Here is a 57,671-nt window from a genome sequence, read left to right as displayed (position 1 = left end):
GACACGGAGTTCCACGGTGTGCGGCTGCGCGCGGGACAGCTCCTCCTGGTCTCGTACGCCGCCGCCAACAGCCGCTCGGAGCCCGGTGTTCCGGAGGCGTCGGGGCCGGAGCACCAGGACCGGACGGTGCGCTCCGGGGCGGGCGCCCACCTCGCCTGGTCGGCGGGGCCGCACCGGTGCCCGGCCAAACAGCCCGCGCTCCTCATCGCGATGACCGCCGTCGAGCAGATCACCAGTCAGCTGTGCGACGCGGAACTGGCCGTTCCGGTGAGCCGGCTGACCTGGCGCCCGGGACCGTTCCACCGCGCCCTGGTCCGCCTTCCTGTACGGTTCACCCCCGTCGACATGAGCGCGGAGGCGTACCGGCTCAGAACCGCCGGAGACACGGCGGACGAGCCCCCGGCGGTGTCGACCGGCCCTTGAACCGTGTCGGTGTTACGCCGAACGGGTGAGTGGCGAGAGAATTGCCCGATGAACAGCGAGCGCAGCCGGCGCAACGCCAACCGAAGCACAGACGGGGTGGACCGGTGAGCAGGTACGACAGGTACGACGTCACGGACGAGCAGTGGGAGGGGCTTGCCCAGGTCGTGCCCTTGCGCGGTCGCAACGAGTGGCCGTCCAGAGTGGACCACCGCGCGGTCCCCGAGGAGACGCCGGCCGCCGGGCAGCGGCGCCTCGTCGTGCTCCGCGTCCAGGTCTTCGCGGACGCCCGGGAAGTGGCCGAGTACCTGATCGCGCAGGTCCCGGTGCTGCTCGACCTGACCAGTGCCGAGACCGACGTGGCCAAGCGCATCCTGGACTTCACCAGCGGGGTGGTCTTCGGCCTCGGCAGCGGGATGCACCGGGTCGACCGGAACGTCTTCCTGCTCTCCCCGGTCGGCATGGAGGTCGACGGGGTGACGGCGGCGGGTCTGGCCGGCCACTGAGCCCGGCCGGCCCGGATCCGGCCGGCCCGAATCCGGTGGCTGTGATCCGGTTGGCCTGATATGGCTGCCCTGATCCAGTCGTCCCGGTCCGGGCGGAAGGTCCTTAGCCGACCGGGGCGCCGTCCGGCGGGGCTGGACGCCTCAGTACCCCGATCGTAGGAAGGTCGTTCAGGAGGAACGGTTCGCCGGACCGTGGTCCGCCTACCGTCCCGCCCATGACCGCACTCCGACCGGGGGTCACCCCGTCATCGCCCGCCTGCCCCTCCGGGCCCGGCCGCCCGCCCGCCGCCACGCGTCGTCCGGCCGGCCCGGAGGCCGCGCGGCGCTCCGCCGGACCCGTCGTCACCGAACTGCGGCTGTCCGCCTTCGCCGCGCACCGGGGCGCCGTCTTCCCGATCGGCCCGGTCACCCTCTTCGGCGGGCCCGGGGGCAGCGGCAAGACGAGTGCGCTGCGGGCGTACGAGGCGCTGGCCCGACTCGGCGGCGGGGAGCCGCTGGCGGAGGTGTTCCCGGACCCGGCGGGGTGCGTGCCCGAGCGGGCGGCGGCCGACGCGCAGGGGAGGCGCGGCTTCCGGATCGGGTGCACGACGGACGGCCCGGCGGGACCGGTGCGGCTCGACATCGCCGTACAGGCCGAACCGGCCCTGCGGATCGTCGGCGAACGGCTCACCGGCGGCGGCGAGACGCTGCTCAGCACCGCGCTGCGCGACCCGGGCCGCTCCATGGTCCAGGCGGCCTGGCACACCGCGGGCACGGTACCGGTGACCAGGGCGCCGCTCCCCGACGACCGGCTCGGCACGGCCCTGCTGCCGCTGCGCGTCGCGGGCCGGACCGAGGGGCAGTTACGGGTCCTGGCCGCCGCCGAACAGACGGTGGTGGCGCTCCGCTCGGTCTTCGCGTGCGAACCGCAGCCGCAGGGGATGCGGGCCCCCGTACCGGCCGGTGACGGCAGGCTGCGGCGCGGCTGCGACAACCTCGCGGCGGCGCTGGACCGCCACACCCGGTGCGGGCGCCGGCACGCCCGGCTGGTCGCGGCGGCCCGCGCCGGGTGCGCCGGTCCGGTGACGGCCCTGGGCGTGGAGCGGCTCGCGAACGGGTCGCTGCGGGCGACCCTGGGCCGGGACGGGGGAGCGGTCACCCCGGTCGGCCGCCTCGGGGACGGCGAGCTGCGGTACCTGGCCCTCGCCCTGGTGCTGCTGACCGACCCCGGGGCGCTGGCGGTGGACGCGGTACGGGAGGTGCCGCCGGCGATGCAGACCCTCACGGTGCTGGCCGACGGGCTGGACCGGGACCTGGACGGGCGGCAGCTGCGCGAACTGCTCGCCCTGGCCGCGTCGATCGGTGCCGCCGGACATCTCCGGCTGGTCGGCACGGTCGGTGAACCGGGGGCGTCACGGGCCCGGGAGGTGCCCGGAGTGACGGTGGTAGACCTGGGTCCGTGACCGAACTCGATGTACAGACACTGCAACGACGGCTCGCCGCCTTCGCGGCCGCACGGGACTGGGAGCCCTACCACACACCGAAGAACCTGGCGGCGGCGCTCAGCGTCGAGGCCGCCGAACTGCTGGAGATCTTCCAGTGGCTGACACCGGAGCAGTCGGCCCGGGTGATGGAGCGGCCGGAGACGGCGCACCGGGTCGCGGACGAGGTCGCGGACGTGCTCGCGTACCTCCTCCAGTTCTGCGAGGTGCTGGGGATCGACGCCCTCGTGGCGCTGTCGGAGAAGATCGACCGGAACGAGTCCCGGTTCCCCGCGCCGGGGCGCCGGAACCCACCCGAATCCGGCGATCGTCACTCTTCGGAGTGATCGACTTCTCCACAATCGATTTAGTGTCCATAGATTTCCGAATTCCTCTGGCTTTTCGGTGCTGCTGACCTCACTGTGGGTAATGGATGAGGTGAGCGGCTTTTCGCACGGACGGGGGAACGCATGGAAGCGGAAAGGTTGGTGGCGGTCAGCCGGCGTGCCCTGGCGCAGAGCAGGGGGACGCCGGACATCATCGCCGAGGCCTGGCAGGCGCAGGCGCTGGCCCAGGCGATCGGCAGCCGCCTGGCGGCCGACGGGCCCAAGGATTTACGGGGTGAGGCGCTCGGTCTGAGCGAGATCGGCGGCCGCAGCGGCGGGACGCTGGAGCATCCCGCGGCGCGGGCCGGGGTGGCGCGGGCGGCGCAGCTCTCCGCGCTCTCCGATCCCCGGTCGGTGCTGACGGAGCTGTGCACGCTGCTCGGGGAGGTCGGGATGGCCCTGGTCGGGGTGGCCTGCGAGACCGACGACCAGGGGCTCTACTGGCAGTGCATGGAGGCGATCGACGCGGCCGACGAGTCGATGGACCGGGTCCACGGGATGCTCCGCCGTCTCGACGAGCGGGACCGGGAGCGGCAGCAGGATCTGGAGCGCGGCCGGGAGCGCGACGGCCCGTACGGGGTGTACGAGGCGGTCGCCCGTCCCGCGGGTGCGACCACCGCCGGGCGGGGCCGCGCCCGGCTCCGGGAGTGACCGGCCCGGCGGTGACCGGTTCAGGGAGCGGCCGCTCCGGGGCCGGCAGCCGCGGCCGTCCGGTCCCGGGGCCGGTGCGGCCCGGGATTCCGGTGGTGACATCGCCCGGGGGAGGCCGGAGCGCGGCGGAGGGTGGCCGGAGGTGCAGGATGGAGGCATGGATCTCCGCATCTTCACCGAGCCCCAGCAAGGGGCGAGCTACGACACCCTGCTCACCGTCGCCAAGGCGACCGAGGACCTCGGCTTCGACGCCTTCTACCGCTCCGACCACTACCTGCGCATGGGACCGGGGGACGGGCTGCCCGGCCCGACCGACGCCTGGATCACCCTGGCCGGGCTGGCCCGCGAGACCAGCCGGATCAGGCTCGGCACGCTGATGACGGCGGGGACCTTCCGGCTCCCCGGCGTGCTTGCCATCCAGGTCGCGCAGGTCGACCAGATGTCCGGCGGCCGGGTCGAACTCGGCCTCGGTGCGGGCTGGTTCGAGGAGGAGCACAAGGCGTACGGGATTCCGTTCCCGAAGGAGAAGTTCGGCAGGCTGGAGGAGCAGCTGGAGATCGTCACCGGGCTCTGGGCGACCGAGGTCGGCCAGACGTACAGCTTCGACGGCACCTACTACCAGCTCACCGACTCGCCCGCGCTGCCCAAGCCTGCCCAGGCCAAGGTGCCGGTGCTGATCGGTGGCCACGGAGCCACCCGGACGCCGAGGCTGGCCGCCCGCTACGCCGACGAGTTCAACATCCCGTTCGCCTCGCTGGAGGACAGCGAGAAGCAGTTCGGCCGGGTCCGGGACGCGGCGAAGGCGGCCGGCCGCGCGCCGGACGACCTGGTGTACTCCAACGCCCTGGTGGTCTGCGTCGGCAAGAACGACGCGGAGGTCGCGCGGCGCGCCGCCGTCATCGGGCGCGAGGTCGAGGAGCTGAAGGCGAACGGGCTCGCGGGCTCGCCCGCCGAGGTGGTCGACAAGATCGGCCAGTACGGTGCGATCGGCTCGTCCCGGATCTACCTCCAGGTCCTGGACCTGGACGATCTGGACCACCTTGAGCTGATCTCCTCTCAGGTCATGTCCCAGCTGGGCTGAGTCCCGAGGAGGCCGCCCCATGTCCCCCGCCCCTACCGGTCCCACCGGCGCGACGGGCCCCACCGGTCTCTCGGTTTCCGCCGGTCCGTCGGGCTCCGGAGGGGAGCCCCGACCGCCCGGCGCCGCACCGGTCCGTCGGCTCGGCCGGGCCCTGGCGGCGGGGCCGGTGCTCCTCGACGGCGGGCTCTCCAACCAGTTGGAGGCGGAGGGCTGCGATCTGTCCGACGCCCTGTGGTCGGCCCGGCTGCTGATCGACGGGCCGGAGCTGATCGAGGCGGCGCACACCGCCTACGCGCGGGCCGGTGCGCAGGTGCTCACCACGGCCGGGTACCAGGCCACGTTCGAGGGGTTCGCCCGACGTGGGATCGGCCGGGCGGAGGCGGCGGAGCTGTTCGCCCGCAGCGTCCGGCTGGCGCGCCGGGCGGCCGGGGCGGTGGCGCGGGACGTCTGGGTGGCCGGTTCGGTCGGCCCGTACGGGGCGATGCTGGCGGACGGCAGCGAGTACCGGGGCCGGTACGGGCTCTCCGTCGGCGAGCTGGAGCGCTTCCACCGGCCCCGGATCGAGGCGCTGGCCGCGGCCGGGCCCGATGTGCTGGCGCTGGAGACGGTGCCGGACACCGAGGAGGCCGAGGCATTGCTGCGGGCGGTCGAGGGGTGCGGGCTGCCCGTCTGGCTGTCGTACAGCGTGGCGGGCGGCCGGACCAGGGCGGGGCAGTCGCTGGAGACGGCGTTCGGCCTGGTCCGGGGGCGCGGCGACGTGCTGGCCGTGGGGGTGAACTGCTGCGATCCGGCGGAGGCGGGCCGGGCGGTGGAGGTGGCCGCCGAGGTGAGCGGAAAGCCGGTCGTCGTCTATCCGAACAGCGGCGAGCGGTGGGAGCCGGGCGGCCGGGGCTGGGCCGGCGCCCCCACGTTCACCGCGGCGGCGGCGAGCCGCTGGGCGGCGGCCGGGGCCCGGCTGATCGGCGGCTGCTGCCGGGTCGGCCCGGGGACCGTCGCGGAACTGGCCGGTGTGCTCGGGGCCGGGACATGACCAGCGGGCGGGACGGGGGCGTGGGTGTGAGGAAGGGCCTGGGCCGGGGGCGGGCCGGGCTTCCGGGCAGGGGAAAATGCCTGGTGGGGGTGGAACGGGCGACCCATACTCGGATGCGTGTTCCTGACGATCAGTACCACCGGCAATCCGGAGCGCCCGGCGACCGATCTCGGCTTTCTGCTGCACAAGCACCCCGAGAAGGCGCAGGCGTTCTCCACCTCGCATGGCATCGCCCATGTCTTCTACCCCGAGGCGTCCGACGAGCGCTGCACAGCGGCGCTCCTGCTGGAGGTCGATCCCGTCGCCCTGGTGCGCCGGGGCCGGGGCAAGGGCCGGGGCGGCGCTCCCGACGCGGCGCTCGCGCAGTACGTCAACGACCGTCCGTACGCGGCCTCCTCGCTGCTGTCCGTCGCCATGAGCACGGTCTTCAAGTCCGCGCTCAAGGGGGTGTGCCGGGTGCTGCCCGAGCGGGCGCGGACACCGATGCCGCTGCGGATCGAGGTGCCCGCGCTGCCCGCCCGGGGCGGCGCGGAGCTGGTGCGCAAGCTCTTCGCCCCGCTGGGCTGGACGAGCGTGGACGCCGTGGCCGTGCCGTTGGACGAGAAGTTCCCCGAGTGGGGCGACTCGCGGTACGTACGGGTGGTGCTCGAAGGGGAGCTGCGGCTGGCCGACGCGCTGCGGCAGCTGTACGTGCTGCTGCCGGTGCTGGACGACGCCAAGCACTACTGGGTCGCCCCCGACGAGGTGGACAAGCTGCTGCGGGCGGGAGAGGGCTGGCTCGCCGCCCACCCCGAGCAGAAGCTGATCACCAGCCGCTACCTCTCCCGCCGCTGGGGGCTGACCCGGCAGGCGATGCAGCAGCTCGAACTGGTGCGGCTCGCCGAGTCGGACGACCTCGATGTGGACGCCCTCGACAACGCCGTGGACGAGACGGCCGACACGGAGGAGAAGCCGGTCCCGCTCGCCGAGCAGCGGCGCGCCGCGATCCTCGGCGCGCTGCGCGCGGCCGGTGCGGGCCGCGTCCTCGACCTGGGCTGCGGCCAGGGCCAGTTGGTGCAGGCCCTGCTCAAGGACCCGTCGTTCAAGGAGATCGTCGGCGTCGACGTGTCCGTGCGCGCCCTCACCATCGCGGCCCGGCGGCTGAAGCTGGAGCGGATGGGGGAGCGGCAGGCCGCCCGGGTGGAGCTCCGGCAGGGCTCGCTCACGTACACCGACAAGCGGCTCAAGGGCTATGACGCGGCCGTGCTCAGCGAGGTGATCGAACACCTCGACCTGCCGAGGCTGCCCGCGCTGGAGTACGCCGTCTTCGGCGCGGCCCGCCCCCGGACCGTCCTCGTGACCACACCGAACGTCGAGTACAACGTCCGCTGGGAGAGCCTCCCCGCCGGGCATGTGCGCCACGGCGACCACCGCTTCGAGTGGACCAGGGCCGAATTCCGGTCCTGGGCCGCCGAAGTGGCGCGGCGTCACGGGTACCGGGTCGCCTTCGTGCCCGTGGGGACCGACGACCCGGAGGTGGGACCGCCCACCCAGATGGCCGTCTTCACCCGGGGCACGACGGACGAGACCACGGCCACGACCGAAGGAACCGCCGGAGCGACCGGAACCACCGCCGCCGGAGCGACCGGAACCACCGCCGCCGGAGCAACCGCGACCACCGCCGAGAAGGAGGCGAACGCCGCATGACCAGTACCCCGCGCACCCTCCCGGTGACCGACCTCTCCCTGGTGGTCCTCGTCGGGGCCACCGGCTCCGGCAAGTCCACCTTCGCCCGCGACCACTTCAAGCCCACGGAGATCGTCTCCTCGGACTTCTGCCGGGGCCTGGTCGCCGACGACGAGAACGACCAGAGCGCCAGCTCGGACGCCTTCGACGTGCTCCACTACATCGTCGGCAAGCGGCTGGCGGCCGGCCGGCTGACCGTCGTGGACGCGACCAACGTGCAGTCCGAGAGCCGCAAACAGCTGGTCCGGCTGGCCCGGAGCCACGACGTGCTGCCCATCGCGATCGTCCTCGACCTGCCCGAGGAGGTCTGCGCCGCACGGAACGCGACCCGTCCCGACCGCGCCACCCTGCCCCGCCACGTCATCCAGCGCCACCGCCGCGAACTGCGCCGCTCGCTGCGCGGCCTGGAGCGCGAGGGCTTCCGCAAGGTGCACATCCTGCGCACCGAGGAGGAGGCCGCCCACGCCGAAGTGGTGCTGGAGCGCCGCTACAACGACCTGCGCCACCTCACCGGCCCCTTCGACATCATCGGTGACATCCACGGGTGCAGCTCCGAGCTGGAGACCCTGCTCGGCAGGCTCGGCTACGTCGACGGCACGCACCCCGAGGGGCGCACCGCGGTCTTCGTCGGAGACCTGGTCGACCGGGGCCCCGACAGCCCGGGCGTCCTGCGCCGGGTCATGTCCATGGTCGCCTCGGGCGACGCCCTGTGCGTACCGGGCAACCACGAGAACAAGCTCGGCCGGTACCTGAAGGGCCGCGCGGTCCAGCACACGCACGGTCTCGCCGAGACCATCGAGCAGCTGGACCGGGAGGACGAGAGGGACCCGGCATTCCGGGAGCGGGTGCGGGAGTTCATCGAGGGGCTCGTCAGCCACTACGTCCTCGACGGCGGCGGGCTCGTCGTCTGCCACGCCGGGCTGCCCGAGAAGTACCACGGACGCACCTCCGGCCGGGTCCGCTCGCACGCGCTGTACGGGGACACCACCGGCGAGACCGACGAGTTCGGCCTGCCCGTGCGCTACCCGTGGGCGGAGGACTACCGGGGCCGGGCCGCCGTGGTCTACGGGCACACCCCGGTCCCCAACGCCTCCTGGGTCAACAACACCATCTGCCTGGACACCGGGGTCGTCTTCGGCGGGAAGATGACCGCGCTGCGCTGGCCGGAGCGGGAACTGGTCGACGTACCGGCCGAGAAGGTCTGGTACGAGCCGGTCCGGCCGCTGACCACCGGGGCGCCCGGCGGCCGGGAGGGCCGGCCGCTCGACCTCGACGACGTCCGGGGCCGCCGGATCGTGGAGACCCGGCACATGGGCCGGATCGCGGTCCGCGAGGAGAACGCCGCCGCCGCGCTCGAAGTGATGAGCCGGTTCGCCGTCGACCCGCGGCTGCTCGGGTACCTGCCCCCGACCATGGCGCCCACCGCCACCTCGCGCGAGGACGGCTATCTGGAGCACCCGGCCGAGGCCTTCGCGCAGTACCGGGCGGACGGGGTCGCCCGGGTGGTGTGCGAGGAGAAGCACATGGGCTCGCGCGCGGTGGCCCTGGTCTGCCGGGACGCCGCGGCCGCCCGGGAGCGGTTCGGCGTGGGCGGCGACCCGGACGCGTCCGGGACCGCCGGCGGGCCGACCGGGGCGCTGTACACCCGTACCGGACGGCCGTTCCTCGACGACGCGGCGCTGACCGAGGAGATCCTCGGCCGGCTGCGCGCCGCCGTCACCGCGGCCGGGCTCTGGGAGGAGTGGGACACCGACTGGGTGCTGCTCGACGCCGAGCTGCTGCCCTGGTCCCTGAAGGCGGCCGGGCTGCTGCGCTCGCAGTACGCCGCGGTCGGTGCCGCGTCCGGCGCGGTCCTCCCGGAGGCCAACGCGGCACTGGCCGCGGCGGCGGCCCGGGGCGTGGACGTCGGTGCGCTGGCCGCACGCCAGCGGGGCCGGACCGAGGACGCCGCCGCGTTCACCGAGGCGTACCGCCGGTACTGCTGGAGCACCCAGGGGCTGGACGGGGTGCGGTTCGCGCCCTTCCAGGTCCTCGCGGTGCGGGGCCGTTCGCTGGCCTCGGTGGCCCACGACGAGCAGCTGGCCTGGCTCGACCGCCTGGTCGCGCACGACCCGACCGGGCTGCTGCGGACCACCGGCCGGCTGGTCGTCGACACCGGGGACGAAGCGTCGGTGCGCGCCGGTATCGACTGGTGGCTGGAGATGACCGGCGACGGCGGCGAGGGCATGGTCGTAAAACCGCTCGGCGCGCTGGTCCGGGACGGGAAGGACCGGCTCGTCCAGCCGGGTGTCAAGGTGCGCGGCCGGGAGTACCTCCGGATCATCTACGGCCCCGAGTACACCCGCCCGGAGAACCTGGAGCGGCTGCGCGACCGGTTCCTCGGCCACAAGCGGTCGCTGGCGCTGCGGGAGTACGCGCTGGGGCTCGAAGCGCTGGACCGGCTGGCCGAGGGGGAGCCGCTGTGGCGGGTCCACGAGGCGGTGTTCGCGGTGCTGGCCCTGGAGTCGGAGCCGGTCGACCCGAGGCTCTGACCCCGGCCGGTGAGCCGGTCCGGCACCGGTCGCGGCGGTCCACGGGCCGCCGCGACCGGTACCGGGGCGCTGTCGGGGACGGGCCGCCGGTGATTCGCGGGAGTGAACGGGGCCGTCCCCGGTGAGGATGGAGACATGGGATTCCACGTCGACTCCGAGGCCGGGCGGCTGCGCCGCGTCATCCTGCACCGCCCCGATCTGGAACTGAAGCGGCTCACCCCCAGCAACAAGGACGCGCTCCTCTTCGACGACGTGCTCTGGGTGCGCCGCGCCCGCCAGGAGCACGACGGCTTCGCGGACGTGCTGCGCGACCGGGGCGTGGAGGTGCACCTCTTCGGGGACCTGCTCCGCGAGTCGCTGGAGATCCCGGTGGCCAGACGGCTCGTCCTGGACCGGGTCTTCGAGGAGAAGGAGTACGGCCCGCTCGCCACCGAGCACCTGCGGGCCGCCTTCGAGGAGCTGCCCGGCGCGGAGCTGGCCGACGCGCTGGTCGGCGGCATGACCAAACGGGAGTTCCTGGCCGGGCACCGCGAGCCGACCTCCGTCCGCTTCCATGTGATGGACCTGGACGACTTCCTGCTGCACCCGCTGCCGAACCACCTCTTCACCCGGGACACCTCGGCCTGGATATACGACGGGGTCTCCATCAACGCGATGCGGTGGCCGGCCCGGCAGCGCGAGACCGTCCACTTCGAGGCGATCTACCGCCACCATCCGCTCTTCACCGGCCCCGAGGCGGGCCCCTTCCACCACTGGTCGGAGGGGCTGGACGACTACCCGTCCACCATCGAGGGCGGGGACGTCCTGGTCATCGGGCACGGCGCGGTCCTCATCGGGATGAGCGAACGCACCGCACCCCAGGCGGTGGAGATGCTGGCCCGGCGCCTCTTCGACGCCGGTTCGGCCCACACGATCGTGGCGCTCGACATGCCCAAGCGACGGGCGTTCATGCACCTCGACACGGTGATGACGATGATCGACGGCGACACCTTCACCCAGTACGCCGGGCTGGGCATGCTCCGCTCGTACACCATCGAGCCCGGTGACGGCCCCAGGGACCTGAAGGTCACCGACCATCCCCCCGAGCAGATGCACCGGGCGATCGCGCGCGCCCTGGGGCTGGACGCGATCCGGGTGCTCACCGCCACCCAGGACGTGCACGCCGCCGAACGCGAGCAGTGGGACGACGGCTGCAACGTGCTGGCCGTCGAGCCGGGCGTCGTCGTCGCGTACGAGCGCAACGCCACCACCAACACCTTCCTGCGCAAGGAGGGCATCGAGGTCATCGAGATCCCCGGCAGCGAACTGGGCCGGGGCCGGGGCGGCCCCCGCTGCATGAGCTGCCCGGTGGTGCGCGACGCGGTGTGACGGGGCCGCGGCACGGGCCGTGGAGGAGAGCGGAGCGTACGGAGGACCCGGGCGGGCGCGCGGGCGGCGGGACCATTCCGTATAGCGATGCATAGGGTCGTATACACTTCCAGGGATACCGTACGCGCGACCCTCGCCCGACCCAGGAGCCGAATCATGGCCATAGACCTTGCAGGCCGCCACTTCCTCAAGGAGCTGGACTTCACGGCCGAGGAGTTCCGCGGCCTGATCGAGCTGGCGGCCGAGCTCAAGGCGGCCAAGAAGTCGGGGACCGAGACCCAGCGGCTGCGCGGCAAGAACATCGCGCTGATCTTCGAGAAGACCTCCACCCGCACCCGCTGCGCCTTCGAGGTGGCCGCCGCCGACCAGGGAGCCGCCACGACCTATCTGGACCCCTCCGGCTCGCAGATGGGGCACAAGGAGTCGGTGAAGGACACCGCGCGCGTGCTCGGCCGGATGTTCGACGGCATCGAGTACCGGGGCGACAGCCAGGCGGCCGTCGAGGAGCTGGCCGCCCACGGCGGCGTGCCGGTCTTCAACGGGCTCACCGACGACTGGCACCCGACCCAGATGCTCGCCGACCTCCTCACCATCACCGAGCACAGCGACAAGCCCCTGGAGGGGATCTCCTTCGCCTACCTCGGCGACGCCCGCTTCAACATGGGCAACTCCTACCTGGTCACCGGCGCCCTGCTCGGCATGGACGTACGGATCGTCGCGCCGAAGGCGTACTGGCCGGCCGACCACGTCGTCGCCGAGGCCCACCGGCTCGCCGACGCCAGCGGCGCGACCGTCACCCTCACCGAGGACGTCACCGAGGGCGTCAAGGGCGCCGACTTCGTCGCCACCGACGTCTGGGTCTCCATGGGCGAGCCCAAGGAGGTCTGGGCGGAGCGCATCGCGGCGCTGGCGCCGTACGCCGTGACCATGGACGTGCTCCGCGCCACCGGCAACGCCGACGTCAAGTTCCTGCACTGCCTCCCGGCCTTCCACGACCTCGGGACCGCCGTCGGGCGCTCCATCGAGGCCGAGTACGGGATGGCGGAGCTGGAGGTCACCGACGAGGTCTTCGAGTCCGCCCACTCCCTCGTCTTCGACGAGGCGGAGAACCGGATGCACACCATCAAGGCCGTCCTGGTCGCGACGATGGCGTCCCCGGCGGCCGCCTGAGACCGCCCGCCGCGCACTGCATGATCATTCACTCTATTGGGTGAATATGCGGAGAAGTGGCTATTATGGTGCTCTTCGATGGGGTTCGGGCCCGCAGGCCCGAACCCCGTTCTCTTTCCGCGCACCACCAGAGAAGAGCCCGTCCCCGTGAGTCCGCTGCGCCCGTCCGGGCCGCGCATCAAGAGCCCCCACCAGCTGATCGCCGAATCCGGCGCGGACCTGGAGGGGCATGGCCTCAAGCGCACCATGGGCCTCTTCCAGCTGGTCTGCTTCGGCATCGGCGCCGTCGTCGGGACCGGGATCTTCGTCGGCCTCTCCGACAGCGTCGCCCAGGCGGGCCCCGCCGTCGTCCTCTCCTTCGTGCTCGCGGCGGTCACCTGCGTCTTCACCGCGTTCTCCTTCGCCGAGCTCGGCAGCGCCATCCCGGTCTCCGGCAGCTCCTACTCCTTCGCCTACGCCACCCTCGGCGAGCGCGTCGCGTTCCTCGTCGGCTGGTGCCTCCTGCTGGAGTACGGCGTCTCGGTCTCCGCGGTCGCCGTCGGCTGGAGCCAGTACGTCAACGAACTGCTGGACAGCCTGGTCGGGGTCCGGCTCCCCGAGGCGCTCTCGGCCGGGCCCGGCGACGGCGGGGTGGTCAACCTGCCCGCGGTGCTGGTGGTGATGATGGCCGCCACCCTGCTGGTGCGCGGCGTCCGGGAGAGCGCCGGGGCCACCGCCGCGATGGCGATCCTGAAGATCACCATCCTGGTCGCCTTCTGCGCCGTCGCCTTCACCGCCTTCGAGCACGACAACCTCACGCCGTTCTTCGCCGAGGGCGCGGGCGGGATCACCGCCGGGGCCTCGCTGGCCTTCTTCTCGTACATCGGCTTCGACGCCATCACCACCGCGGGCGAGGAGGTCCGCGACCCCCGGCGGAACATCCCGCTCGCGATCATGATCTGCATCGGCCTGGTCACCCTGCTCTACTGCGCGGTCGCGCTCGGCGCGATCGGCGCGCTGGGCCCCGAGGAGGTCGCCGACCGGCCCGCGGCGCTGTCGATCGTCGTCGACCGGGTCACCGGCTCCTCCGCCGGCGGCGGGATCGTCGCGTTCGGCGCGGTCGTCGCCATCGCCTCCGTCGTCCTCGCGGTGATGTACGGGCAGACCCGCATCCTGATGTCGATGTCCCGGGACGGGCTGATCCCCCGGATCTTCGAACGGGTCTCGCCGCGCACCGCGACCCCGGTCGCCAACACCTGGATCGTGGCCGTGGTCTTCGCGGTCCCGGCGGCCTTCTCCTCCCTCGGCATGGTGGTGAACCTGACCACCATCGGCGCGCTGGCCACCATGGTCGCGGTGAACGCGGCGGTGATCGTGCTCCGCCGCCGCAACCCGGACGTCCGGGGCCCCTTCCGGGCGCCCCTCCACCCGCTGGGCCCCCTCCTGGGCATCGTCTTCTGCCTCTACCTGATGTACGGGACCGGCTGGGCGACCTGGCTCCAGTTCGGGGTCTTCCTCCTCGTCGGCTCGGCGGTGTACGCCTGCTACGGCCGCTCCCGCTCCCGGCTGGCCGAGAAGGCGTAACCGAGACGCGATCCCCGGTCGGGGCGTGCCCCGTCGGCCGTCGTTGCGGCAGCCGTCCGGCCCGGCCCGTGCCCCGGATAGGGTCACCGCATGACGCAGACGCCTCCGCCCCTGGGCCGGGCGGTACCGGACGCCGTCGGGCCGGTCCCCGGGGTGGAGTGGGCCGACCTCGTGGCGACGGATCCGGTCCGGGCCCTGGAGTCGTTCGTCCTCGGCTGGTTCCCCGCCGAGGAGACGGAGCCGGCCGAGGAGACGGAGCCGGCCGGGGGCCGGGGTGCGGCGGGCGAGCCGGGCGGCCTGCCGGAGGCGTTGGCCGCCTTCCACCGCCTGGCCCGTCTCCGCCCGGCGCTCCACCGCTTCCACGACCCGGTACTGAGGCGGCCCGAGCGCACCTCCGGACCGCTCGGCGACCGCCTGGTGTTCGCCGTGTGGAACGGGGCCTCCATGGACTGGTCCATCCCGTGGCCACCCGGGGGACCGGACGGAGCGGATCCTCGCGTATGGCACACCGAGGACCCCCGCGGCACGGCCCCGGAGACCATCCTCGAAGAGGAGCCGCTGAGCCGTTTCCTTCTGCAGTTCACCCTCTTCGAGGCCCAGAGCGCCGCCCCGTACCAGGCGCGGACCTACTGCATGCCGACCAAGCGCCTCGACGCGCTGTGGAACATGCTGCGCCCCGTCCCGCTGGGTCCGTTCCTGCCGGCCTACGAGGCGGAGAGGTTCTTCGTGGCCCCGGGACTGCTCGCGACGGTCGGCGGCGACGAGAGCGAGTCGGTCGTGAGCTTCGGCGCGCTCCATCGCGGGACCCTGACGCCGCTGCGCGAACACGGATTCCGGTGGTTCCACTTCGACGGGTGAGGCGAGGGGGCGGGCGCGTGCCGAGGCGTGGGCGCCCTGCGGGGTCCCCCCTCGCGACAGGGCCCGGGGCGGTCGGTCCCGTACCCGGCCGGTATGGACCCCGCGACGTCGCGGGCGTGTGTCAGACGCCCCCCTGAGGCGCGCGCGGCGGGAGCGTGAACCAGACCGCCTTGCCGTGCTCCGTGGGGCGGTGGCCGCAGGAGGAGCTGAGTGCCCGGATCAGCAGCAGCCCCCGGCCGTGCTCCTGCCAGGGGTCCGGCTCGCCGCCGGGGTGCGGGAAGTCGAGGCCGCCCGGCGGGGCGGGGGAGCGGTCGTGCACCTCGACCTGGCAGCCGGTGGGCAGGAGCTCCACCACCAGCTCGATCGGCTCACCGCTCCGGGTGTGCTCGACCGCGTTGGCCACCAGCTCCGCGGTGAGGAGCTCGGCCGTGTCGGTGTCGGCCGGCGCGTCGATGTCCGCGAGCGCGGTACGGATCAGGGCACGGGCGATCGGGACGGCCGCCGTCGAGTGCGGCAGCGTGATCCGCCAGGAGGCGGGGGGAAGGGCGTCGGAGGCGTCGGGGAGCACGGCATGGTTTCCGTTCCTGGACCGGGTCCCAGGGGGTGCGGGGCCTGTGTGGAGTTCGGTACTTCCTGTTTTCAACCTTACGAACCGCAACGAGAGAGACAAGGGACTGCCGACCGGTATGAAAGGGACGTTGGACACTCTTTTTTCCCCGCGCAGCCCTATCGCGCACTCATGACGGGAGTCACGTACGGGTGATAAATTCGGCTCCAGGCAGCAGCCCGACGGCCGAAGGGGAGCCCCCTCGATGAGCCCGTTTCCCAGCTCCGCGCCGCGCACGGACAACTGGCGCCATCTCCGGCTGACCAGGGAGGACGGGGTCGCGACCGTCACCCTCGCCAGACCCGAGAAGCTCAACGCGCTCACCTTCGGCGCCTACGCCGACCTGCGCGACCTGCTCGCCGAACTGTCCCGCGAACGCGCCGTGCGCGCCCTGGTGCTCGCGGGGGAGGGCCGCGGGTTCTGCTCCGGCGGCGACGTCGACGAGATCATCGGCGCCACCCTCGCCATGGACACCGCCCAGCTGCTGGACTTCAACCGGATGACCGGCCAGGTCGTACGGGCCCTCAGGGAAGCGCCCTTCCCGGTCGTCGCCGCCGTGCACGGGGTGGCCGCCGGCGCGGGAGCGGTGCTCGCGCTGGCCGCCGACTTCCGGGTCGCCGACCCCACCGCCCGCTTCGCCTTCCTCTTCACCAGGGTCGGCCTCTCCGGCGGCGACATGGGCGCCGCCTATCTGCTGCCCAGGGTCGTCGGCCTCGGCCACGCCACCCGGCTGCTGATGCTCGGCGAGCCCGTCCGCGCCCCCGAGGCCGAGCGGATCGGGCTGATCAGCGAGCTGGTCGACGAGGGGAGCGCCGACGAGCACGCCGCCGCGCTCGCCCGCCGCCTGGCCGACGGACCGGCCCTCGCCCTCGCCCAGACCAAGGCCCTCCTCACCGCCGAGCTCGACCTCCCGCTCGCCGCCGCCGTCGAGCTGGACGCCGCCACCCAGGCCCTGCTGATGCACGGCGAGGACTACGCCGAGTTCCACGCCGCCTTCACCGAGAAGCGGCCCCCCAAGTGGCAGGGCCGCTAGCGATGCCCGCCCGGCCCTCCGTACGGCGCGTCGCGGTCATCGGCGGCGGACCCGGCGGGCTCTACGCCGCCGCCCTGCTCAAACGGCTCGACCCGGACCGCGAGATCACCGTCTGGGAACGCAACGCCCCCGAGGAGACCTTCGGCTTCGGCGTCGTCCTCTCCGACGAGACCCTCGGCGGCATCGAGCACGTCGACCCCGTCGTCTACCGGGCCCTCGGCGAGGAGTTCGTCCGGTGGGACGACATCGACATCGTCCACCGGGGCGTCACCCACACCTCCGGCGGCCACGGCTTCGCCGCGCTCGGCCGGCGCCGGCTGCTGGGCGTCCTGCGGGAGCGCTGCGCCTCGCTCGGCGTCCGCCTCCGCTTCTCCACCGGGGCGCCGCCCGCCGCCGAGCTGGCCGCCGGCCACGATCTGGTGATCGCCGCCGACGGGGTGCACAGCCGGACCCGTACCGCCCACGCCGAAGCCTTCGGCCCCCGGATCACCGGCCACCGCTGCCGCTACATCTGGCTCGCCGCCGACTTCGCCCTCGACGCCTTCCGCTTCGAGATCGCCGAGACCCCGTACGGGGTGATGCAGCTGCACGCCTACCCCTTCGCCGCCGACGCCTCCACCGTCATCGTCGAGATGCGCGAGGAGGTCTGGCGGGCCGCCGGATTCGACAGCCGCGCGGTCGAGCACTCCACGCTGAGCTGCGCCGAGATCTTCCACCGGGCACTCGGCGGCCGGAAACTGCGCTCCAACAACTCCGCCTGGCTCACCTTCCGCACCGTCGTCAACGACCACTGGTCCCACGGCAACACCGTCCTCATCGGCGACGCCGCCCACACCGCGCACTTCTCCATCGGCTCCGGCACCAAGCTCGCCGTCGAGGACGCCCTCGCGCTGGCCGCCTGCGTCGAGGAACACCCCGACCTGCCGAGCGCGCTGACCGCCTACGAGGCCGAGCGCCGGCCGGTCGTCGAATCCACCCAGCGGGCCGCCGCCGCCAGCCTGCGCTGGTTCGAGGAGCTGGGCACCTACGTCGACCAGCCGCCCCGCCAGTTCGCCTTCAACCTCCTCACCCGCAGCCGCCGCGTCACCCACGACAACCTGCGGCTGCGCGACCCCGCCTTCACCGCCGCCGTAGAGGAGGAGTTCGGCTGCCCCCCGGGCGTCCCGCCGATGTTCACCCCGCTGCGGCTGCGCGGCCTCGAACTCCGCAACCGCGTCGTCGTCTCCCCCATGGACATGTACCGGGCCGAGGACGGCGTCCCCGGCGACTTCCACCTCGTCCACCTGGGCGCCCGCGCGCTCGGCGGCGCCGGGCTCGTCATGACGGAGATGGTGTGCGTCAGCGCCGAGGGCCGCATCACCCCCGGCTGCACCGGCCTCTACACCGATGAGCAGGCCGCCGCCTGGACCCGGATCACGGACTTCGTCCACGCCGACGCCCCCGGCACCGCCATCGGCGTCCAGCTCGGCCACTCCGGGCGCAAGGGCTCCACCCGGCTCATGTGGGAGGGCATCGACCAGCCCCTCCCGGACGGCAACTGGCCGCTCGTCGCCGCCTCCCCGATCCCGTACGCCGCCGGGGTCAACCAGGTCCCGCACGCCCTGGACCGGGCGGGGCTCGACACCGTGCGCGAGCAGTTCGTCGCCGCGGCCCGCCGTGCCGGCGCGTGCGGCTTCGACCTGCTCGAACTCCACTGCGCCCACGGCTATCTGCTCTCCGGCTTCCTCTCGCCGCTCACCAACCACCGCACCGACGCCTACGGCGGCTCCCTGCCGGACCGGCTCCGCTTCCCCCTCGAAGTCTTCGACGCGGTCCGCGCCGTATGGCCCGACGACCGCCCCATGACCGTCCGGATCTCCGCCACCGACTGGGTCGGTGGCGGCACCACCGCCGACGACGCCGTGGAGATCTCCCGTGCCTTCGTCGCCCACGGGGCCGACGCCATCGACGTCTCCACCGGCCAGGTGGTGCCCGAGGAGCGCCCCGAGTTCGGCCGCTCCTACCAGACGCCGTACGCCGACCGGATACGGAACACCCTGTGCGTGCCCGTCGTCGCGGTCGGCGCGATCTCCTCCTGGGACGACGTCAACTCCCTGCTGCTCGCGGGCCGGGCCGACCTCTGCGCCCTGGCCCGCCCGCACCTCTACGACCCGCAGTGGACGCTGCACGCGGCGGCCGAGCAGGGCTACACCGGACCGGGCGCGCCCTGGCCGGCCCCGTACCGGGCGGGCAGCCGCACCCCGCCGACCGGCCGCACCGACGCCCCGAAACCCCGGCTCACCCTCGACTGACCGGCTCCGGCCCCGCCCCGCTCAGGGCTCCGCCACGCCGATCAGCAGCCGGTCCGCGACCGGGCGGTACCCGATCCGGCGGTACACCCCGTTGCTGGTGGGGTTCGTGAGGTCGGTGAAGAGCAGCACCTCCCGCGCCCCCGCCGCCACGGCCGCCCCGCTCACCTCCGCGGTCACCGCCGCCGCGTACCCCAGCCCGCGGTGCTCCGGCGGGGTGTAGACCGAAGACACCCGGACGGTGCCCGCGAGCAGCGGGGAGACCCCGGCCATCGACACCGGGACCCCGTCGTCCTCCCAGACCGTCAGCGCGCCCGAGGCCGTCCGCTCGTCCACCAGCCGCTCGGCGTGGTCGATCGCCGTACCGGCCTCCTGGGCGAAGGCGAAGTGCCAGCCCACCAGCAGCTCCCGGTCGGCCGGTGCGGCCTTCCGGGCCCGGCCGGTCGGGGCGGGGGAGGGCTCCACCAGCGTGCCCAGCCGGTAGAGCCGCTGCTCCTCCTCGATCCGGTGGCCGGGCCAGGAGGCGGCGAGCGCCTCGGCCGTCGCCCGGTCCGCGCTGAGCCGGGTCAGCGGGAGCGCGGCGGCCAGCGGGGCCACCGCCTCCGGGGCGACGGCCCCCAGCACGGGCGGATGCGGCGGCGTCCCGACCAGCGTCCCCGCCACCTCGCCGTCCGCCCCGCGCCACCAGCCCAGCAGCGGGACACCGGCCCCGTAGGCGTGCGGGCCGTGCCGGCGCAGGGTGTCGGTGATGGTCAGGATCAGGGTGTTCTCGACGGGCCGGGCGGCCAGCGAGGAGCCGGCCGCGTCGAGGAAGGCGCCGACGTCGGCGGTGAAGGTCCAGGTCATGCCTCATCCTGCCGCGCCCCCGGCGAGCCCTCCACCCGGATGTCAGCCCTCCCGCAGCCGGAAGCGCTGGAGCTTGCCGGTGGCGGTACGGGGGAGCGCGTCCCGGAACTCGACCACGCGCGGGCACTTGTACGGCGCCAGCACCTCCTTCAGGTACGCGCGCAGCTCGTCGGCGGTCACCGCCGCGCCCCCGCGCACCACCACGTACGCCGCCACGATCTGGCCGCGCAGCCCGTCCGGCCGGCCCACCACCGCCGCCTCCGCCACCGCCGGATGGTGCAGCAGGGCCTCCTCGACCTCCGGGCCCGCGATGTTGTACCCGGAGGAGATGATCATGTCGTCGGCGCGGGCCACGTAGCGGAAGTAGCCGTCCGGGTCGCGTACATACGTGTCACCGGTCAGGTTCCAGCCGTTCGCGACGTACTCCCGCTGGCGCGGGTCGGCGAGGTAGCGGCAGCCGACCGGGCCGCGCACGGCGAGGAGCCCCGGCTCCCCGTCCGGCAGCGGGCGGCCCTCCCGGTCCTGCACCCTGGCCTGCCAGCCGGGCACCGGAAGGCCGGTGGTGCCGGGGCGGATCGCGTCGTCGGCCGCCGAGATGAAGATGTGCAGCAGCTCGGTGGCGCCGATGCCGTTGATGATCCGCAGCCCCGTCCGCCCGTACCAGGCCCGCCAGGTGGCCTCGGGGAGGTTCTCGCCGGCCGAGACGCACCGGCGCAGCGCGCTCAGGTCGTGGCCGTCGAGCCGGTCGAGCATCACCCGGTAGGCGGTCGGCGCGGTGAACAGCACCGAGACCCGGTGCGCGGCGAGCGCGGGCAGCAGCTGGGCGGGACCGGCCTGTTCGAGCAGGAGCGCGCTGGCACCGGCCCGCAGCGGGAAGACCAGCAGGCCGCCCAGCCCGAAGGTGAAGCCGAGCGGCGGACTGCCCGCGAACACGTCGTCGGGGGTGGGGCGCAGCACCTGGGCCGAGAAGGTGTCGGCGATGGCCAGCAGGTCCCGGTGGAAGTGCACGCAGCCCTTGGGCCGTCCGGTGGTGCCCGAGGTGAAGGCGATCAGCGCGACGTCGTCGGCCGCGGTGTCCACCGCCCGGTACGGGCCCGGGTGGGCCTCGGCCAGCCGCAGCAGGTCGTCCGGGGCGCCGCCCCCGTACACCGTGGTCCGCAGCCCGGGGACCTGGGCCCTCAGCAGGTCGTCGACCGAGCGGGCGTCGCAGAGCGCGTGGCCGATCCGGGCCAGTGAGCAGATGGTGGACAGTTCGCCGGGCCGCTGCCGGTCCAGCACCGTGACGGCGATGGCACCGGCCTTCAGCACCGCGAGCCAGCAGGCGGCCAGCCGGGGGCCGGTGGGGCCGCGCAGCAGGACGCGGTTGCCGGGCACGACGCCCAGGTCGGCGGTGAGGACATGGGCGATCCGGTCGACCCGCTCGCGCAGCTCCCGGTAGCTCCAGACCGCGCCGTCCCCGGCGCGGAGGGCCGGGCGGTCCGGGCCGAACCGTTCCGCCGTCCGGTCCAGCAGCTCCACGGCGCAGTTGAGGCGGTCCGGGTAGCGCAGGGCGGGCAGGTCGAAGAGGAGATCCGGCCACTCGTCCCGGGGCGGCAGATGCTCCCTGGCGAAGGTGTCGAGGTGCGCTGAGGTCTTCGGGTCCATGACGGATCGCCCCCTTGTCGCCTCTGGAGCGTATCGTTCGGATGACGGTAGTCAACGGTCCGCGATAGGGCGAGTGGACTGGAAATCGTACGACTGGGCAGACGAGCACGGAACGGACGGGACGACAGGCCGGAGCGCGGATGCGAAGAACGGGTACGGGAAACCGACAGAACAGAACAAGAGGGGTGCTGGTATGACGGCATTCTCGCTCGAACCGGCGCAGACCGCCTGGTGCGAGGAGCTGAGAAGCCTGGCGGAGCGGCACCTGCGCCCGCTCGCCGAACAGGGAACCCCTGGACATGTCAACCGCCCGCTGATCGCCGCGCTCGGCGAGGCGGGCCTCCTCGACCGGATGCTGGACTCCGGGGCCCTCGATCTCTGCCTGCTCCGCGAGTCCCTGGCCCGCGGCTGCACGGAGGCCGAGACGACGCTGGCCCTCCAGGGCCTCGGCACCCACCCGCTGGTCCGCTCCGGCACCCCCGCCCACCGCGCCCGCTGGCTCCCCGAGGTGCGGGCGGGCCGAGCCGTCGCCGCCTTCGCGCTCAGCGAGCCGGGCGCGGGCTCGGACGCGGCGGCCCTCGCCCTGACGGCCGCCCCCGAGGCCGGGTCCGACGGCCGGGGATGGCGGCTGACCGGCGAGAAGTGCTGGATCTCCAACGCGCCGGAGGCCGATTTCTACACCGTCTTCGCGCGCACCGCCCCCGGCACGGGCTCCCGGGGCATCACCGCCTTCCTGGTCCCCGCCGACCGCCCGGGGCTGACCGGCACCGCCCTCGACATGCTCTCGCCGCACCCCATCGGGGCCCTGGAGTTCGACGGCGTCCCGGTCACCGCGGACGATGTGCTCGGCGTGCCGGACCGGGGCTTCCGGGTGGCCATGGAGACCCTCAACCTCTTCCGCCCCAGCGTCGGCGCCTTCGCCGTGGGCATGGCCCGCGCCGCGCTCGACGCCGCGGTGGAGCACACCGCCGCCCGTACCGCGTTCGGCGGGGTCCTCAAGGACCTCCAGGCCGTCTCCCACCAGGTCGCCGAGATGGCCACCCGGACCGAGGCGGCCCGGCTCCTGGTCTACGCGGCGGCCGCCGCGTACGACGCGGGGGAGCCCGGAGTGCCGGGCCGGGCGGCCATGGCCAAGCTGTACGCGACCGAGACCGCCCAGTACGTCGTCGACACCGCCGTCCAACTGCACGGCGCCCGCGCCCTGCGCCGCGGCCACCTCCTGGAGCACCTCTACCGGGAGGTCCGCGCGCCACGGATCTACGAGGGCGCCAGCGAGGTCCAGCGCACCATCATCGCCAAAGAGCTGTACGCGAGCCGGGAGGCTTCCGCATGAGTCCGGTACACCGGATCAACCCCGTCGACCTCGCCCCGCCCACGGGGTTCTCGCACGCCGTCACCGTCACCGGGAGCCAACTGGTCTTCCTGGCCGGGCAGACCGCCCTCGACGAGCGCGGAAAGATCGTGGGCGACTGCCTCACCGACCAGTTCGCCACGGCGCTCGCCAACCTGCTGACCGCGCTCCGCGCGGCGGGCGGCGCCCCGACCGACCTCGCCCGCGTCACGGTGTACGCCACCGACGTCGCCGACTACCGCAAGCACGCCGTCGAACTGGGCCGCACCTGGCGGCAGTTGGCCGGTCGCGACTATCCGGCGATGGCGGTCGTCGGGATCAGCCGGCTCTGGGACGAGCAGGCCCTGGTGGAGATCGACGGGGTGGCCGTACTGCCGTGAAACGCGCCGTGCGGGCCGGGGAGCATCCTCCCGGGCCCGCACGGTCCGCCGGTGCCGCGACCGGTCAGTACGGCTTGACCAGCGCATGGGCGGCGCCCGGGACGCCGACCTTCAGCAGCTCGTCCTCCTCCGGGGTCGTCGCGCTGCCGGTCTCCTGCTTCAGCACCGCACGGGACAGGGCCTGCACCCACATCGCCCGGGGGCGGCGGCGGTCCTCCCACGCGTCGAGCGCCGCGTCCACACCGTCCTCGGCGTCCAGCGACTCGGCCAGCACCAGCGCGTCCTCCACGGCCATCGCCGCTCCCTGCGCGAGATGCGGGGTCGAGGCGTGCGCGGCGTCACCGGCGAGGACGACCCGCCCGACGTGCCACGGCTCCTCGACGGTCACCTGGGAGATCCGCGAGTACACCACCGAGGCCGGGTCGGTGACGGTGGCCAGCGCCTCGGCGACCGGGCCGGAGAACATCGGCAGCCGCTCCGCGAGCTGCTCGTGCGCCCGCTCCGGATCCGGCCGGAAATCCTCGGCCTCGGCGAACACCGCGCCCAGGTACATCAGTTCCTCGGTGATCGGGGTGAGGAGCGCCTTGGCGGCCTGGCCCGCGGTGCCCATCACCACACCGCGCACCTGCGGCTGACGGGGCACCGTCACCCGCCAGTTGGCGAAGCCGGTGTACTCGGGGGTGTACCGGTCGCCGTAGAGCCGGGTGCGCAGCGGGGAGCCGATCCCGTCGAAGCCGGCCACCAGGTCCCAGCGGCCGGTGGAGCCGTCGGACAGGGTGACGTCCACGCCCGAGCCGTCGTCGGCGAGCCCGGTGATCGTGGTGCCGAAGCGGATCTTCGCGCCCGCGGCGGTGGCGGCGGAGTTCAGCACCCGGGCGAGGGCGGGGCGCGGGATGCCGTTGTTGGAGGGGGCGTCGCCCATCCGGGGCTGGGGTATCTCGGCGAGGGTGTTGCCCGCCGGGTCGGCGATGGTCAGCACCTCCCACTCGAACCCCGCTTCCAGGCAGTCGTCGAGGACCCCGATCTCCCGCATCACATGCAGGGCGTTGGACGGCTGGATGATGCCGACGCCGAGCGCGTCCACCTCGTCACGGAGCTCGGCGACCTCGACGGTGTGACCGCGCCGGGCCAGTGCGGTGGCGAGGGTGAGCCCGCCGATGCCGCCGCCGTGAATCAGGACACGCAGGGGTGTTGCCATCTCAGAAGTCTCCAGAACGGGAAAGGGTGCGAAAGGGGCGGGGCGGCCGGCGGTCAGCCGGCCGCCGCGGGCAGGCTCATCAGGTGGTCCACCAGGGCCAGCAGGACGTCCCGGCCGAAGGGCCGCTCGCGGACGTCGCCGACGAGCAGCGGTACGTGCGGGTCGAGGTCGAGGGCGGCCCTGATCTCGTCCGGGGTACGGGTGTTGTGGCCGTGGAAGCAGTTGATCGCCACGACGAAGGGGATGTTGCGGCTCTCGTAGAAGTCGATCGAGGCGAAGCTCGTCTCCAGCCTGCGGGTGTCGGCGATCACCACACCGCCGAGCGCCCCGTTGACCAGGTCGTTCCACATGAACCAGAAACGTTCCTGCCCCGGGGTGCCGAACAGGTAGACCACCAGCTCGGGGCTGACCGTGATGCGGCCGAAGTCCAGCGCCACGGTGGTGGTGTCCTTCTGGCCGACCCCGGCCAGGTCGTCGACACCGACACTGGCCTTGGTCAGGTACTCCTCGGTGCGCAGCGGAGCGACCTCGCTGACCGCGCCCACCATGGTGGTCTTGCCGACGCCGAAGCCGCCGGCGATGAGGATCTTTACGGCGGCGGGTGCCGCCTGACTGCTTGTCATGTTGGTTCAGAGTCTCCGGAGTCCGTCACGAACGGCGGCGAGCATGCCCATGTTGGCCCCGCCCGCCACCCGCGCCACCGAGAGCGGGGCGCGGGCCAGCAGCAGGCCCTGGGCGACGAGGTCGGCCAGCAGGATCTTGGTCACCGACACCGGGAGGCCGAGGTCGGAGGCGACCTCGGCGACCGCCGCCGAGGCGCGGCAGCGCTCCAGGATCATCCGGTGCTCCGGCTGGAGCCGTCCGGGCCGGACCGGCGCGCCGTGCTCGTCGCGGGGGTCCTGCGCGGTCGTCACCACCGTGATCAGGCTGAAGTCGTCCCGCTCGGGAGCGGTCCGGCCCCGGGTGATGGTGTACGGACGCACCATCGTGCCCGCCGCGTCCTCCTCGGGCTCGTCCTCCCAGTGCGGGGTCACGCGCGCTGCCCGTCCCCGGTGCCGAAGGCGTCGAACTCGCCGCGGACCGGCGTGGTCAGCTTCTGGCCGACCTGCTGGACGAGGTTGTGCATGGCGAGCGACATGATCTCGGCGTCCACCTCCTGCGAGGCGATCACGGCGAGGTGGGTGCCCTGGGCGGCCGCGATGATGAAGAGCCAGAGCTCGTTCAGCTCGACGATCACCTGGTGCACGCCGCCGCCGTCGAAGAGCTGGCCGACCCCTCGGGCCAGGCTCTGCTGGCCGGTGCAGATGGCGGCCAGCCGCTCCGCGTCGGGGCGGCTGATGGTCCGCGAATGGCTCACCACGAGCCCGTCGTCGGACAGCAGGACGGCGTTCCGGGTCTCGGCCACCGAGTCCACCAGGCCGTCGAGCAGCCAGTCGAGGTCCTGGTGGGTGGCGGTAGTGCGTGTCATGGCCGTTCTTCTCTCGTGGGCAGGGGGATGGAGGGCGGTGCGGGCCGTGCCGGTGCTTCGTCGCTCGCGCGTGCGGCCCGGGACCGGCGCTGGAACGCCCCGATCGCGGCACCGGCCCGGCGGGGCTCCGTGCGGGGGGTCGGGTGCTCCGGACGGCTCGGCGGCTGCGGGGCTGCGGGCCGGGCGGCCAGCGGGTCGAGCCGCAGTTCGTCGGCCAGGCTGGCCTGCCGGACCCGGCGCGGCAGCGGGGGCTCCGAGCCGGGGGCGGTGGGCTGCCCGGCACCGTGGCCGGAGTCGTGGGCGAGGACCGCGCCCGGGTCCGGGGGCGCGGGATGGTCGGGCTCGGACACCGGCAGCGGGGCGGGGACCGGCTGGGACACCGGGTCCGCGTACGCGGCCGGGGGCTGCCCGTACGCCTCCTGGCCCGGGTACGCCTCCTGGCCGGGGTACGGCGGACCGCCCACGGGGTACTGCCCGGCGGCCGTCATGTACGGCTGCTCGCCGGTCCCGTACGGGGTCTCGCCGGTCCCGTACGGGGTCTCGGGCGCGCCGAACGTTCCGTCGGGCTGTTGCCCGGGCGCCGGGTACGGCTGCTCCTGGGCCGGGTACGGCTCGGCGGGGGCCTGGTAGGGCAGGGGGTCCTGCTCCGGTGCCGGGTGGGGGAGTCCACCGGTGGCGTACGGGGCACCGGCCGCGTTCAGCGCGGTGACCCCGGCGAGGGCCCGGCCCTGTACGCGGGTGGGCAGCGCCTCCCCGGGGCCGGTGGCGGCGGGGACGGGCGGGGCCTGCTGCGCGGCGGGCGCGGCCGGGGCGGGCGCCGGGTCCGGGACGCCGACCGGGCCGGTCCGCGGCTCGGGCACGGTCAGCTCGTCCGGGACGAGCAGCACCACGCGGGTACCGCCGTACGCCGAGGAGCGGAACTCCACCCGCAGACCGTGCTGGTCCGCGAGGCGCGCGATCACGTACAGGCCGAGACGGATGTCGTCGGAGTGGGCGAGCACGTCCATCCGCGGCGGGCTGGTCATCAGCTCGTTGGCCGCGGCCAGCTGCGCCTCGTCCATCCCCAGGCCCCGGTCCTCGACCTCGATGGCCAGGCCGCGGCTCACCTTGGCGGCCCGGACCTCCACCGGGGCGGGCGGCCGGGAGAAGCTGAGCGCGTTCTCGATCAGCTCGGCGAGCACGTGGGAGACGGGGCCGACGGCCCGCTCGGACAGCCAGGGGCTGCCGTCCAGGTCCAGCACCACCCGCCGGTAGTCCTGCACCTCGCCCTGGGCGGACCGCATCACGTCCAGCAGCGGGACCGGCTTGCGCCAGCGCCGGTGCGGGGAGCCGCCGGCGAGGATCACCAGGTTCTCCTCGTACCGCCGCAGGCGGGCGGTGAGGTGGTCGAGGTCGAAGAGTCCGTCGAGCAGCTCGGGGTCCTCGTGCCTGCGCTCCAGCTCGTCCAGCTTCTTCAGCTGCTGGCCGATCAACTGCTGGGTGCGGCGGGCGATCCGCTGGAGCAGCCGCTCGAAGCCGCGGTGCTGGTCGGCCTGTTTGACGGCGGCCGCCAGGGCGCTGGTGCGTGCCAGGTTGAGCGCGTCGCCGAGCCGGGTCAGCTCGTCGCCGCCGCCCTCGGCGTCGTTCTCGATGGCGCCGGCCTCGGCCTCGACGTCGATCCGCTCGCCCTGGGCGAGCCGTTCGACGACGTCCGGCAGGGACTTCTCCAGGGCCTCGGCGCGTTCCTGGAGACCGCTGATCCGGCGACGGAGGTTACGGGTGAGACGCCAGGTGGTCCAGATGACCGCGATGACCGCGATCAGGCCGACGACCGTGGTCAGCACCATCCTGAACAGCAGCGACATCGTGCTGCCCAGACCCTCGTCGACCACGGAGGCGGTGCGCTTCTCCAGCAGCTTCTCGATCTGCGGGTCGAGATCGTCCATCGCCGTGCGCCAGGTCTTCTCCTTGGCGCCGAGCGTGACGAACCCGTCCGAGTCGGCCTCGGCCGGACGCAGGATCTGGTCCTCCAGCCGGGTCTTGGTCTTCCACGCCTCGCCGCGGACGATCGTCTGCCACATGGCCCGCTCGTCCTCGGACAGCAGTGGAACGACCCTGGTGGAGTACCGCAGTTCCTGGCCGGAGACCGCCTCGCGGACCTGCTTCAGGTCCGAGGTGCTCAGCTTCCCCGCGGGCCAGCCGCGCGCCAGCAGGGCGTCCGAACGGGAGATCATCTCCTTGGTCCAGAACAGGTCGACCAGCGGCTGCGAGATGGTGGTGATCCGGCCGTTGTCGACGTGGCTGAGTGCCGCGAAGAGTTCGAGGTCCACCGAGATCAGGTCCGTGTAGTAGCGGTACACGGCCTTCTGCTGCTCGCTGCCGCCGTCGTCGACGAGGGCGCGCTGGGCGGGCAGCTGGTTGATGGCCTCCCGGGCCTTGGTGACCGCGTCGCGGACCTCGCCGGGCGCGTCGTCGGTGGCCACGTCGGAGAGCGACTGGAAGCTCTTGACGGCCTCGTCGGTCTTGGTGCGCTGTTGGCGCAGTTCCTCGGTGACGCCCTTGTGCCGGGCGAGCGCCTCGGCGCTGAGCCGGCGCTCCTGCTGGAGGTTGTAGTACACGATGTTGGACGGCTGGCCGGCCTTCTGCGCCAACTGTCCCTGGGCCGCCATGCGTTGGAAGTCCAGCAGGGTCTGGCCACTGGTCACGGCCCAGAGGGCGGCCAGGGCGACACCGGGAACGATGGCCAGAACGAGCAGGGCTGTCCGCAGCGACATGGGAGTCGACTCGGTCCGCCGTGAGGCGCGCGTGCGCAGGGCGTGCTCCTTGATGATGCCAGCCTCAGGACTGGTCAAATCCGTTGAGAACTTCGACAGATAGATTTTAGTCACAGTGAAAAAATGAAAAGAATCCGGGCTCACCAGTGCATCACCGGTCATGTACGTCCTCGTCACATCCTGGGCGTACAGACCGCGGAGCCGGTGCCGGACCCGTACGGAACGGGCGGGGGCCGGACGCGGGCCAGGTTCCGGCTGTGACCGAATCCAGTAGGTCCCGGCGGACGCGGCGTGCCGTACGGATGGAGCACGGCGAGGGATATATCTCTATTCGGTGCTCTTCGTCCGCTCTGTATCACTCCGGCTCAGGTCCTGCGCCCCGGACCGGCGCGGAACGCCCTTCGGGGCCGTATGACCGCGCTCATCGTCTGCCACTTCGTCCTGGCCGGCTTCGCGCACCCGCTGGTACGGGCGCTGGGCAGACGCGCCTTCGTCGTCCTCGCGCTGCCGCCCGCCGCGACCACCGTGTGGGCGGCCACCCAGTGGGACACCGCGGTCTCCGGCTCCTCGGTCACCTGGTCCTGGCCCTGGATGCCCGCGTACGACGTCACCGTCGTGCTGCGGCTCGACGCCCTCGGCGAGCTGATGGTGCTCCTCGCGGCCGGAGTCGGCACGCTCGTCCTGCTCTACTGCGCCTCCTACTTCACCGACACCACCCCGCGACTGGCCGGATTCGCCGGAAACCTGCTGGCGTTCGCGGGCGCCATGCTCGCGCTGGTCCTCGCCGACGACCTGATCTCGCTCTATGTGTTCTGGGAGCTGACCACGGTCTTCTCCTACCTGCTGATCGGCTACGACAGCGAGCGCAAGCACAGCCGCCGCTCCGCGCTCCAGGCCCTCACCGTCACCACCCTCGGCGGCCTCGCGATGCTCGTCGGCTTCCTGATGATCGGTCGGGCGACGGGCACGTACCGCATCTCCGCGATCCTCGCCCACCCGCCCGCGGCGACCTGGACCGTCTCCGTCGCGTTGGTGCTGATCCTGTGCGGGGCCCTGTCGAAGTCGGCGATCTGGCCGTTCAGCCTCTGGCTGCCCAACGCGATGGCCGCGCCCACCCCCGTCAGCGCCTATCTGCACGCCGCCGCGATGGTGAAGGCCGGGGTCTACCTGGTCGCCCGGCTCGCCCCCGGCTTCGCGGACGTGCCCGTCTGGCGGCCCGTCGTGCTCGTACTCGGCGCCGCGACCATGCTGCTCGGCGGCTGGCGGGCACTGCGCCTGCACGACCTCAAGCTCGTCCTCGCCTACGGCACCGTCAGCCAGCTCGGCTTCCTCACCCTGCTCGCCGGAGCCGGCGACCGCGACACCGCGCTGGCCGCCGCCGCCATGATCCTGGGTCACGCGCTGTTCAAGGCCCCGCTCTTCCTCGTCACCGGCATCGTCGACCACGCGGCGGGCACCCGCGACCTGCGCCGGCTCTCCGGCGTCGGCCGGTCCCTGCCGCACGTCTGCGTGGTCGCGGTGCTCGCCGCCGCCTCCATGGCCGCACTGCCCCCGCTGCTCGGCTTCGCGGCCAAGGAGGCCGCCTTCACCGCCCTGCTGGAGGGCACGACCGCGGACCGGTGGGCGCTCGGCTTCACCGTCGCGGGCTCGGCGCTGACCGTCGCGTACACCATCCGGTTCGTCTGGGGCGCCTTCGCCCGCAAGCCCGGGGTCGACGACACCCCGGTCCACCGGGTCGGCCCGGCCTTCCTCGCACCGCCCGCCCTGCTCGCCCTCTGCGGGCTGGTGTTCGGGCCGGGCGTCGGATGGCTCGACCCGCTGTTCGCCGCCTACGCAGCCGCCTTCGGGCCGGTGGCCCACCCGTACCACCTCGCGCTCTGGCACGGATTCGAGACCGCGCTGCTGCTCTCCGCCGTCGCCCTCGCGGCCGGTGTGCTGCTCTTCCTGGGCCGCACCACCGTCACCCGGCTCTCCCGGCGCATCGCCTGGCCGACCGCAGACAACGTCTTCGGCCACCTCCTGCTCGGGCTGGAACGGTTCTCCCTCCAGCTCACCGGGTTCGTCCAGCGCGGCTCGCTCTCCGTCTACCTCGCCACCACCCTGCTGGTGATGCTGGCCGGCCAGCTCACCGTCCTCGGCGTGGACCAGCCCTGGCGACAGGCCCTCGCCCCCCGGCTCTGGGACGTCCCGCTCCAGGGCGCCGTCGCCGTACTGACCTGCGCCGCCGCCCTGATGTGCCTCACCGTGCACCGCCGGATGAAGGCCGTGGTCCTGGCCGGGCTGACCGGCTACGGAGCGGCGCTGCTCTTCGTCGTCCAGGGCGGCCCGGACCTGGCGCTCACCCAGTTCTGCATGGAGACCGTGTCGATGATCGTGTTCGTGCTGGTGCTGCGGCGGATGCCGGTGCACTTCCAGGAGACGGTCAGCCCCTGGCGGCGGGCCGCGCGCATCCCGGTGGCCCTGGCCGCCGCGGCGACGCTCGGCGTGGTGGTGTGGGTCGCGGCGGCCGCCCGTACGGCGTCCCCGGCGGGCGCGGCCATGGTGGAGGAGGTCGCCCACCACGGACTGAAGGACGTCGTCGCCACCATCCTCGTCGACCTGCGCTCCTGGGACACCATGGGCGAGTCCGCCGTCCTCGCCGCCGCCGCCATCGGCGTCACCAGCCTCCTCTACCTGCACCGCCGCACCGAACCCGCCCCGCTGCCCGAGAGGCCCGGGGGCCGCACCGCCTGGTCGCTGGCGACCCCCGGGATGACCGGACTCCCGCACGGCGACGAAGGGGCCCCGGAACGCGACTGGCTCGCCGCCGGATCCACCCTGGCGCCCGAACACCGCTCCGTCGTCTTCGAGGTGGTGGCCCGGCTGATCTTCCACCCGGTCCTGGTGCTCTCGCTCTACCTGCTGTTCTGCGCCGAGAACATGCCGGGCGGCGGCTTCGTCGCCGGACTCGTCGCCGGACTCGCCCTGATCACCCGCTACCTGGCCGGCGGACGCTTCGAACTGGCCCGGGCCGCACCGCTCCAGCCCGGACTCTTCACCGGCCTCGGGCTCTTCGTCTCCACCGGCGTCGCCCTGCTCGGCCTCGCCGACGGAACGGTCCTGCACGCCTGGACCCACCACGGCCGGCTGCCCCTGATCGGCGCGTACCACATCGGCACCCCCATCCTCTTCGACTTCGGGGTCTACCTCCTGGTCCTGGGCGTGGTGCTGGACATCGTCCGCGCGCTCGGCGCCAAGATCGACCGCCAGATCGAACGCGCGGCGGCCGAGCAGGCGGCCGCCGCGGGCAACGCCCCGCCGCCACCCGGCGGACCCGGCACGGAAGGGGCCCCCGGATGACCACCAGCGCCAGCCTCCTGGCCACCGCCTCGGTACTCTGCGCGGTCGGCGGCATCCTCATGCTCACCCGGCCCCTCACCCGCATCCTGCTCGGCGCGGTGATCGCGGGCAACGGCATCAACCTCTTCGTCATCGCCGCCGGCGGCCGGGCCGGGGCCGAACCCCTCCTCTACGGAGTCCCGCTCGGCCGGGTCACCGACCCGCTCCCGCAGGCGATCGCCCTCACCGCCATCGTCATCACCCTCGCCACCACCGCCTTCCTGCTCGCCATGGCCTACCGGGGCAGCCAGCTGACCGGCACCGACGAGGTCCACGACGACCAGGAGGACCGCCGCATCATCCTGCGCGCCGAAGTACTGGGCGAACGCGCCGAACTCCGCGAGCGCTACCGCGCCACCCCCGGCGCCACCCCCGAGGAACGCGCCCGCTACCGCGCCGAACGCCAACGCCTGCGCGCCCGCCTGCGCGCCGACCGCGCCCTCCAGGCCCGCGGCCGCTACGCCACCGGCGACCTCTGGCACGACGTCCTGGGCGCCGACCCCGAGGACTACGCACCACCGTCCGCACCCGCGGAAGACACCGACCCGGGAGCCACCGGATGAACGCGCTCGTCCCCCTGCCGGTGCTGCTGCCGCTCTGCGCCACCGGCCTCAGCCTCGCCTTCGGCACCCGGCTCAAAGCGGTCCAGCGCCTGGTCAGCGTCGCCGTGCTCACCGCCGTACTCGGACTCTCCGTCACCCTGATGATCGCCGCCGACAGCCACGGCCCGCTCACCGTCCACCTCGGCGACTTCGCCCCGCCGCTCGGCATCACCCTGGTCGCCGACCGGCTCTCCGGGCTGATGCTCACCGTCTCCTCGGCCGTCACCCTCTGCGTACTGGTCTACTCCCTCGGCCAGGGCATGGCCGACCGGGAGGAGGAGACCCCCGTCGCGGTCTTCCACCCCGCCTACCTGATCCTGGTCGCCGGAGTCTCCTGCACCTTCCTCGCCGGAGACCTGGTCAACCTGTACGTCGGCTTCGAGATCATGCTGGTCGCCAGCTTCGTCCTGCTCACCCTCGGCGGCACCGGCCCCCGCATCCGCGCCGGCTCCACCTACGTGATCATCTCGCTGTTCTCGTCGATGCTCTTCCTCACCGCCATCGCCATGACGTACGCGGCGACCGGCACCGCCAACTTCGCCCAGCTAGCGGTCCGCCTGGCCGCCCTCCCGCTCGGCGTCCAGACCCTGATCCAGGCGATGCTGCTCACCGTCTTCGCCGTCAAGGCCGCGGTCTTCCCGCTCGCCGCCTGGCTCCCCGACTCCTACCCGACCGCCCCCGCCCCGGTCACCGCCGTCTTCGCCGGACTCCTCACCAAGGTCGGCGTCTACTGCATGCTGCGCACCGAGACCCTGCTCTTCCCCGGCAACCGCCTCGGCGACCTGCTGATGGCCGCCGCCCTCGCCTCGATGGTCATCGGCATCCTCGGCGCCGTCGCCCAGACCGACCTGAAGCGGCTGCTCTCCTTCACCCTCATCAGCCACATCGGCTACATGGTCTTCGGGATCGGCCTCGCCACCCGGGACGCCTACGGCGGCGCGATCGTCTACGTCGCCCACCACATCACCGTCCAGACCACGCTCTTCCTGGTGACCGGGATGATCGAACGCCGCTCCGGCACCACCGAACTCACCCGCATCGGCGGCCTCGCCCGCGCCGCCCCGCTGCTCGCCGTCCTCTTCTTCGTCCCCGCCATGAACCTGGCCGGCATCCCGCCGCTCTCCGGCTTCATCGGCAAACTCGCCCTGATGCGCGCCGGGGTCGCCGACGGCGGCGCCTGGGCCTGGACCCTGGTCGCCGGCTCGGCCGTCACCAGCCTGCTCACCCTGTACGTCACCGCCAAGGTCTGGAACCTGGCCTTCTGGCGGACCGCCCCGCCCGGACAGGCCGCCGACGGCACCCTCCTGGAGGCCGACTCCGACGAGGACGACGCCGACACCGACGAACCGGGCCCCGACCGCATCCCCGGCACCGGCGACGAACCCGTACGCCCGCGCCACCAGCCCGCCGGACGCGCGGTCGCCGCCACCCTGCACGGGCACGCCGTCACCACCACGACCCGGCTGCCCAGACCGATGACCTGGGCCACCGCCGCGACCGTCGCGCTCGGCCTCGCCTTCACCGTCTTCGCCGGACCCCTGACCTCGTACACCGACCGCGCAGCCGCCGAACTCCTCGCCCGCGCCCCCTACGTCGAGGCGGTGCTCGGCCGATGAGACGCCGGTTCACGTTCTCCTTCACCGACAAGGAACTCCCGCCCTTCGCCTGCGAGTTCGGCAAGCACGGCCGGGTCCTCGACCTCCCCCTGATCGCCTGGCTCACCTTCATCTGGGTGCTCCTGTGGTCCAGCATGAACTGGGCCAACATCCTCACCGGCGCGGTCGTCGCCGTGGCCGTCTGCCTGGCCTTCCCACTGCCCCGCGTCGACCTCGGCCTCCGCCTGCACCCCTGGGGCATCCTGCTGCTCGCCGGATACCTGCTCTACGACATGTACACCTCCGGCGTACGCGTCACCCGGCAGATCTTCGTCGACCACCCGCACCGGGCCGCCGTCATCGCCGTACCCCTGCGCTGCCGCTCCGACCTGATGCTCACGGCCACCGCCGTCGCCGTGTCCAACGTCCCCGGCGGATCGGTCGTCGAGGTGCGCCGCGCCACGGCCACCCTCTTCCTGCACGTCCTGGACGCGGACCGGCCCGCCGTCCTGGACGCCGCCCGCCGCTCCGTCTGGCGCCTGGAACGGCTGACCGTACGCGCCTTCGGCACCGCCGACGAGATCGACCGCGTCGCCGGGCCGTTCCCACTGGTCCCACCCGACAAGGAGAGCCGGTCATGAGCACACCGGAAACCATCGACCGGGCCCTGCTCACCGCGGCCGTCGTCCTGATCCTCATCGCCGGGGCGGCGCTCCTCGCCCGCATCGGACGGGGCCCCTCCATGCTGGACCGGGCCCTCGCACTGGACGTCTGCGCCGCCCTGATCATCGCCGGCCTCGGCGCCAAGTCCGCGTTCGCCCGGGACTCGTTCTACTTCCCGATCATGCTGGTGCTGGCCTTCCTCGGCTTCACCGGCTCGGTCGGCATCGCCCGCTTCATCGCCGTACGCGACCGCCCCCCGCGCCGCACCCCGGCGGACGGCACCGAGGGGGAGCCGCGATGAACCCCTGGCACCAGGCCGCCGACATGGCGGGCGCGGTCCTGGTCCTCATCGGCGCGGCGATCTGCCTGCTCGGCGTGGTCGGCATGCTCCGCCTCCCCGACGTCCTCTCCCGCAGCCACGCCGCCACCAAGCCCCAGACCCTCGGCATGCTCCTGGTCCTCGCCGGGGTCGCCCTGCGGCTGCGCAGCGGCATGGACCTCGCCACCCTCGGCCTGATCGGCTTCTTCCAGCTGATGACCAGCCCGGTCGCCGCCCACCTGGTCGCCCGCTCCGCCTACCGCACCGGCCAGATCGACCACGGCGAACTCCTCTTCGACGACCTGGACGCACAGCTGACGGAGGAGGAGTGAGCGGACCCCGAGCGGCCCCGGCCCACCGCTACTTACCCAAGAGCCGTCCCGTAGCCCGAACGGGTTAATCCCGCCGGGATTCACTCCGGTGCCACATACGGTGGGATCGCTGCGCGTAACCCGCCCGACACGGTGGGAAACCGTGGCGGGCATCGGGCGGTTCGGGACGTGAAGGAAGATCGGGATGACGCAGGCCGTGGTGAGTGAGCTGGACGAACGGGTGCCGGGGCGCCGGTGGACGGTGCGTCTGGACGCCGCCGACCGGGGCGGTGCGGCGGTGCGTGTCTCGTGCAGCCGCCCCGCCTGCGCCGAACAGCGGCTGCCGACGGCGGCGGCCGGACGAGCGGCAGCGGTCGCCCACCTCAAGGCCCATCTGCGCGCCGCCCCCGCCCCCCGCGCCGAGGCCTACTGCGCCTGCCGGACCGACGGGTGCCGGGCGCACCTCCCCGACACCGGCCGGCCGGTGCGCACCGAACCCTGGCGATGCGGCGGGCCGATCGTCCTGGCCGTCCTCACCGACCGGGAGGGGCGCTGGTGGCAGGCGCTGGAGTGCTGCTCACGGTGTGCGGCGGCCACCCCCGGGGCCAGGACCGTGGGCCAGGCGCCCGCGCCCCGGACCGGCGGCCGGCCGGTGCCCGCGGCCACCGGAGCCCCGCACTTCTCCGACCAGCAGACCGCCGCCGCGGGCCCGGTCCCGGCCCCCCGCCCCAAGCGGCCGCGCCGACGGCGCCCCCTGCCTAAGATCGCCCAGCGGATCATCCCGTACGACCTGCGCCCCCTCACCCTGCGGGACGAACTCATCGAGCTGGGCGACCTCTTCCGTTCCTACCAGGAGCGCGACGAGCCCGATCTGGCGCTCCTGGCCGAGCTGCACAGCCGTAAGGCGAAGGCCTTCGTGGCCTGGGCCGACGCCACCGGCGACATCCGCCTGCGGCTGGAGGCGGAGCGGGCCGAGCAGGCTGCCGCGGCCGCCGGCCTCCAGCACCAGCACCGCACCGGAGGCGCCCCGGGCGGCGGGCCCGCGGTGGACCGGCTGCTGCCCGTACCGGCGCAGTGGGAGAACGCGCGCTCCGTCCTCGCCCATGTGGCCGGTCACGCCCCGCTGCCCGGACCGGAAGCGCGCCTGCTGGTCCTGATGCTGACCCTGCGCGCCGCGCACACCGGCACCGGCAACCTCGTCGGCCAGGACCTCACCGGGCTGGGCCTGGCCGACCCGGGGGAGCTGGTCGAGCAACTGACGGGCTGCGGTTGGCTGGAGCTCCCCGGCACGGTCGCCGACCTCCTCGCCTCCCGGCCGGAGAACGCCACTCCCATCACCGTCCCCTCGCTGGTCCCCGAGGAGGACGGGACGCAGCCGTTCGGATTCGGCAGGAAGATGCGGCCCAAGCTCTCCGGCTGGGCCCAGCGGGTCATTTCGGAGAAGAAGCTCCGCAAGTCCAAGCCGCCCGCCGAGGCCCGGCTGTTCGCCCTGACCCTGGCCAGCCGGACCGACGGGTCGGGCCGCCTCGGCCGGGACGGCCAAGGCATCGGCCTCGACGTGCTGACCGCCCAGGTCCCGGTGGATCCCGGCGAGTTCCGGCCCCTGGTCGACCGGCTGACCACCGTCGACTGGCTCACCGACGCGGCCCTCACCGACACCGGCCTCACCGGGCAGCTCTCCGAGCGGATCCTCCCTCTCACCTGCCCCTTCCGGCCGGGTGGCCCGTGACGGCCGCACGGCCACGGGGAAGGGCCCGCCCCCGGACACCGCGCGTGGTGTCCGGGGGCGGGCCCTCGATGCTCCGCGGAAGGTCGGACGCGGAAGGTCAGACGCGGAAGGTCAGACGCGGTCGGCCGCGATGAGGACGTACTGGAAGGACCCGTCCCGGTACGAGTTGATGAACGCCTCCTCGATGCCCGTGACCAGCGAGGACGTGGCCCGCAGCTCCCAGTAGGGAAGCGTGTCGGGGGTGAGGTCGATGACGGCCTGCGGCACGAGGCGGTTGTCGGCCATGGCGCGCAGGTACTCCCGGCGCGAGTGGATGTTGCACTCGAAGTGCGCGTTGATCTGCGAGACCCACTTCGAGGGCTGGCCGTACCGCGGGTTCCAGCAGCCGGTGATGGTCACGTAGCGGCCGCCGACCGAGAGCACGCGGGAGTGCTCGGCGAAGAGGTCCTGCAGATCGACGTACATGCTCGACTCGTTGTTCCACGACGCCGCGGCCGAACCGGTCTCGAAGGGCATGTCGAGCATGTTGCAGACCCGGGCGCGGACGTGGTCCTGGAGGCCGAGTTCACGCGCGCGGCCGTTGGCGAAGTCGGCCTGCTTGGCCGAGAGCGTGACACCTTCGACCTTGCACCCGAAACGCTGGTGCGCCATCACCATCGAACCGCCGCGGCCGCAGCCGGCGTCCACCAGGGTGTCGTCCCGCCCGATCTCGCCGAGGTTCCCCAGGAGGACGTCGGCCTGCGCCGACTCCAGCCGGTGGAGCTCCGTGATCAGCTTCTTCTCGCGCTCGCTGTCCTCGGGGGTGCCGAGCGCGGCGTGGTCGATCTCACCGATGCCGTAGTGGTGGTGGTACAGGCCGTCCACGGCGCCCAGCCGCAGGTTCACGGGCCGGGCCTCCCCGTCCCAGTAGCGGGCGATGTCCCCCTGGTACGGCGTCGCCGGGTTGGGGATGCTCAGGGGAGCGGTGGTGAGTTCGGTGTTGGTCACAGGTGAATCCATTCTCTTTACCAGAAATCGGGCAGGCTGTAGCGGTAGGTGTTGGACTGGTGCCAGTTGTGGTTTCCGTCGACCCAGGCGGCCACCCCTCGCAGGAACCGCTGCACCTGCGGTACGGGGCAGTCGGCGGTCAGAGCGGCGGCCTCGCGCTCGAAGGCGTGCATCAGGTCGTTGTGGACCTCGATCGCCTTCAGATAGGCCGCCCGGTCGGAGAGCCCCTCGCGCTCGGCGATCACCACCGGCAGGTTCAGGTGGCGACCGGGGGTGTTGAGCTCCTTGGTGTAGGAGTACAGGTCGTTCACGATGGTCGTCGCGTTGCCCGCGAGCGCGATGACCTTCTGCATGGCGGGGTGGGCATGCAGGTCGGCGGGGAGTTCGTAGCCGCCGACCGTGTCGGTGATGGTCGGGCAGGGGCGGAAGTTGTTGAACTGGCGCATCGCCAGGTACTCCCACACCTCCGGTACGTGGTCCATCTGGGCCCAGGCCGCTTCGGCGAGGTATCCCATGTGCAGCCGGGCCATGTCGTGCCGGAACCGGTCCGCCTGGGAGGGGCTGGCCGCCCCGACGAAGTACTCCATGGCGGAGCGGTAGGCACGACGGGGCGCGTCCGAGTGGAGCGACCTCGCCCACTGCGGCTGGTACTCCTCCGTCGTGTGCAGAGGGTCGAGGGCGGTGTGCGCGAGCAGCAGCCGTTCCCCGAGACCGTCGGGGGAGCCGCCGTGGTCCTCGCAGTAGCAGTCGTCCACCGCGTTCTCGGCCACCATCAGCCGGGTGGCGAGCATCAGATGGTCGATGCTGGGCGCGTCCGGGTGGCAGCCGACCATGTAGCGGCCCACGGAGAAGCCGTCGAACTCCTCCTCCCAGTCGTCGGGATAGAGCGAGACCTCGTCCAGCGCCCAGGACTTGATCCTCCGGCTGACCTCCTCGACCCGCACCGGGTCGGGCTCGGGCAGCGGGTGGTGGTAGAGGCCCGGAACCGGGGTGCCCTCGGCCGCACCCGCACCCGGTGCGGGCGCCTGCGGCTCCTGCCGCAGGGTCAGGCGCAGGCCCGCCGTGCCCAGCCCGCTCGGGCCGGGCAGCGCCGGCCCCGGCCCGGTGACCGGCCGCGGAGCCTCCGCCGCCGGTACCGGCGGAGCGGGTACGACGGGCAGGGACGGCGCCACGGGCACGGACGGCGCGGCGGCGGGCGGGGAAGCGGAGGAAGAGGCGGGACCGGGCGGCACGGCGGCCGGGCCGATGGCGGCCTTCACATCACGGGCATGGGCCATGACGGCGGCGAGTACCCGCTCCCCGAACTGGGAAGCGGCCTCGGGCAGGCTCGACTGGGGCGGTGGCAGCTCAGGCGCGGGCATCGGTGGCTCCTTGGCTTCGGTGGGTGAGGACGGCTGTTCCCGGCCCCGGGGCATGCGCGACCGCCCCGGGAACCCGGGGTTCCGCGCGAAGTTCCGTGTCGGTGCCGCTACTTGGGCCAGTGGGCGATCTGCACGTTCTCCAGCACACCGACCGCGTCGGGCACGAGGATCGCGGCGGAGTAGTAGGCGCTGACGAGGTAGGACGTCATGGCCTTCTCGTCGACGCCCATGAAGCGGACCGACAGACCCGGCTCGTACTCGTCCGGCAGCCCGGTCTGACGCAGGCCGATGACACCCTGCTTGTCCTCGCCGGTGCGCATCACGAGGATCGAGCTGGTCTTCTCCGGCGTGATCGGGATCTTGTCGCAGGGCAGGATCGGAACCCCGCGCCAGGCCGTGACCCGCTGACCGTCGAGGTCGAGGTGGTCCGGGTAGATTCCGCGGGCGTTGAACTCGCGCCCGATCGCCGCGATCGTCCGGGGGTGCGCGAGGAAGAACTTGGAGCTCCGGCGCCGGCAGAGCAGTTCGTCCAGGTCGTCCGGGGTCGGCGGACCGGCGTGGGGCTGGATGCGCTGCTTGAAGTCGGCGTTGTGGAGCAGGCCGAACTCCCGGTTGTTGACCAGCTCGTGCTCCTGGCGCTCGCGCAGCGCCTCGATGGTGAGCCTGAGCTGCTCCTCGGTCTGGTTCATCGGCCCGTTGTAGAGGTCGGCGACCCTCGTGTGGACCCGCAGCACGGTCTGGGCGACCGAGAGTTCGTACTCGCGCGGGTTCAGCTCGTAGTCGACGAAGGCGCCGGGCAGCTCGTGCTCACCCGCGTGGCCGGCCGACATCGCGATCTCCGCCTCGCCGCGGTGGTTCTGCCGCTGACGGGAGCGGGCGGAGAACGCTTCGAGGTGGCCGTGGAGGCTCGGCGCCATGGACCGCACGGCCGCGAAGTCGGCGCGGGACAGGGTGAGCAGGGTGCCCGAGGTCTCGGCGACGACGGTCTGCTCCCACCGGGCGTCCTCGTCCAGCAGGGCCTTCTCCCCGAACCGGTCGCCGTCGGCGAGTACGTCCAGGACGACCGCTTCGTCGTACGCGCCGACGGCGGTCTGACGGAGGCGCCCGTGCGCGACAAGATGGAGCCGGTCGGCGGGCGCACCGCCCTCGACCAGCGTCTCGCCCGCCCGGAAGTCGCGCTGGACGCACCGGTCGGCGAGCGCGGTCAGCGCCTCCACGTCGTCGAAGCCGCGCAGCAGGGCCAGTTCGCCGAGCTCGCGGGGGATCACCCGGACACGGGCGCCCTCCTGGACGAACTCGACGGTCCCGTCGCCGACCGTGTAGCTCAGACGGCGGTTGACCCGGTACGTTCCGCCCTTGGCGTCCACCCACGGGAGCATCCGCAGCAGCCAGCGGGAGGTGATCTCCTGCATCTGCGGGGCGGACTTGGTCGTGGTGGCGAGATTGCGGGCAGCCGCCGTCCCCAGACTGGACTGCCGGGGCAGCTCCGGCCGTACTTCCGGGCTCGATCCAACCGTCATCGGGCAAGCTCCCCTTGCTGAGGCCGGCGACACGCACGTATGCGGACGTCATTGGGTAACTGGAGGGAAAAGGGGGTATGTGGACGGGAACCCGTCCAGATCCAGGGGAACACTAATAGCCGCTTTGCCCTCCGGGGCAAGGAAAGCCGCTGACATTAACTCGATACGATGATCGTGCCCGCGTGATGTTTGTTCGAGTATCGACGTGTTCCAGCCGTACCGGCCCGCTCTCCCGAACAGTGCGAGAACTGCGGCCTGTTGCCGCGATGGGGGTGTGCCTCCGGTCCCGTGGGCAGGGCCTGCCGATGGCGGAGGTGCGGGTGCCCGGGGCGGACGGGCGCTGACGGCGTATCGGTTCGGGCCGGTGCGGCGGCGGTGTCTCCGGCCTTCGGTGGCGAACGGGGCGCGTGCGGCCCTGTGCTATAGGGCCTCGTCCGCCGGTGTGGGCGATGCTTACGAGGGCCGGATACCGGGGCTGCACCACCGGGGTCCCGGCAATGCGCGGGGCGGAGAGCGCACCGGGCACACACCCCACTGAGCCTTGATCCGACTTCGGTGGCGAACGGTTCAGGTTCACAGGCGGAGGACACGGTGTCCTCACGCTGCACCCCAGCCGCTTGGCGGGGGTCGTCCCCACCGGTGCGTCTACGTCTCGTTCAGTGCGGCGGCGGACGCGCCGACGAAGGGCGTGATCAGCCGGATGTAGGCACGCAACGACTCCTGGAACTCGCGGCGGTTCTCCCGGTTGCCGTGCTCCACCACGGCCGCCAGAGCGGTGGTGAGCGTGCCCGACATGATCAACAAGTTCGATGCCGCGACCTGGACCGTGGAAGGGCCTTCCAGGTCGACCAGTGTCACCGCCCGACGCAACCGCTGATGCCGGTCGCGGTGGGCGGCCAGGGCGGCTTCGGACTCGGTGGTCGAGAGACCGTCGACTCCCCGGAGCCCATCAGCGACGACTTGGGCCTGCTCAATGAGCTCCAGATAAGCAGCCCGCCGGGTCTGACGGGTACCTTCGCGGCGCTGCGCCTCAGTGGTCGCATCGACCTGGACCCGGGCAGCGCGGGCGTTGCCCCTGCTGGTCAGCCAGCTCGCCAGCGAACTGGCCGCGATCGCCGTCACACCAGTGAGGCCGGCGACGAACAGCGAGTTGTCAGACATGCCCAGAAGTCTCTCCGAGAAGACCCCATGACAGCCACCGCTTCCTGAGCACTCACCGACGCCGCATCCGCAGAGCTGGAAATGCATCCCGAACACGATTACTTGAGCAGGGGTGTACCGGCGAGACCCGGATCGGGGCGACCGGGCCCGGCCTGGATCGATGTGACCTCCCGTCCGCCCCTCCCACGACCTCCCCAAGAGGTGATGGGTTCCCGGCATCCGAGGTCAGCGTGCTCGTCATCGGGCTCGGGGTTGCCGCGGCGGCGGCGATGCGGGCGGAAGCGAGCCGTACCCCCCGCGACCTGTCCGACGCACGTTGTGTGTGGGCACACCTGACCAGCGCGGAAGGAGCACCGAGGGCCCTTCGTCCGCATTCCGCCACCTTGAATCAGCCGATACAATTCCGGCCATCGGAAGGGGGGGGCCGACATTTCGCTCGCGCCATCGCGTGAAAGGGACAGCCCTTCCTGCCTCCGTGCCGGGAACCCGGCGCCGCACGCATCCGCGGATCGCCCCGCGCAGCACTCAAGGATCAACGATGTCCCCGTCTCATGCCAGCCGCAGGACCGTCCTCGCCTCTTTCGTGGCCGCAGCCGCGGGTGGCCCGCTCCTGACCGGCCTCGCCACGACTCCGGCCGCCGCAGCCGGTGGTGACCTCTACGCCTCGAACTCGGAGCTGTACACGAAGGCCATCGAGGGCCAGGACTTCGCCCGCCGGTACAAGCGGCACGAGGTCGTCGACAACGACAAGACCGCCACCCCTCTGCCCCGTCTGAGCAGCGTGCTGGCCATCCACGGCGGCGGAATCGAGATGGGCACCTCCGAACTCTGCCTGGGCATAGCGGGTTACCGGCCCGACACCCTCGCCCCCGTCACGGCGGGCGCCCCGGTGTACGACTACTGGATGCTCGAGGGCCTGCGCTCCTCCAACAACGGTGAGCTGCACGTCACCGCGTCACACTGCGACGACACGGTCGCGCGCTCCATGGCCGCCGGCAGCGCCAACGTCCTCAGCCTGCACGGCTGCACTGCCGCTCAGGCCGGTACGCCCACGGGTCAGCCCGAGGCGGTCGTGGTCGGCGGTCTCAACGCCCGCTTCCGCCAACTGCTGGCCGCGAAGCTGAAGGGCGCGGGCTTCCAGGTGCTCACCGGTGGTCCGGACAACATCAACGGCGACCTGCCGGAGAACATCTGCAACCGCACCCTGACGGGCGAGGGTGGCGGTCAGCTGGAGATCACCACCGAACTCCGTCAGAGCCTCTTCGACAACTTCTCCGGCGCGGGCAACCGTGCGGCCACCACCAACGCGGACTTCTGGAAGTTCGCCACTGCCTGCCGTGACGCGATCGCGGCGATGGAGGCCGAACAGCTGGCGCGCAAGAGCCTCTTCGTCTACTGAGAGGAGTCGCGGCGCTTGAGTCCGAGTCCTCCCCGCATCCGGGGAGGGGCAGCCGGTCGCGGTTCGTAGCCGGTGCTACGGGCGGAGCCGGGTGAGCGGGTGAGATTCCGGCCCGGCAACGGCAGACCTCTCGGATCGGACCGCTCGACGCGTTCCCGGCCGCCGCGACGAACTGGAGGACGTCGACGTCGCCCACCCGGCAACGTATGCCGGAACCGAAGCGAAAGCCCAGCGGCCGAACGCGGGTACTGAGGCGCATCGCTACCGGCAGACGGACTCCGTTTGCCACTCCGGACACTTGTGTACGCCGCACGTCCCCGCAGGCGCGAGGTCGACAGGATCTGCCACGTCTCTTCGAGGACCAGACGCGGAGCATCCCTGCAGGCGCGGGGTCGACACTTCTTGAGCTGGGGTTTTATCGGGCGGGGTGGCTGTTTTCATTGAGTTGTTTCTTGGGGCGGGCCGAGAGGATCAGGCCGTCCGCACCGCTGGCTGCCAACGGTCGCGGCCTGCGGTGCGGACGGCTCACCCCTGTTCGTTGGCAGCGGGTTCGATGAGGATGGCCGGGCCGTCGCCGATACGGGTGGCCAGGAGTTACCGGAGACGATCACGGATACGGCGGCGGCTGGGGTTGCCGACGAATACTCCGGCACTGGCTTCGACCATCCAACGACGGCGTCATCACGCGTCTTGTCAGTGATGCTGTACGGCTCCGTGTCCAGATGGCTTGGCTGCCGGCCTCCGTCCCCGGCGCCGACGCCTTGGTCAGGTTGGGCTGGGCACAGCCACGGTTCTTACCTCCCCAATGCAGACGGCGGCGGCGCCGTAGAACTCCGTGTGCCACGCCTTCATCGCCTCGATCGAACGCCCGCCCCCCCGGTACAGGTCTTCTGCGCGTGCCACGTGGTCGCCGTCATCGACGACTGCGCCGCGTTCCCCGCCCCCTCCACACACGCGCGTCGCAACGCACCCTCTTGGACAAGCTGTGTGCGGACGACAAGATCCCCACCCCGCTCAATCGCGGTACTCGCTCGCGGGTCACGGCCGTACCGCACGCGCGCACAGGGGCACGGCACCGCCGCCCCGCACGGTCGAAGCGCATCGCGCCACCGCCGCCACGGATCACCTGCCCGGGACTGACGTGCCCACGGCGCATCACGGCGCATCGCGGGAGGGGGGACCTCATCGCCCCGCTGCTCCGCATGCCGCAGCCGCTGGTCGGGCGGAGGGCGGCGACAGACTCCGCCGTCCGCCCTCCGCCCGGTCACCCGAGGACCCACGCGGAAGGGCGGGGTTAATCTCTGCTTGCCGGAGAGTTTCGGGGGCCGTGAAAGGTCGAAGGTCAGAGGGTATGGATTTTCGTCAGATCCAGTATTTCAGGGCCGTCGTGGAGGCCGGTTCGGTTTCGCAGGCCGCCAAGAACATGAACATGACGCAGCCACCGGTGAGTCATGCCATCGCGAAGCTGGAGGGAGAGCTCGGCGTACGCCTCCTCGAACGTACGGCGAAGGGGGTCCATCCGACCCAGGCCGGGCTCTACCTGCTGTCCAAGGGCGAACGTCTGGTGGCCGACCGGGACCGTGCCGTGGAGACGCTGAAGCTGATGGGCGAGGGCGCGGTCGGGGATCTGCGCATCGGCGTGGAGCCCATGGTCATCAACGAGATCGTCGCCGATGTGCTGGCCGAGTTCCTCGACCAGGCCCCAGGGGCCCGCGTCAGCCTGACCGATGTCACCCCGGACCTCATCGTGCAGGGAATTCGGGACGGCCGACTGGATATGGGGTGCATCCCCTTCGGTCCCAGCCAGTTCGCCGGCTTCGTCACCGATTTCTGCGACTCTTACCCCGTCCTGGGCATCGATATCAAACTCGCCGTTCCCCGGTCTCGCGCACGCGAGGACCACCCCGGCGGAAAGGGGTGGGGGCGTTGGATCATCCCCTACCGCATTCCCGCGTTCGTGGGCATGCCCGAGGTCGTCGAGAACGCACTTGTGGGCGATGAGACCTTCGAGGTGCTGGAGGTCTCCACCCCGCAGACCGCCGTCGCGTTCGTGGCCGCCGGGCTCGGCGTGGCCCCCGTGACCCAGCGGATCGCGGGCAGGACGGATGCGGTGGCCCTCCTCGATCCCCCGCACTGGCTCACTCCGATGCAGGCCACGCTGCTGTGGCGGCGGGACGCCGAGATCAGCCCGCTGATGCGGCACTGGCTGGAGGCGACCCGGGTCGTCGCCGAGCACCGGCGTGCGCTCAAGTCATGAGCCGGGGCGGCGCGACATTCCCTCCGAAGGCCGCCATACAAAAAACTATGGCCCCCTCCCTTGCGCCGCATATGGAACGCGCGGAAAAAAGTGGGGCCACATCTCGCACAACGAGATGAATTCACTGTGACGTACATCACTCCAGGTGTGGCCCGGTCGGCCCGCACTCCGCTCGAAGGCGCGAGAAGTACCTGTTCAGAGGCTGTTTGCCAGCCGTTCGCCCAGCGGCTGCGGCCTCGTCCGCCGCCTTCCTCGCGCCCCTCGCACATCCTGGGAACCATTGCCCGGGACCCACCCCCGTGGAAGCCTTCCGGCAATTCGACGCCGCAGGCAACTTCGGATCGGCAATTCAAATCCCTCTTCGCGGGCAGCTGATCACGCATGACCTGAATCCGGCGTGATCCATTTCCGTCGGGGAGAAGATGGGGTTTTCGTTCCATGAACACGGAAAATGCAAATCAGTCGCCTTCCGGCCGCACCGGCCGTGAAAGCATCCCCTTTACCGGTGCCGAGTATCTGGAGAGCCTGAACGACGGGCGCGAGGTCTGGATCTACGGTGAGCGTGTCGAGAACGTCGCCGAGCACCCCGCGTTCCGCAACTCGGCCCGCATGATCGCCCGCATGTACGACGCGCTGCACGACCCGGCGCGCAAGGACATCCTCACCGCGCCCACCGAGGACGGCGGTTTCACCCACCGCTTCTACCAGGCGCCCAGGACCGTCGAGGAGCAGGTGGCCTCGCGCGACGCGATCGCCGAGTGGCAGAAGATCGCCTGGGGCTGGATGGGGCGCTCGCCCGACTACAAGGGCTGCTTCCTCGGCACCCTGGGCGCCAACGCGGAGTTCTACCGCGGCTTCGAGGACAACGCGCGTAACTGGTACCACAAGGCCCAGCAGAGGACCTGGTACATCAACCACGCGATCATGAACCCGCCGGTGGACCGCGGTCTCGGTGCCGACGCAGGCAAGGACGTGTTCGTCCGGGTCACCCGGGAGACCGACGCGGGCTTCTACGTCACCGGCGCCAAGGTGGTGGCCACGGGCTCGGCCCTGACCCACTACACCTTCGTCGGCCACGTCGGCCAGGTCGCCGTGCAGGACCCGGCCTTCTCCCCGGTGTTCATCATGCCGACGAACTCCCCCGGCGTGAAGCTGCTGTGCCGCACGTCCAACGAGTACCGGGCCGCCGTTCTGGGCAGCCCGTTCGACTACCCGCTCTCCAGCCGGCTGGACGAGAACGACGCCATCCTGGTCCTCGACGACGTGTTCATCCCCTGGGAGAACGCGTTCATCTACAACGACCTGGAACAGGCGAACAAGTACAACATCCACTCCGGATACCTGGAGCGCGCCTCCCTGCACGGCTGTACCCGCTTCGCCGTCAAGATGGACTTCCTGGTCGGCATGTTGTCCCGTGCCCTGGACGTCACCGGGGCCGGCCAGTTCCACGGCGTCATGTCGCAGCTCGGCGAGGTCATCGCCTGGCGCAACACGTTCTGGGCGCTGTCCGACGCGATGGCGAAGAGCGCGGTGCCGTGGAGGGGCGGCATGATCCAGCCCGACCCGCACTTCGCCGGTGCGTACCGGGTGATGAACCAGCTGGCCATGCCGAAGGTCAAGAACATCATCGAGCAGGTCGTGGCCAGTGGGCTGATCTACCTCAACTCGCATGCCGACGACTTCAAGACCCCGGAGATCCGCGGCTACCTGGACACCTATGTACGGGGCACCGGCGGCATCGACGCGGAGGAGCGCGTCAAGGTCATGAAGATGCTGTGGGACTCCATCGGCACCGAGTTCGGCGCCCGCCACGAGCTGTACGAGATCAACTACATCGGCAGCAACGACGTGACCCGGCAGACCAATCTCTTCGGCGCACGCGGCAGTGGCCTCCTCGACTACTGCAAGAACTTCGCGCAGAGCGCCATGGACGAGTACGACCTGGACGGCTGGACCGTCCCGGACCTCGTCGGACCGGACGACGTCAGCATCCTCAGGAAGCGCTGACCACCCCGCGGGCTCCCGGTCGGGGGAGCCCGCCGATGGGTCGTGCGGGCCGTCACACCGCCGCCCCCGCCGCCCGGTCTCCGGCCGTCCGGCCGGAGACCGGACGGCCGAGCCCGGAGGCCGGTGCCCGAGACCGGAGACCGGGTGCCTCACGGCTCCGCCCGACGCGACCCGGCACGGCCCCGGCTCGGCCGGTGCCACCGCATCGCCCGGTCCCGGCACGAAACACCACCGCACCGCCCGGTCCGGGCACGGCCCGGCACCGCACGGCCCATTGGCGATGAACCGAGCGCGCGTCACCGCGCTCCCACCCACCACAGGAGGACCCGTGGCCACGGCAATCGATGCTGCCCACGTCACCTACGAGGCACCCGATCTCGAGGTGATGGAGAAGTTCCTCACCGCGTTCGGCATGACCAGGGCCGAGGGCAGTGACGACCGGACGCTGTACATGCGGGGAACCGGAACCCAGCACCACATCCACGTCACCCGCAAGGCCGCCAAGCAGCGCTTCATCGGCGCCGCGATCGAGGTCGCCGGCTACCAGGACCTGGTCGAACTCGCCGCCGAGCCGGGGTCTTCCGCGATCACCGAGTCGACGGAGCCCGGGGGCGGCCAGGTGGTCTCGATGACCATGCCGGACGGCATCGAGATCCGGGCGATCTGGAACCGCGACAAGGCGGAGCCGATCGCGGACCGGGAACCGTTCGTCATGAACAACATCCGGGACAAGAACCGGGTGAACTCCTTCGTCCGCCAGCCCGTCGCACCCTGCACCATCGCCCGGCTCGGCCACTTCGTGCTCCATGTGAAGGACCACGACGCGTCCATGGCCTGGCTGAACGAACGCTTCAACTTCCTGCCCTCCGACTACTTCCTGCCGCCCGGTCAGGACGGCCCCGTCGTCGGCACCTTCGTCCGGCTCGACCTGGGCGAGCGGCTGGTGGACCACCACTTCATGCTCGTGCTCCAGTCGGACTGGGTGGGCGTGCACCACAGCGCGTTCGAGGTCACCGACATGGACGCCGTGATGTCCTCGCACGACTACCTCCTCCAGCAGGGCTACGGCCTGGACGTCGGAGTCGGCCGCCATCTGCTCGGCAGCCAGATCTTCGACTACTGGAAGGACCCGTTCGGCTTCCGTATCGAGCACTACACCGACGGCGACACCGTGGACGGCAGCCACCGGCCCGGAAAGTTCAACGGCACCGCCAGCGACACCACGCAGTGGGGGAACCGCCCGCCGCTGGAGTTCTTCCAGTGAGCGGCGAGAAGCGCGCGCGGCGCGCCGAACCCGTACCGGCGTCGACGGTGCACGAACCGCGTCCGTCCACCGTGCACGAACCGCTCTCCTCCACCGTCCGCGAGCAGCTGGCGCGGGCCGGCTCGTCCACCGTCGCCAACATGCTGCTCCGGCACGGCCTGCGCAACGTCCTGATGGCCGGAGTCCACCCCCTGACCAGGGGCGCGGCCCCGATGGTGGGACCGGCCAGCACCCTGCGGTTCATCCCGGCCCGCGAGGACCTGGACACCCTCGCCACCTACGCGAGCAGCGAGAACCTGCACCGACGCGCGATCGAGGAGTGCCCGTCCGGGGCGGTGCTCGTGATCGACGCGTTCGGTTCCAGGGGTGGGGCGTCCATGGGCGACATGATGGCCGCGCGGCTCGTCCGGCGCGGGGTGTCCGGTGTGGTCACGGACGGCGGATACCGGGACTCCGGGTCCATCGCCGGGACCGGGCTGCCCTGCTTCCACCGGGGCAACGCCCCCGCCGCGACCCCCATCGCCCTGCACCCGGTCGCGCTGGACGAGCCTATCGGCTGCGGCGGCGTGGCGGTCTACCCCGGCGACGTGGTGCTGGGCGACGAGGACGGGGTCGCCGTGATCCCGCGCCGTCTGGCCGCGGAGGTGGCGGCGCAGGCCGCGGACGCCGCCGCGTACGAGGAGTTCGCGGCGCTGGAGATCCGGCGCGGGCGGTCCCTGTTCGGGCTGTTCCCCAGCACGCCGGAGAGCCGCCAGGAATACGACACATGGGCGGCATCGGGCCGCCCGGGTTGGGAGTGAAACAGTGAACATCGACCCCACGGACCTGAAGTCCCTCGAGGTCCTGATCCACGCCGCCGATCTCGACGACGCGAACTGGATCGACTACCCCGACTACGGGTTCCGCCAGTACTTCCTCTTCAAGAACCCCGAGACCGGCGCCAGCATCGCCCTCCTGGAGTACGAGAAGGGCGGCACGATCCCGACCAAGCACACGCACGCCTCCAACCAGTTCATGTACTGCCTCGAAGGCGACTACGAGTACACCGACTCCGGCCTGCGGCTGCGCCCCGGTTCGTTCTACATGAATCCGAAGGACCACCCCCACGGCCCGACCCTCGCCCACGAGCGCAGCGTGCTGGTCGAGATCTACGACGGCCCGCACTACTACGAGAAGCCCGAGTACCACACCGACGAGACGATCGGGGACTTCCTTGCGAAGGACTGATGTGCCCCAGTGCAGCCAGGAGTTCGCCGGAACCGCCCCATCGGCGGGGAGTGAGGAGAAGTGACGATGACCGAGACCGACCACACGCAGCGCACAACGGGTAGGGCCGGGGCCCTGTTCGACACCGAGAAGGTACTGGCCGCGTTCGGCCTGGACCACGTGCATTCCGGCACCTACACGGACTCCCTCGGCTGGGGTGCCGTCGAGGACCGTCCGATCATCGAGGCGCTCTGCCCCGCCGACGGCACGACCGTGGGACGGATCGCCGCCTCCGACGCCGAGGACTACGAGCGCATCGTGGCGGCGGCCGTCGAGACGCAGAAGAAGTGGCGGATGGTTCCGGCGCCGCGTCGCGGTGAGTTCGTGCGCCGCATCGGTCAGTTGATCGAGGAGAACATCGACGGTCTGGCAGCCGTCGTCTCCCTCGACACCGGCAAGTCGACGATGGAGGCCAAGGGTGAACTGCGCGAGGCCGTCGACATGTCCACGCTGGCCGCAGGTCAGGCGCGGATGCTGTACGGCTTCACCCAGCAGTCGCAGCGCGCCGAGCACCGCATGTACGACCAGTGGCTGCCGCTGGGCGTGATCGGGCTGATCAGCGCGTACAACTTCCCGGCCGCCGTCTGGGCGCAGAACGGGTTCCTCTCCGCGATCGCGGGCAACACCGTGGTCTGGAAGCCGAGCCCCAAGGTGCCGCTCACCGCGATCGCGGTGCAGAAGCTGGTCAACCAGGCGGCGGCGGAGATGGGGTGCGAGGGCGTCTTCTCGCTGTTCATCCCGGCCGACAATGCCGTCGCCGAGCGGCTGATCGCCGACACCCGGGTCGCGATGGTCTCCTTCACCGGCTCCACCGGCGTCGGACGCAAGGTCGCGGAGATCGTCGGGTCGACGCTCGGGCGCCGGTACCAGCTGGAGTGCTCGGGCAACAACGGCTGCATCGTCGACGAGACCGCCGACCTCGAACTCGCCGCCAAGGCGCTGACGTTCGGCGTGGTCGGCACCACCGGCCAGCGCTGCACCAGCACCCGCCGGGTCATCGCGCACCGGAGCATCGCCGACCGGCTCGTCGAGCTGATGAAGAAGTCCTTCGACCAGATCACCATCGGGGACCCGAGGGACCCGGACACCGTCGTCGGCCCGCTGATCGACGCGCAGGCGGTGGAGGACTACCGCGACGTCCTCGCCCGCGCCGAGCTCGACGGAGCCACCGTGGTGTACGGCGGCAAGGTGATGGACCGTCCGGGCCTGTACGTGGAGCCCGCGATCGTCACCGGTGTGGAGCCGCACTTCGAGATCGCCCAGTCCGAGACCTTCGTCCCGATCGTCTCCGTGCTGGTCTACGACGAGCTCGACGAGGCCATCGAGATCCACAACGGTGTGGCCCAGGGGCTGGCCTCGGGCATGCACAGCACCGACCTGAACCACATCGAGACCTTCCTGTCCGCCCGTGGCAGCGACTGCGGCATCGTGCGCGTGAACATGGGCACCACGGGTGCCGATGTCGGCGCCGCGTTCGGTGGCGAGAAGGAGACCGGCGGCGGCCGTACGGCGGGTTCCACCGCCTGGCAGGGATTCATGCGCCGCCAGAGCGTCTGCGTGAACTGGGGCGGAACCTCCGCCTGGGACAGCCGAATCGACCTGTGAGGACCACCGCAACCATGAAGAAGGAACGTTTCTTCTCCGACGCCGTCCGTGAACCGGCGGACCGGACCTGGTCGAACTGTCTCCGCGTCGACGACCTGATCCTCGTCTCCGGCATGACCGCGCGCGGCAAGGACGGCGAGACCCTCCTCGGCGACACCGCCTACGAACAGTCCAGGGTCGTCTTCCAGAAGATCAAGGACATGGTCGAGGCCGCCGGCGGCGCCATGGACGACGTCGTCAAAATGACCATCTTCGTCACGCACATGAGTGACAACGCCCAGGTGTGGAAGGCCCGCGAGGAATTCTTCACCGGCGACTTCCCCGCCTGCTCGCTGGTCCAGGTCGCCGCCCTGGCCAAGCCGGAAATCCTCGTCGAGATCGAGGCCATCGCCATCGCGGGCTGCAGCACGGACTGACCGAATACGGCGACACCCGGCGCGTTCCCCCGCGGAACGCGCCGCGGGCGCCCCTTCTCCTCCGATGGGTAGGAACTGTGTCGTCATCATCAACGAATCTGCCGAGATCCACCGACTCGACGCTGGCCACCGCGGCTGAGGACCATGCCCTGGCCAGCGTCCCGGCGGCCGAGCGCCGGAGCGGCTACCAGCTCGCTCTCAGCCCGGTCAGCGTCGCCACCGCGCTCGTCGTCTTCGCCATCGCGGGCTTCACCGTCGTCCTCGCCGGTTTCACCGTGGGACTGATCGTCGGTGCCCTCGTCGCGGCCCTCGGGGTCTTCCTCGGCAAGGCACTCGGGCGGATGGCCTTCGAGACCGGCATGTCCAGCACCCTCACCTCCCGGTTCTTCGGGTTCGGTCTGCGGGGATCGTCGATCGGCTCGGCGATCTTCGCGTTCATGATCCTCGGCTTCCTCGCCATGGAGTCGGCCCTGCTCTACCAGGGCACCCTGCTGATGTTCGACCTGTCCGATTCCTGGACGACGCGCATCCTGCTCTACGGCCTCATGTCCCTGCTGTGGATCGCGCTCGCCGTCTTCGGGCTCAAGCTCGCCCTGCGCGCGTCCGGGGTCCTGACGGCGGTCACGCTCCTCGTCACGATCTACATGATCATTCACATCTACGTGATCGAGGGCGCCGACCCGATGGATGTGTTCCGCTACGCGGGCGTCGTCCCCGGGGGCCTGTGGCCGAAGTTCGAGGCCGCGATATCGCTCATGGGCGCGACGGCCGGAACCATCGCCCTCGTCACCACGGACTTCGCCCGCTACTGCCGTACGCGCCGCGACGTCACGGTCCTGGCCGCGGCCGGTCCGATCACCCAGAACGTCCTGATGACCGTCCTGGGGTCGCTCGTCGTCATCGGCGGCATGCCCGATGTCGTCACGTACCTCATGAAGCACGACAAGAACCTGACCGTGGAAGCGGCGGGTGCGGCCGGCAGCGACCTCGTCATGCAGAACACCGGCGCCTTCTTCGTCATCTTCGCCGCCTGGATGGGCTTCGTCACCATCTACGCGGCGCAGGCCAAGGCACAGGCCATCAACGCCTACTCCGGCTCGCTCTCACTGGTCAACCTGGTCAACGCCCTCACTGACAGGAAACCCGGCAGAGCGGCGATGGTGGTCGTCGGAAACGTCATCGCCCTGGTGATGATCGGCGCCGGAATCCTGGAGAAGTTCTCCACCTACCTCGCCTACCTCGGCGCCATGACCCTCGGTATGTGCGGCGTGATGATCGCCGACTACTACCTGGTGCGCAAGGCACGGTACGACAGCCGCACCCACCGGGTGGAGAAGTGGAACTGGGCCGGAGTCATCACGCTGATCGTGTCCGCCTGCGTCGGCATCGTCCTGATGGCCACCGATGTCTTCGCCCTCGGCTTCCTGGTGTCGTTCGTCACGGCGCTCCTCCTGTACCCGCTGCTCCGGGCCCGGCTGCCCGAGGGCACCGGCACCACCTTCGCCGCGACCGAGGACGCCGTCGAAGAAGCCCTCTGATCCCTCCTCTCCCTCGGTCGGCGGCCGCGTCCCACACCCCTCCGCGGCCGCCGACCGCCCCCACCCCGACTCCTCCGCCCCCCTCCCCGGCTCCTCCGCACCCCGCGGGCGGGACGCCACGACTCATCCAGAAGGTTCGCCCATGACCGACATCATGTGGGACGCAGAGATCTACGAGAAGGCCGCCGACACCACCCCTCCCGCGTCGGACGCCACGTACCCTCCCCTCCCCGATCCGCGCCAACTCCGCAACACCCTGGGCAACTTCGCCACCGGCGTCGTCGTCCTCACCTACCGGTCGGGCAACGACCACTACGGCGTGACCGTGAACTCCTTCACCTCGGTGTCCCTGGACCCGCCACTGGTGCTGGTGTCCATGCAGCGCACCTCGCGCGCCCTCACCCACCTGCTGGAACGCCCCTTCGCGGTCAACGTCCTCGGGGACAACCAGCTCGACACCGCGCTCCACTTCGCGGGCAAGCCCCAGGACCGGCCCATCGACTGGATCACGGACGGTCCGGCTCCGCGCGTCGGCGGCTCACCCGCCTACTTCCAGTGCACACCCTGGGCCGGCTACGACGGCGGGGACCATGTCCTGGTGCTCGGCCGCGTGACCGCCTACGGCCAGCAGGACGACGCCCGGCCCCTGCTCTTCTACCGCGGCCAGTGGAGCGCACTGGCCCAGGAAACCGAGGACGGCACCGCCAACGGCACCCGTTCGGACAGGAGCTGACCATGACCCGGTCCACCACCCCCGCCCCCTCCGACTTCGCCGACCTCCTCGCGCGGCTGGACGCCATCCGCCCCCTCCTGCTGAACGAGGCCCCCGACAGCGAGCGGCTGCGCCGCCCGACCCCCGCGGTCCAGGACGCCCTGCGCGACAGCGGAATCCTCAGGCTGACCGTGCCCACCGAGCTCGGCGGCCTGGACGCCTCCCCGCTCCAGGTCCTGGACGTCATGGAAAAGCTGTCCCACGCGGACGCCTCGCTGGGCTGGCTCGTCCGTGCCCTGACGAGCGAAACCGCGACGGCCGCCGCCCACCTGGGCGACGAGGCCGTGGCCGAACTCTTCGCCGACGGCGCGGACCCGCTGGTGGCCGGGCAGTCCGCGTCGTTCACCGGCCGGGCCGTGCGCGTCGCGGGCGGCTACCGGGTCGACGGTGTATGGCAGTTCGCCCCCGGCGCCTCCATGGCCACGCACCTCAACCTCGGCGCCACGGTCGAGGGAACCGGCGAACGGGTGGTCTGCCTCGTCCCCCGGTCCGCCGTACGGATCAGCGACAACTGGAACATGCTGGGGCTGCGCGCGACCGCGAGCCTGGACTACCGGGCCGAGGACGTACGGGTCGAGGACGCGTACGTGTACGGCATCGGCCCGGACCACGTCCGCCGCGGCCGCCCCGCGAACCGGCTGAGCCCCGCCCTCTGCGCCGGACTGCACCAGGCCGCCTGGTCGCAGGGGGTCGGCCGTCGCATGCTCGACGAGCTGCGCGAACTGACTCTCAGCAAGGACCCGGCACAGGAGTCCCCGGTCACCAGCGACGAGTTCTTCGGCGAGTTCGCCCGCCACTTCTCCCACGTCCGCGGCACGATGGCGCTGCTCCGCGAGACATGGCGCGAGAACGAGTCGACGCTCTCGACCGGGACGCGCCTCAGCGACGAGCAGGAGACGATGTCGCGTCTCGCGTGCAGCCTCTCCGGCCGGACCGCGGTGGAGATCAGCCAGCTCGTGCACCGGTTCGCCGGAGCACGGGTCATGCGGGACGGCGTGCTCCAGCGCTTCTTCCGTGACAGTCACGCAGGCAGCCAGCACCGGGGCTCCTCGCACATCGTGACGCAGAAGTGCGGACGCATGCTGTCCGGCACCCTGCCCGCCGGTGCGCACTGGGGATTCTTCGACCTGGTCGTCCCCGGACACACCGCCGCCGGCGCCTGAACGCGCCCCGCGGAAGAAAAGGAGGAGAAGATCATGAAACTGGCAACCGTACGCACCGCCGACGGAACGGTCGCGGCCCGCCTGGACGGCGACGCGTTCACCGAGATCCCCGGTTACGCCGACATCGGCGCCCTGCTGCGCGACGAGAACTGGCACCGGCTCGCGGCCGACGCCGACGGGCGGCGCATCCCGGCCGCGGGGGCCGAGCTGGACATAGTCGTACCGAACCCGTCGAAGGTGCTGTGCACCGGCCTCAACTACACGAGCCACATCGAGGAGATGGGCCGGGCCCTCCCCTCCCATCCCACCCTCTTCGCGAAGTTCGCCGACAGCCTGACCGGCCCGGCCGACCCCGTGGCCACCGTCCCGGAGGACCCGGAGATGGACTGGGAGGGCGAACTCGCGGTCGTCGTCGGCTGCACCGCGTACCGGGTGGACGAGCGCGAGGCCGCCGACTGCATCGCCGGGTACACCGTCGCCAACGACATCTCGATGCGCGGCTGGCAGTACCGCACCACGGAATGGCTCCAGGGCAAGATCTGGGCCCGCTCCACCCCGGTAGGCCCGGTCCTCACCACGCCCGACGCCTTCGACCCCGCCACCGCGACACTGCGCACCACGGTCAACGGCACGACAGTCCAGGAACACGCGCTCGACGATCTCCTCTTCACCCCCGCTCAACTGATCGCGTACGTCTCCACCATGCTGCCCCTCCGCCCCGGGGACCTCATCCTCACCGGCACCCCCGGCGGCGTGGGCCGGGCCCGCACCCCCCGCTGGTACCTGAGAGCCGGCGACGTGGTCGAGGTAACCATCAACGGCATCGGCACCCTGACCACCCCCATCACCTGAACCACGCCCCCACCACCGACGGCAGCACCCCCGCAGGCGCGGGGCCGACACTCCTACGGGACAAGCGAGTTACGAGTTGGTGCGTGACAGTGGGTGAGGCGTGCTGGTCCGTTGGAGGACCGCTGTTCAGGACTGAGCGGTGGCCGTGGTGGTCGGGGCTCAGATCGAGGTAGCCGTCGTCGAGGGGAACCTCAACGTTGGGGAAGTGCTGGAAGCAGACGCCGATGCCTTCGTTGCGGGCTGCCGTGGCGTCGTGCATACGTCCGGGCCGCAGAGCATCGGTCCACAACGTGCGGCCCCGCCAGTCGGCGGTCGTGGTGGCCTTCATCGTGTTCCCGGCCTGCCATGGTGCAGCCAACTCCTCGTCCAGAAAAGCGAGATGTCGTCGAGAGATCCCCGTGAACGGCCGATGCGCCGGAACTATCCGATTGACCATGACCGCCACAGATGGAGCAGTTCGCGCCGGTGCCAGTCACGCTGCCCTGGGACGACCCGACTCTGGCCGAGACGCCGGTGGAGGCCAGACACCGGCGGCCTAGGCACTGTCCGGCGGATCACTGGCGGAGCCAGAGCCGGACCGCTGCTGCGGTGACGGTGCCGTGGAAGACGTAGGCCCGCTTGTCGTAGCGGGTTGCGACCGCGCGGGAGTTCTTCAGCCGGTTGATGGTCCGCTCGACCTCGTTGCGCCGTCGGTAGCGCTCACGGTCGAAGCCGGTGGGCCTGCCACCCCGGCTGCCTCTGCGTCGGCGGTTTGCCCGCTGGTCCTTCGGTTCCGAAATCGTGTGCCGGATTCGACGCCGACGCAGGTAGGAGCGGTTTCGACGGGAGCTGTAGGCCTTGTCGCCGCTGACATGGTCGGGTCGTGTCCGGGACCGTCCGCCCAGTGGCCGGGGGACCCGGATCCGGTCCAGGACCTCCACGAACTGCGGGGCGTCGCCCCATTGGCCCGGTGTGACCACGAGGGCCATGGGGCGGCAGCCGCCCTCACCGGCGAGGTGGATCTTGCAGGTCAGGCCGGCCCGGGACCGTCCGAGTCCCTCGTCGGGGCGATGGTGCCGGGGCGTCGTTCTTTTTTCGGGATCCGTGGCCGGGCTTTGCGGGCGCCGGCCGCGTGCTGATGGGCCCGGCAGGACGTCGAGTCGACGCTGACCATCGACCAGTCGATCCGCCCCGCGAGGTCGGCGTCGGC

At 71.9% G+C, this 57,671-nt stretch carries 48 protein-coding genes and 2 pseudogenes (1 of these 50 running past the window's edge); 36 read left to right on the top strand and 14 right to left on the bottom strand.

The genetic code is table 11. The features are described from left to right. The 13 genes from ACIQGQ_RS24585 to ACIQGQ_RS24525 all read left to right on the top strand — a co-directional run. On the top strand, window positions 1-423 hold the 3' portion of the coding sequence (locus ACIQGQ_RS24585) for a cytochrome P450 (RefSeq protein ID WP_402398889.1). Its footprint begins 876 nt before the window's first position; the window shows 423 of its 1,299 coding nt (coding positions 877-1,299); its start codon lies off the left edge, out of view; its stop codon occupies window positions 421-423. 104 nt (window positions 424-527) lie between these two features. Next, entirely contained in the window at window positions 528-926 is a 399-nt protein-coding gene (locus ACIQGQ_RS24580) for a cell division protein SepF (protein ID WP_402398887.1), read from the top strand. A 215-nt stretch (window positions 927-1,141) separates the two neighbouring features. Further along, window positions 1,142-2,368, top strand: a complete 1,227-nt coding sequence (locus ACIQGQ_RS24575) for an ATP-binding protein (RefSeq protein ID WP_402398886.1) — start codon at window positions 1,142-1,144, stop codon at window positions 2,366-2,368. Next, a complete protein-coding gene (locus ACIQGQ_RS24570) occupies window positions 2,365-2,733 on the top strand; it encodes a nucleotide pyrophosphohydrolase (RefSeq protein WP_352273138.1) in 369 nt (122 codons plus the stop codon). Before ACIQGQ_RS24575 ends, ACIQGQ_RS24570 begins: the two co-directional genes overlap by 4 nt. A 123-nt stretch (window positions 2,734-2,856) precedes the next feature. Continuing rightward, the gene (locus tag ACIQGQ_RS24565) at window positions 2,857-3,423 is read left to right on the top strand and encodes a DUF6099 family protein (RefSeq protein WP_402398885.1); all 567 of its coding nucleotides are present in this window, start codon (window positions 2,857-2,859) and stop codon (window positions 3,421-3,423) included. 157 nt (window positions 3,424-3,580) lie between these two features. Then, on the top strand, window positions 3,581-4,504 hold the full coding sequence (locus ACIQGQ_RS24560; RefSeq protein WP_352273136.1) for an LLM class F420-dependent oxidoreductase: 924 nt from the start codon (window positions 3,581-3,583) through the stop codon (window positions 4,502-4,504). 19 nt (window positions 4,505-4,523) lie between these two features. Beyond that, the gene (mmuM, locus tag ACIQGQ_RS24555; protein ID WP_402398883.1) at window positions 4,524-5,534 is read left to right on the top strand and encodes a homocysteine S-methyltransferase; all 1,011 of its coding nucleotides are present in this window, start codon (window positions 4,524-4,526) and stop codon (window positions 5,532-5,534) included. 117 nt (window positions 5,535-5,651) lie between these two features. Further along, entirely contained in the window at window positions 5,652-7,220 is a 1,569-nt protein-coding gene (locus tag ACIQGQ_RS24550) for a 3' terminal RNA ribose 2'-O-methyltransferase Hen1 (RefSeq protein WP_402398881.1), read from the top strand. Beyond that, window positions 7,217-9,790, top strand: coding sequence for a polynucleotide kinase-phosphatase (locus ACIQGQ_RS24545; protein ID WP_402398879.1), 2,574 nt, complete (start codon window positions 7,217-7,219; stop codon window positions 9,788-9,790). The genes ACIQGQ_RS24550 and ACIQGQ_RS24545 overlap by 4 nt, the downstream gene beginning before the upstream one ends. 135 nt (window positions 9,791-9,925) lie before the next feature. Next, window positions 9,926-11,158, top strand: coding sequence for an arginine deiminase (locus ACIQGQ_RS24540; RefSeq protein WP_402398877.1), 1,233 nt, complete (start codon window positions 9,926-9,928; stop codon window positions 11,156-11,158). 156 nt (window positions 11,159-11,314) lie between these two features. After that, window positions 11,315-12,328 carry an ornithine carbamoyltransferase gene (gene argF / locus ACIQGQ_RS24535; protein WP_402398875.1) on the top strand — a complete coding sequence of 338 codons (1,014 nt, stop codon included), beginning with the start codon at window positions 11,315-11,317 and terminating at the stop codon, window positions 12,326-12,328. A 147-nt stretch (window positions 12,329-12,475) separates the two neighbouring features. Beyond that, complete coding sequence (locus tag ACIQGQ_RS24530; protein ID WP_402398873.1) at window positions 12,476-13,891, top strand: amino acid permease; 1,416 nt, start codon at window positions 12,476-12,478, stop codon at window positions 13,889-13,891. Window positions 13,892-13,981: 90 nt separating this feature from the next. Beyond that, a complete protein-coding gene (locus ACIQGQ_RS24525) occupies window positions 13,982-14,749 on the top strand; it encodes a hypothetical protein (RefSeq protein ID WP_402398871.1) in 768 nt (255 codons plus the stop codon). A gap of 121 nt (window positions 14,750-14,870) precedes the next feature. Here the strand turns inward: ACIQGQ_RS24525 and ACIQGQ_RS24520 are convergent, their stop codons facing one another. Beyond that, entirely contained in the window at window positions 14,871-15,317 is a 447-nt protein-coding gene (locus ACIQGQ_RS24520) for an ATP-binding protein (protein WP_402398870.1), read from the bottom strand. 244 nt (window positions 15,318-15,561) lie between these two features. Between ACIQGQ_RS24520 and ACIQGQ_RS24515 the strand changes: the two genes are divergently transcribed. Further along, window positions 15,562-16,389, top strand: a complete 828-nt coding sequence (locus ACIQGQ_RS24515; protein WP_402398868.1) for an enoyl-CoA hydratase family protein — start codon at window positions 15,562-15,564, stop codon at window positions 16,387-16,389. Between the two features lie 2 nt (window positions 16,390-16,391). Continuing rightward, on the top strand, window positions 16,392-18,680 hold the full coding sequence (locus ACIQGQ_RS24510) for a bifunctional salicylyl-CoA 5-hydroxylase/oxidoreductase (RefSeq protein ID WP_402399173.1): 2,289 nt from the start codon (window positions 16,392-16,394) through the stop codon (window positions 18,678-18,680). Window positions 18,681-18,701: 21 nt separating this feature from the next. Here ACIQGQ_RS24510 and ACIQGQ_RS24505 read toward each other — a convergent pair whose 3' ends face one another. Together ACIQGQ_RS24505 and ACIQGQ_RS24500 are read right to left on the bottom strand one after the other, a co-directional pair. Then, on the bottom strand, window positions 18,702-19,523 hold the full coding sequence (locus tag ACIQGQ_RS24505; protein ID WP_402398866.1) for a GNAT family N-acetyltransferase: 822 nt from the start codon (window positions 19,521-19,523) through the stop codon (window positions 18,702-18,704). A gap of 42 nt (window positions 19,524-19,565) precedes the next feature. Further along, window positions 19,566-21,167 (bottom strand): AMP-binding protein, encoded by a 1,602-nt coding sequence (locus ACIQGQ_RS24500; RefSeq protein WP_402398865.1) that lies wholly within the window; start codon window positions 21,165-21,167, stop codon window positions 19,566-19,568. Window positions 21,168-21,360: 193 nt separating this feature from the next. Between ACIQGQ_RS24500 and ACIQGQ_RS24495 the strand changes: the two genes are divergently transcribed. Next, entirely contained in the window at window positions 21,361-22,500 is a 1,140-nt protein-coding gene (locus ACIQGQ_RS24495; protein WP_402398864.1) for an acyl-CoA dehydrogenase family protein, read from the top strand. Next, entirely contained in the window at window positions 22,497-22,898 is a 402-nt protein-coding gene (locus ACIQGQ_RS24490; RefSeq protein ID WP_402398862.1) for a RidA family protein, read from the top strand. The genes ACIQGQ_RS24495 and ACIQGQ_RS24490 overlap by 4 nt, the downstream gene beginning before the upstream one ends. A gap of 64 nt (window positions 22,899-22,962) precedes the next feature. Here the strand turns inward: ACIQGQ_RS24490 and ACIQGQ_RS24485 are convergent, their stop codons facing one another. The 5 genes from ACIQGQ_RS24485 to ACIQGQ_RS24465 are packed head-to-tail and all read right to left on the bottom strand — an operon-like array spanning window position 22,963 to window position 28,317. Then, window positions 22,963-24,096, bottom strand: a complete 1,134-nt coding sequence (locus ACIQGQ_RS24485) for an FAD-dependent monooxygenase (RefSeq protein ID WP_402398861.1) — start codon at window positions 24,094-24,096, stop codon at window positions 22,963-22,965. A gap of 53 nt (window positions 24,097-24,149) precedes the next feature. Continuing rightward, a complete protein-coding gene (locus tag ACIQGQ_RS24480; RefSeq protein WP_402398860.1) occupies window positions 24,150-24,719 on the bottom strand; it encodes a GTP-binding protein in 570 nt (189 codons plus the stop codon). A gap of 6 nt (window positions 24,720-24,725) precedes the next feature. After that, entirely contained in the window at window positions 24,726-25,130 is a 405-nt protein-coding gene (locus ACIQGQ_RS24475; RefSeq protein WP_385205781.1) for a DUF742 domain-containing protein, read from the bottom strand. After that, on the bottom strand, window positions 25,127-25,564 hold the full coding sequence (locus ACIQGQ_RS24470) for a roadblock/LC7 domain-containing protein (RefSeq protein ID WP_352273120.1): 438 nt from the start codon (window positions 25,562-25,564) through the stop codon (window positions 25,127-25,129). The genes ACIQGQ_RS24475 and ACIQGQ_RS24470 overlap by 4 nt, the downstream gene beginning before the upstream one ends. After that, the gene (locus tag ACIQGQ_RS24465) at window positions 25,561-28,317 is read right to left on the bottom strand and encodes a nitrate- and nitrite sensing domain-containing protein (protein WP_402398858.1); all 2,757 of its coding nucleotides are present in this window, start codon (window positions 28,315-28,317) and stop codon (window positions 25,561-25,563) included. Before ACIQGQ_RS24465 ends, ACIQGQ_RS24470 begins: the two co-directional genes overlap by 4 nt. Before the next feature lie 411 nt (window positions 28,318-28,728). On the opposite strand from ACIQGQ_RS24465, the gene ACIQGQ_RS24460 reads away from it, so the two are divergent. From ACIQGQ_RS24460 to ACIQGQ_RS24430, 7 genes are all read left to right on the top strand, one after another. Continuing rightward, entirely contained in the window at window positions 28,729-31,656 is a 2,928-nt protein-coding gene (locus ACIQGQ_RS24460; protein ID WP_402398856.1) for a Na+/H+ antiporter subunit A, read from the top strand. Continuing rightward, on the top strand, window positions 31,653-32,258 hold the full coding sequence (locus ACIQGQ_RS24455; RefSeq protein WP_402398854.1) for a Na(+)/H(+) antiporter subunit C: 606 nt from the start codon (window positions 31,653-31,655) through the stop codon (window positions 32,256-32,258). Before ACIQGQ_RS24460 ends, ACIQGQ_RS24455 begins: the two co-directional genes overlap by 4 nt. Beyond that, a complete protein-coding gene (locus tag ACIQGQ_RS24450; protein ID WP_402398852.1) occupies window positions 32,255-33,913 on the top strand; it encodes a Na+/H+ antiporter subunit D in 1,659 nt (552 codons plus the stop codon). The genes ACIQGQ_RS24455 and ACIQGQ_RS24450 overlap by 4 nt, the downstream gene beginning before the upstream one ends. Continuing rightward, window positions 33,910-34,533, top strand: a complete 624-nt coding sequence (locus tag ACIQGQ_RS24445; RefSeq protein WP_402398850.1) for a Na+/H+ antiporter subunit E — start codon at window positions 33,910-33,912, stop codon at window positions 34,531-34,533. The genes ACIQGQ_RS24450 and ACIQGQ_RS24445 overlap by 4 nt, the downstream gene beginning before the upstream one ends. Beyond that, a complete protein-coding gene (locus ACIQGQ_RS24440) occupies window positions 34,530-34,856 on the top strand; it encodes a monovalent cation/H+ antiporter complex subunit F (RefSeq protein ID WP_402398848.1) in 327 nt (108 codons plus the stop codon). Before ACIQGQ_RS24445 ends, ACIQGQ_RS24440 begins: the two co-directional genes overlap by 4 nt. Beyond that, window positions 34,853-35,206 carry a monovalent cation/H(+) antiporter subunit G gene (mnhG, locus tag ACIQGQ_RS24435; RefSeq protein ID WP_402398846.1) on the top strand — a complete coding sequence of 118 codons (354 nt, stop codon included), beginning with the start codon at window positions 34,853-34,855 and terminating at the stop codon, window positions 35,204-35,206. Before ACIQGQ_RS24440 ends, mnhG begins: the two co-directional genes overlap by 4 nt. A gap of 184 nt (window positions 35,207-35,390) precedes the next feature. Next, window positions 35,391-36,914, top strand: a complete 1,524-nt coding sequence (locus ACIQGQ_RS24430) for a hypothetical protein (protein WP_402398845.1) — start codon at window positions 35,391-35,393, stop codon at window positions 36,912-36,914. Between the two features lie 111 nt (window positions 36,915-37,025). Here ACIQGQ_RS24430 and ACIQGQ_RS24425 read toward each other — a convergent pair whose 3' ends face one another. The 4 genes from ACIQGQ_RS24425 to ACIQGQ_RS24410 all read right to left on the bottom strand — a co-directional run bounded on the left by ACIQGQ_RS24425 (window position 37,026) and on the right by ACIQGQ_RS24410 (window position 41,943). After that, on the bottom strand, window positions 37,026-37,901 hold the full coding sequence (locus tag ACIQGQ_RS24425; RefSeq protein WP_366289442.1) for a geranyl diphosphate 2-C-methyltransferase: 876 nt from the start codon (window positions 37,899-37,901) through the stop codon (window positions 37,026-37,028). A gap of 17 nt (window positions 37,902-37,918) precedes the next feature. Further along, window positions 37,919-39,262: a family 2 encapsulin nanocompartment cargo protein terpene cyclase gene (locus tag ACIQGQ_RS24420; RefSeq protein WP_402398844.1), complete on the bottom strand. Its 1,344-nt coding sequence runs from the start codon at window positions 39,260-39,262 to the stop codon at window positions 37,919-37,921. 107 nt (window positions 39,263-39,369) lie between these two features. Further along, window positions 39,370-40,782 carry a family 2B encapsulin nanocompartment shell protein gene (locus tag ACIQGQ_RS24415; protein ID WP_402398842.1) on the bottom strand — a complete coding sequence of 471 codons (1,413 nt, stop codon included), beginning with the start codon at window positions 40,780-40,782 and terminating at the stop codon, window positions 39,370-39,372. A gap of 645 nt (window positions 40,783-41,427) precedes the next feature. Beyond that, on the bottom strand, window positions 41,428-41,943 hold the full coding sequence (locus tag ACIQGQ_RS24410) for a hypothetical protein (protein WP_402398841.1): 516 nt from the start codon (window positions 41,941-41,943) through the stop codon (window positions 41,428-41,430). 538 nt (window positions 41,944-42,481) lie between these two features. Between ACIQGQ_RS24410 and ACIQGQ_RS24405 the strand changes: the two genes are divergently transcribed. From ACIQGQ_RS24405 to ACIQGQ_RS24350, 12 genes are all read left to right on the top strand, one after another. Then, the gene (locus ACIQGQ_RS24405) at window positions 42,482-43,342 is read left to right on the top strand and encodes a poly-gamma-glutamate hydrolase family protein (protein ID WP_383931349.1); all 861 of its coding nucleotides are present in this window, start codon (window positions 42,482-42,484) and stop codon (window positions 43,340-43,342) included. Window positions 43,343-44,693: 1,351 nt separating this feature from the next. Then, window positions 44,694-45,599: a LysR family transcriptional regulator gene (locus ACIQGQ_RS24400; RefSeq protein ID WP_402398839.1), complete on the top strand. Its 906-nt coding sequence runs from the start codon at window positions 44,694-44,696 to the stop codon at window positions 45,597-45,599. Between the two features lie 438 nt (window positions 45,600-46,037). Further along, the gene (locus ACIQGQ_RS24395; protein ID WP_402398837.1) at window positions 46,038-47,606 is read left to right on the top strand and encodes a 4-hydroxyphenylacetate 3-hydroxylase N-terminal domain-containing protein; all 1,569 of its coding nucleotides are present in this window, start codon (window positions 46,038-46,040) and stop codon (window positions 47,604-47,606) included. Between the two features lie 328 nt (window positions 47,607-47,934). Then, entirely contained in the window at window positions 47,935-48,870 is a 936-nt protein-coding gene (locus tag ACIQGQ_RS24390; protein WP_402398835.1) for a VOC family protein, read from the top strand. Beyond that, a complete protein-coding gene (locus tag ACIQGQ_RS24385) occupies window positions 48,867-49,670 on the top strand; it encodes a dimethylmenaquinone methyltransferase (protein ID WP_402398833.1) in 804 nt (267 codons plus the stop codon). The genes ACIQGQ_RS24390 and ACIQGQ_RS24385 overlap by 4 nt, the downstream gene beginning before the upstream one ends. A 4-nt stretch (window positions 49,671-49,674) precedes the next feature. Next, window positions 49,675-50,097, top strand: coding sequence for a cupin domain-containing protein (locus ACIQGQ_RS24380; protein ID WP_402398831.1), 423 nt, complete (start codon window positions 49,675-49,677; stop codon window positions 50,095-50,097). A gap of 66 nt (window positions 50,098-50,163) precedes the next feature. Beyond that, window positions 50,164-51,741: an aldehyde dehydrogenase family protein gene (locus ACIQGQ_RS24375; protein WP_402398829.1), complete on the top strand. Its 1,578-nt coding sequence runs from the start codon at window positions 50,164-50,166 to the stop codon at window positions 51,739-51,741. A 14-nt stretch (window positions 51,742-51,755) separates the two neighbouring features. Beyond that, window positions 51,756-52,157, top strand: a complete 402-nt coding sequence (locus ACIQGQ_RS24370) for a RidA family protein (RefSeq protein ID WP_402398827.1) — start codon at window positions 51,756-51,758, stop codon at window positions 52,155-52,157. A 77-nt stretch (window positions 52,158-52,234) separates the two neighbouring features. After that, entirely contained in the window at window positions 52,235-53,695 is a 1,461-nt protein-coding gene (locus tag ACIQGQ_RS24365) for a purine-cytosine permease family protein (RefSeq protein WP_402398825.1), read from the top strand. Window positions 53,696-53,837: 142 nt separating this feature from the next. Continuing rightward, window positions 53,838-54,428, top strand: coding sequence for a flavin reductase family protein (locus ACIQGQ_RS24360; protein ID WP_402398823.1), 591 nt, complete (start codon window positions 53,838-53,840; stop codon window positions 54,426-54,428). A gap of 2 nt (window positions 54,429-54,430) precedes the next feature. Next, a complete protein-coding gene (locus ACIQGQ_RS24355; protein ID WP_402398821.1) occupies window positions 54,431-55,630 on the top strand; it encodes an acyl-CoA dehydrogenase family protein in 1,200 nt (399 codons plus the stop codon). A gap of 33 nt (window positions 55,631-55,663) precedes the next feature. Next, the gene (locus ACIQGQ_RS24350; protein ID WP_402398819.1) at window positions 55,664-56,482 is read left to right on the top strand and encodes a fumarylacetoacetate hydrolase family protein; all 819 of its coding nucleotides are present in this window, start codon (window positions 55,664-55,666) and stop codon (window positions 56,480-56,482) included. Between the two features lie 142 nt (window positions 56,483-56,624). On the opposite strand, the pseudogene ACIQGQ_RS24345 reads toward ACIQGQ_RS24350, so the two are convergent. Together ACIQGQ_RS24345 and ACIQGQ_RS24340 are read right to left on the bottom strand one after the other, a co-directional pair. Next, a pseudogene (locus ACIQGQ_RS24345) lies at window positions 56,625-56,816 on the bottom strand (IS5/IS1182 family transposase); the annotation flags it as partial. Between the two features lie 220 nt (window positions 56,817-57,036). Then, a pseudogene (locus tag ACIQGQ_RS24340) lies at window positions 57,037-57,671 on the bottom strand (IS5 family transposase); the annotation flags it as partial.

The organism is Streptomyces sp. NPDC092952, from assembly GCF_044754785.1.
Taxonomy (GTDB): domain Bacteria; phylum Actinomycetota; class Actinomycetes; order Streptomycetales; family Streptomycetaceae; genus Streptomyces.
This window is presented reverse-complemented; position numbering and strand designations above follow the sequence as displayed.

Bases quoted from the DNA above. Each gene is read 5' to 3' on its own strand.
- ACIQGQ_RS24575 (WP_402398886.1), top strand. From the start codon at position 1,142: ATGACCGCACTCCGACCGGGGGTCACCCCGTCATCGCCCGCCTGCCCC.
- ACIQGQ_RS24565 (WP_402398885.1), top strand. From the start codon at position 2,857: ATGGAAGCGGAAAGGTTGGTGGCGGTCAGCCGGCGTGCCCTGGCGCAG.
- ACIQGQ_RS24560 (WP_352273136.1), top strand. From the start codon at position 3,581: ATGGATCTCCGCATCTTCACCGAGCCCCAGCAAGGGGCGAGCTACGAC.
- mmuM (WP_402398883.1), top strand. From the start codon at position 4,524: ATGTCCCCCGCCCCTACCGGTCCCACCGGCGCGACGGGCCCCACCGGT.
- ACIQGQ_RS24545 (WP_402398879.1), top strand. From the start codon at position 7,217: ATGACCAGTACCCCGCGCACCCTCCCGGTGACCGACCTCTCCCTGGTG.
- ACIQGQ_RS24540 (WP_402398877.1), top strand. From the start codon at position 9,926: ATGGGATTCCACGTCGACTCCGAGGCCGGGCGGCTGCGCCGCGTCATC.
- argF (WP_402398875.1), top strand. From the start codon at position 11,315: ATGGCCATAGACCTTGCAGGCCGCCACTTCCTCAAGGAGCTGGACTTC.
- ACIQGQ_RS24525 (WP_402398871.1), top strand. From the start codon at position 13,982: ATGACGCAGACGCCTCCGCCCCTGGGCCGGGCGGTACCGGACGCCGTC.
- ACIQGQ_RS24515 (WP_402398868.1), top strand. From the start codon at position 15,562: ATGAGCCCGTTTCCCAGCTCCGCGCCGCGCACGGACAACTGGCGCCAT.
- ACIQGQ_RS24510 (WP_402399173.1), top strand. From the start codon at position 16,392: ATGCCCGCCCGGCCCTCCGTACGGCGCGTCGCGGTCATCGGCGGCGGA.
- ACIQGQ_RS24505 (WP_402398866.1), bottom strand. From the start codon at position 19,523: ATGACCTGGACCTTCACCGCCGACGTCGGCGCCTTCCTCGACGCGGCC.
- ACIQGQ_RS24500 (WP_402398865.1), bottom strand. From the start codon at position 21,167: ATGGACCCGAAGACCTCAGCGCACCTCGACACCTTCGCCAGGGAGCAT.
- ACIQGQ_RS24495 (WP_402398864.1), top strand. From the start codon at position 21,361: ATGACGGCATTCTCGCTCGAACCGGCGCAGACCGCCTGGTGCGAGGAG.
- ACIQGQ_RS24490 (WP_402398862.1), top strand. From the start codon at position 22,497: ATGAGTCCGGTACACCGGATCAACCCCGTCGACCTCGCCCCGCCCACG.
- ACIQGQ_RS24485 (WP_402398861.1), bottom strand. From the start codon at position 24,096: ATGGCAACACCCCTGCGTGTCCTGATTCACGGCGGCGGCATCGGCGGG.
- ACIQGQ_RS24480 (WP_402398860.1), bottom strand. From the start codon at position 24,719: ATGACAAGCAGTCAGGCGGCACCCGCCGCCGTAAAGATCCTCATCGCC.
- ACIQGQ_RS24470 (WP_352273120.1), bottom strand. From the start codon at position 25,564: ATGACACGCACTACCGCCACCCACCAGGACCTCGACTGGCTGCTCGAC.
- ACIQGQ_RS24465 (WP_402398858.1), bottom strand. From the start codon at position 28,317: ATGTCGCTGCGGACAGCCCTGCTCGTTCTGGCCATCGTTCCCGGTGTC.
- ACIQGQ_RS24460 (WP_402398856.1), top strand. From the start codon at position 28,729: ATGACCGCGCTCATCGTCTGCCACTTCGTCCTGGCCGGCTTCGCGCAC.
- ACIQGQ_RS24455 (WP_402398854.1), top strand. From the start codon at position 31,653: ATGACCACCAGCGCCAGCCTCCTGGCCACCGCCTCGGTACTCTGCGCG.
- ACIQGQ_RS24450 (WP_402398852.1), top strand. From the start codon at position 32,255: ATGAACGCGCTCGTCCCCCTGCCGGTGCTGCTGCCGCTCTGCGCCACC.
- ACIQGQ_RS24445 (WP_402398850.1), top strand. From the start codon at position 33,910: ATGAGACGCCGGTTCACGTTCTCCTTCACCGACAAGGAACTCCCGCCC.
- ACIQGQ_RS24440 (WP_402398848.1), top strand. From the start codon at position 34,530: ATGAGCACACCGGAAACCATCGACCGGGCCCTGCTCACCGCGGCCGTC.
- mnhG (WP_402398846.1), top strand. From the start codon at position 34,853: ATGAACCCCTGGCACCAGGCCGCCGACATGGCGGGCGCGGTCCTGGTC.
- ACIQGQ_RS24430 (WP_402398845.1), top strand. From the start codon at position 35,391: ATGACGCAGGCCGTGGTGAGTGAGCTGGACGAACGGGTGCCGGGGCGC.
- ACIQGQ_RS24420 (WP_402398844.1), bottom strand. From the start codon at position 39,262: ATGCCCGCGCCTGAGCTGCCACCGCCCCAGTCGAGCCTGCCCGAGGCC.
- ACIQGQ_RS24415 (WP_402398842.1), bottom strand. From the start codon at position 40,782: ATGACGGTTGGATCGAGCCCGGAAGTACGGCCGGAGCTGCCCCGGCAG.
- ACIQGQ_RS24410 (WP_402398841.1), bottom strand. From the start codon at position 41,943: ATGTCTGACAACTCGCTGTTCGTCGCCGGCCTCACTGGTGTGACGGCG.
- ACIQGQ_RS24405 (WP_383931349.1), top strand. From the start codon at position 42,482: ATGTCCCCGTCTCATGCCAGCCGCAGGACCGTCCTCGCCTCTTTCGTG.
- ACIQGQ_RS24400 (WP_402398839.1), top strand. From the start codon at position 44,694: ATGGATTTTCGTCAGATCCAGTATTTCAGGGCCGTCGTGGAGGCCGGT.
- ACIQGQ_RS24395 (WP_402398837.1), top strand. From the start codon at position 46,038: ATGAACACGGAAAATGCAAATCAGTCGCCTTCCGGCCGCACCGGCCGT.
- ACIQGQ_RS24375 (WP_402398829.1), top strand. From the start codon at position 50,164: ATGACCGAGACCGACCACACGCAGCGCACAACGGGTAGGGCCGGGGCC.
- ACIQGQ_RS24370 (WP_402398827.1), top strand. From the start codon at position 51,756: ATGAAGAAGGAACGTTTCTTCTCCGACGCCGTCCGTGAACCGGCGGAC.
- ACIQGQ_RS24360 (WP_402398823.1), top strand. From the start codon at position 53,838: ATGACCGACATCATGTGGGACGCAGAGATCTACGAGAAGGCCGCCGAC.
- ACIQGQ_RS24355 (WP_402398821.1), top strand. From the start codon at position 54,431: ATGACCCGGTCCACCACCCCCGCCCCCTCCGACTTCGCCGACCTCCTC.
- ACIQGQ_RS24350 (WP_402398819.1), top strand. From the start codon at position 55,664: ATGAAACTGGCAACCGTACGCACCGCCGACGGAACGGTCGCGGCCCGC.